General features: G+C 61.2%; 46 protein-coding genes and 14 pseudogenes (1 of these 60 cut by a window edge). 24 read left to right on the forward strand and 36 right to left on the reverse strand.

The window, feature by feature from the left end:
* Both HNQ66_RS02335 and HNQ66_RS02340 read left to right on the forward strand, forming a co-directional pair.
* A pseudogene (locus HNQ66_RS02335) lies at positions 1-249 on the forward strand (YecA family protein); the annotation flags it as partial.
* 59 nt (positions 250-308) lie between these two features.
* Positions 309-512, forward strand: a pseudogene (locus tag HNQ66_RS02340) (IS3 family transposase); the annotation flags it as partial.
* 82 nt (positions 513-594) lie between these two features.
* Here the strand turns inward: HNQ66_RS02340 and HNQ66_RS02345 are convergent.
* The 3 genes and pseudogenes from HNQ66_RS02345 to HNQ66_RS02355 all read right to left on the reverse strand — a co-directional run.
* Positions 595-1,860 (reverse strand): glycosyltransferase family 4 protein, encoded by a 1,266-nt coding sequence (locus tag HNQ66_RS02345; RefSeq protein WP_184140485.1) that lies wholly within the window; start codon positions 1,858-1,860, stop codon positions 595-597.
* Positions 1,861-2,004: 144 nt separating this feature from the next.
* Entirely contained in the window at positions 2,005-3,207 is a 1,203-nt protein-coding gene (locus HNQ66_RS02350; RefSeq protein WP_184140487.1) for an O-antigen ligase family protein, read from the reverse strand.
* Positions 3,208-3,480: 273 nt separating this feature from the next.
* Positions 3,481-3,606, reverse strand: a pseudogene (locus HNQ66_RS02355) (transposase domain-containing protein); the annotation flags it as partial.
* Positions 3,607-3,692: 86 nt separating this feature from the next.
* Here HNQ66_RS02355 and tnpA point away from each other — a divergent pair.
* Together tnpA and tnpC are read left to right on the forward strand one after the other, a co-directional pair.
* Entirely contained in the window at positions 3,693-4,163 is a 471-nt protein-coding gene (tnpA, locus tag HNQ66_RS02360) for an IS66-like element accessory protein TnpA (protein WP_184140489.1), read from the forward strand.
* Positions 4,164-4,237: 74 nt separating this feature from the next.
* Positions 4,238-5,182 (forward strand): annotated as a pseudogene (gene tnpC, locus HNQ66_RS02365) (IS66 family transposase); the annotation flags it as partial.
* A 288-nt stretch (positions 5,183-5,470) separates the two neighbouring features.
* On the opposite strand, the gene HNQ66_RS02370 reads toward tnpC, so the two are convergent.
* The 3 genes and pseudogenes from HNQ66_RS02370 to HNQ66_RS02380 all read right to left on the reverse strand — a co-directional run.
* Positions 5,471-8,839 carry an autotransporter domain-containing protein gene (locus HNQ66_RS02370; protein WP_184140496.1) on the reverse strand — a complete coding sequence of 1,123 codons (3,369 nt, stop codon included), beginning with the start codon at positions 8,837-8,839 and terminating at the stop codon, positions 5,471-5,473.
* 179 nt (positions 8,840-9,018) lie between these two features.
* Positions 9,019-9,804 carry a helix-turn-helix transcriptional regulator gene (locus tag HNQ66_RS02375; protein ID WP_184140498.1) on the reverse strand — a complete coding sequence of 262 codons (786 nt, stop codon included), beginning with the start codon at positions 9,802-9,804 and terminating at the stop codon, positions 9,019-9,021.
* 115 nt (positions 9,805-9,919) lie between these two features.
* A pseudogene (locus tag HNQ66_RS02380) lies at positions 9,920-10,190 on the reverse strand (transposase); the annotation flags it as partial.
* A gap of 332 nt (positions 10,191-10,522) precedes the next feature.
* Here HNQ66_RS02380 and HNQ66_RS02385 point away from each other — a divergent pair.
* The 5 genes and pseudogenes from HNQ66_RS02385 to HNQ66_RS23800 form a co-directional block, all read left to right on the forward strand.
* Positions 10,523-11,221 (forward strand): hypothetical protein, encoded by a 699-nt coding sequence (locus tag HNQ66_RS02385; RefSeq protein WP_246434146.1) that lies wholly within the window; start codon positions 10,523-10,525, stop codon positions 11,219-11,221.
* Positions 11,218-11,805, forward strand: a complete 588-nt coding sequence (locus HNQ66_RS02390; RefSeq protein WP_343059407.1) for an RES family NAD+ phosphorylase — start codon at positions 11,218-11,220, stop codon at positions 11,803-11,805. Before HNQ66_RS02385 ends, HNQ66_RS02390 begins: the two co-directional genes overlap by 4 nt.
* Before the next feature lie 71 nt (positions 11,806-11,876).
* Complete coding sequence (locus HNQ66_RS02395; RefSeq protein WP_184140500.1) at positions 11,877-12,149, forward strand: Rossmann-fold NAD(P)-binding domain-containing protein; 273 nt, start codon at positions 11,877-11,879, stop codon at positions 12,147-12,149.
* 911 nt (positions 12,150-13,060) lie between these two features.
* Positions 13,061-13,633: pseudogene (locus tag HNQ66_RS02400) on the forward strand (IS66 family transposase); the annotation flags it as partial.
* A 181-nt stretch (positions 13,634-13,814) separates the two neighbouring features.
* Positions 13,815-13,958: pseudogene (locus HNQ66_RS23800) on the forward strand (DUF7697 family protein); the annotation flags it as partial.
* A 26-nt stretch (positions 13,959-13,984) separates the two neighbouring features.
* Here HNQ66_RS23800 and HNQ66_RS02405 read toward each other — a convergent pair.
* Positions 13,985-14,365, reverse strand: coding sequence for a type II toxin-antitoxin system VapC family toxin (locus HNQ66_RS02405; RefSeq protein ID WP_184140502.1), 381 nt, complete (start codon positions 14,363-14,365; stop codon positions 13,985-13,987).
* On the reverse strand, positions 14,365-14,583 hold the full coding sequence (locus HNQ66_RS02410; RefSeq protein ID WP_281396966.1) for an AbrB/MazE/SpoVT family DNA-binding domain-containing protein: 219 nt from the start codon (positions 14,581-14,583) through the stop codon (positions 14,365-14,367). Before HNQ66_RS02410 ends, HNQ66_RS02405 begins: the two co-directional genes overlap by 1 nt.
* 145 nt (positions 14,584-14,728) lie before the next feature.
* Between HNQ66_RS02410 and HNQ66_RS23735 the strand changes: the two are divergent.
* The 4 genes and pseudogenes from HNQ66_RS23735 to HNQ66_RS02425 form a co-directional block, all read left to right on the forward strand.
* Positions 14,729-14,956 (forward strand): annotated as a pseudogene (locus HNQ66_RS23735) (hypothetical protein); the annotation flags it as partial.
* A gap of 8 nt (positions 14,957-14,964) precedes the next feature.
* A complete protein-coding gene (locus HNQ66_RS02415; protein ID WP_184140506.1) occupies positions 14,965-15,276 on the forward strand; it encodes a type II toxin-antitoxin system HigB family toxin in 312 nt (103 codons plus the stop codon).
* Positions 15,277-15,292: 16 nt separating this feature from the next.
* Entirely contained in the window at positions 15,293-15,673 is a 381-nt protein-coding gene (locus tag HNQ66_RS02420) for a helix-turn-helix domain-containing protein (RefSeq protein WP_184140508.1), read from the forward strand.
* Positions 15,674-15,811: 138 nt separating this feature from the next.
* Positions 15,812-16,243 (forward strand): annotated as a pseudogene (locus HNQ66_RS02425) (IS630 family transposase); the annotation flags it as partial.
* 78 nt (positions 16,244-16,321) lie between these two features.
* On the opposite strand, the pseudogene HNQ66_RS23455 reads toward HNQ66_RS02425, so the two are convergent.
* The 17 genes and pseudogenes from HNQ66_RS23455 to HNQ66_RS02505 form a co-directional block, all read right to left on the reverse strand.
* Positions 16,322-16,567 (reverse strand): annotated as a pseudogene (locus tag HNQ66_RS23455) (HipA domain-containing protein); the annotation flags it as partial.
* Positions 16,568-16,616: 49 nt separating this feature from the next.
* Entirely contained in the window at positions 16,617-17,000 is a 384-nt protein-coding gene (locus HNQ66_RS02430) for an HVO_A0114 family putative DNA-binding protein (RefSeq protein WP_184140510.1), read from the reverse strand.
* The gene (locus HNQ66_RS02435; protein ID WP_184140512.1) at positions 16,997-17,368 is read right to left on the reverse strand and encodes a toxin-antitoxin system TumE family protein; all 372 of its coding nucleotides are present in this window, start codon (positions 17,366-17,368) and stop codon (positions 16,997-16,999) included. The genes HNQ66_RS02430 and HNQ66_RS02435 overlap by 4 nt, the downstream gene beginning before the upstream one ends.
* A 95-nt stretch (positions 17,369-17,463) precedes the next feature.
* Positions 17,464-17,739 (reverse strand): DUF2958 domain-containing protein, encoded by a 276-nt coding sequence (locus HNQ66_RS02440; RefSeq protein WP_184140514.1) that lies wholly within the window; start codon positions 17,737-17,739, stop codon positions 17,464-17,466.
* Entirely contained in the window at positions 17,693-17,854 is a 162-nt protein-coding gene (locus tag HNQ66_RS02445; RefSeq protein ID WP_184141349.1) for a hypothetical protein, read from the reverse strand. The genes HNQ66_RS02440 and HNQ66_RS02445 overlap by 47 nt, the downstream gene beginning before the upstream one ends.
* A gap of 127 nt (positions 17,855-17,981) precedes the next feature.
* Positions 17,982-18,710 (reverse strand): annotated as a pseudogene (locus HNQ66_RS23460) (transposase); the annotation flags it as partial.
* A 75-nt stretch (positions 18,711-18,785) separates the two neighbouring features.
* Positions 18,786-18,947, reverse strand: a pseudogene (locus HNQ66_RS02455) (ATP-binding cassette domain-containing protein); the annotation flags it as partial.
* Positions 18,948-19,056: 109 nt separating this feature from the next.
* Positions 19,057-20,124, reverse strand: a complete 1,068-nt coding sequence (locus HNQ66_RS02460; RefSeq protein ID WP_184140516.1) for an ABC transporter ATP-binding protein — start codon at positions 20,122-20,124, stop codon at positions 19,057-19,059.
* An 11-nt stretch (positions 20,125-20,135) separates the two neighbouring features.
* On the reverse strand, positions 20,136-20,969 hold the full coding sequence (locus tag HNQ66_RS02465) for a carbohydrate ABC transporter permease (RefSeq protein ID WP_184140519.1): 834 nt from the start codon (positions 20,967-20,969) through the stop codon (positions 20,136-20,138).
* Positions 20,970-20,973: 4 nt separating this feature from the next.
* Positions 20,974-21,897 carry a carbohydrate ABC transporter permease gene (locus HNQ66_RS02470; protein ID WP_184140521.1) on the reverse strand — a complete coding sequence of 308 codons (924 nt, stop codon included), beginning with the start codon at positions 21,895-21,897 and terminating at the stop codon, positions 20,974-20,976.
* Between the two features lie 81 nt (positions 21,898-21,978).
* Positions 21,979-23,238, reverse strand: coding sequence for an ABC transporter substrate-binding protein (locus tag HNQ66_RS02475; RefSeq protein WP_184140523.1), 1,260 nt, complete (start codon positions 23,236-23,238; stop codon positions 21,979-21,981).
* 38 nt (positions 23,239-23,276) lie between these two features.
* The gene (locus HNQ66_RS02480) at positions 23,277-24,449 is read right to left on the reverse strand and encodes a PLP-dependent transferase (protein WP_184140525.1); all 1,173 of its coding nucleotides are present in this window, start codon (positions 24,447-24,449) and stop codon (positions 23,277-23,279) included.
* Positions 24,446-25,168 (reverse strand): FadR/GntR family transcriptional regulator, encoded by a 723-nt coding sequence (locus tag HNQ66_RS02485; RefSeq protein ID WP_184140526.1) that lies wholly within the window; start codon positions 25,166-25,168, stop codon positions 24,446-24,448. The genes HNQ66_RS02480 and HNQ66_RS02485 overlap by 4 nt, the downstream gene beginning before the upstream one ends.
* Before the next feature lie 394 nt (positions 25,169-25,562).
* Positions 25,563-25,715, reverse strand: a pseudogene (locus tag HNQ66_RS02490) (polyphosphate kinase 2); the annotation flags it as partial.
* A 154-nt stretch (positions 25,716-25,869) separates the two neighbouring features.
* The gene (locus tag HNQ66_RS02495) at positions 25,870-27,123 is read right to left on the reverse strand and encodes a type II toxin-antitoxin system HipA family toxin (protein WP_184140527.1); all 1,254 of its coding nucleotides are present in this window, start codon (positions 27,121-27,123) and stop codon (positions 25,870-25,872) included.
* Positions 27,116-27,430 (reverse strand): helix-turn-helix domain-containing protein, encoded by a 315-nt coding sequence (locus tag HNQ66_RS02500; protein ID WP_184140528.1) that lies wholly within the window; start codon positions 27,428-27,430, stop codon positions 27,116-27,118. The genes HNQ66_RS02495 and HNQ66_RS02500 overlap by 8 nt, the downstream gene beginning before the upstream one ends.
* Positions 27,431-27,820: 390 nt before the next feature.
* Positions 27,821-28,117: a hypothetical protein gene (locus HNQ66_RS02505; protein WP_184140529.1), complete on the reverse strand. Its 297-nt coding sequence runs from the start codon at positions 28,115-28,117 to the stop codon at positions 27,821-27,823.
* Positions 28,118-28,149: 32 nt separating this feature from the next.
* Here HNQ66_RS02505 and HNQ66_RS02510 point away from each other — a divergent pair, with 32 nt between their 5' ends.
* Positions 28,150-28,818, forward strand: a complete 669-nt coding sequence (locus HNQ66_RS02510) for a GntR family transcriptional regulator (protein ID WP_184141302.1) — start codon at positions 28,150-28,152, stop codon at positions 28,816-28,818.
* Between the two features lie 100 nt (positions 28,819-28,918).
* Here the strand turns inward: HNQ66_RS02510 and HNQ66_RS02515 are convergent, their stop codons facing one another.
* The 4 genes from HNQ66_RS02515 to HNQ66_RS02530 all read right to left on the reverse strand — a co-directional run bounded on the left by HNQ66_RS02515 (position 28,919) and on the right by HNQ66_RS02530 (position 30,196).
* The gene (locus tag HNQ66_RS02515; protein WP_184140530.1) at positions 28,919-29,212 is read right to left on the reverse strand and encodes a type II toxin-antitoxin system RelE/ParE family toxin; all 294 of its coding nucleotides are present in this window, start codon (positions 29,210-29,212) and stop codon (positions 28,919-28,921) included.
* Positions 29,212-29,466, reverse strand: coding sequence for a type II toxin-antitoxin system ParD family antitoxin (locus tag HNQ66_RS02520; protein ID WP_184140531.1), 255 nt, complete (start codon positions 29,464-29,466; stop codon positions 29,212-29,214). Before HNQ66_RS02520 ends, HNQ66_RS02515 begins: the two co-directional genes overlap by 1 nt.
* Positions 29,467-29,636: 170 nt before the next feature.
* A complete protein-coding gene (locus tag HNQ66_RS02525) occupies positions 29,637-29,948 on the reverse strand; it encodes a type II toxin-antitoxin system RelE/ParE family toxin (RefSeq protein WP_184140532.1) in 312 nt (103 codons plus the stop codon).
* Positions 29,945-30,196 carry an antitoxin gene (locus HNQ66_RS02530; protein WP_184140533.1) on the reverse strand — a complete coding sequence of 84 codons (252 nt, stop codon included), beginning with the start codon at positions 30,194-30,196 and terminating at the stop codon, positions 29,945-29,947. The genes HNQ66_RS02525 and HNQ66_RS02530 overlap by 4 nt, the downstream gene beginning before the upstream one ends.
* A gap of 747 nt (positions 30,197-30,943) precedes the next feature.
* Between HNQ66_RS02530 and HNQ66_RS02535 the strand changes: the two are divergent.
* Both HNQ66_RS02535 and HNQ66_RS02540 read left to right on the forward strand, forming a co-directional pair.
* Positions 30,944-31,810: pseudogene (locus HNQ66_RS02535) on the forward strand (class I SAM-dependent methyltransferase); the annotation flags it as partial.
* A 754-nt stretch (positions 31,811-32,564) separates the two neighbouring features.
* Complete coding sequence (locus HNQ66_RS02540; RefSeq protein ID WP_184140535.1) at positions 32,565-33,251, forward strand: response regulator; 687 nt, start codon at positions 32,565-32,567, stop codon at positions 33,249-33,251.
* Positions 33,252-33,267: 16 nt separating this feature from the next.
* Here the strand turns inward: HNQ66_RS02540 and HNQ66_RS02545 are convergent, their stop codons facing one another.
* The 5 genes from HNQ66_RS02545 to HNQ66_RS23685 form a co-directional block, all read right to left on the reverse strand.
* Positions 33,268-34,704: a sensor histidine kinase gene (locus tag HNQ66_RS02545; protein ID WP_184140537.1), complete on the reverse strand. Its 1,437-nt coding sequence runs from the start codon at positions 34,702-34,704 to the stop codon at positions 33,268-33,270.
* Positions 34,705-34,792: 88 nt separating this feature from the next.
* Positions 34,793-36,091: an HlyD family type I secretion periplasmic adaptor subunit gene (locus HNQ66_RS02550; protein WP_184140539.1), complete on the reverse strand. Its 1,299-nt coding sequence runs from the start codon at positions 36,089-36,091 to the stop codon at positions 34,793-34,795.
* Positions 36,092-36,103: 12 nt separating this feature from the next.
* Entirely contained in the window at positions 36,104-38,002 is a 1,899-nt protein-coding gene (locus HNQ66_RS02555; RefSeq protein ID WP_184140541.1) for a calcium-binding protein, read from the reverse strand.
* Positions 37,999-39,777: a type I secretion system permease/ATPase gene (locus HNQ66_RS02560; protein WP_184140543.1), complete on the reverse strand. Its 1,779-nt coding sequence runs from the start codon at positions 39,775-39,777 to the stop codon at positions 37,999-38,001. The genes HNQ66_RS02555 and HNQ66_RS02560 overlap by 4 nt, the downstream gene beginning before the upstream one ends.
* A gap of 67 nt (positions 39,778-39,844) precedes the next feature.
* Positions 39,845-47,092, reverse strand: coding sequence for a peroxidase family protein (locus HNQ66_RS23685; RefSeq protein WP_210308653.1), 7,248 nt, complete (start codon positions 47,090-47,092; stop codon positions 39,845-39,847).
* A gap of 287 nt (positions 47,093-47,379) precedes the next feature.
* Between HNQ66_RS23685 and HNQ66_RS02570 the strand changes: the two genes are divergently transcribed.
* Together HNQ66_RS02570 and HNQ66_RS02575 are read left to right on the forward strand one after the other, a co-directional pair.
* Positions 47,380-48,792 (forward strand): sensor histidine kinase, encoded by a 1,413-nt coding sequence (locus tag HNQ66_RS02570; protein ID WP_184140547.1) that lies wholly within the window; start codon positions 47,380-47,382, stop codon positions 48,790-48,792.
* Positions 48,789-49,418, forward strand: a complete 630-nt coding sequence (locus HNQ66_RS02575) for a response regulator (protein ID WP_184140549.1) — start codon at positions 48,789-48,791, stop codon at positions 49,416-49,418. Before HNQ66_RS02570 ends, HNQ66_RS02575 begins: the two co-directional genes overlap by 4 nt.
* Before the next feature lie 21 nt (positions 49,419-49,439).
* On the opposite strand, the gene HNQ66_RS02580 is transcribed toward HNQ66_RS02575, so the two are convergent.
* Complete coding sequence (locus tag HNQ66_RS02580) at positions 49,440-49,601, reverse strand: hypothetical protein (protein ID WP_184140552.1); 162 nt, start codon at positions 49,599-49,601, stop codon at positions 49,440-49,442.
* 100 nt (positions 49,602-49,701) lie between these two features.
* A complete protein-coding gene (locus HNQ66_RS02585) occupies positions 49,702-50,388 on the reverse strand; it encodes a GntR family transcriptional regulator (RefSeq protein ID WP_184140554.1) in 687 nt (228 codons plus the stop codon).
* A 244-nt stretch (positions 50,389-50,632) separates the two neighbouring features.
* Between HNQ66_RS02585 and HNQ66_RS02590 the strand changes: the two genes are divergently transcribed.
* The 6 genes from HNQ66_RS02590 to HNQ66_RS02615 all read left to right on the forward strand — a co-directional run.
* The gene (locus HNQ66_RS02590; protein WP_184140556.1) at positions 50,633-51,733 is read left to right on the forward strand and encodes an ABC transporter ATP-binding protein; all 1,101 of its coding nucleotides are present in this window, start codon (positions 50,633-50,635) and stop codon (positions 51,731-51,733) included.
* A gap of 2 nt (positions 51,734-51,735) precedes the next feature.
* The gene (locus tag HNQ66_RS02595) at positions 51,736-52,659 is read left to right on the forward strand and encodes an ABC transporter permease (protein ID WP_184140558.1); all 924 of its coding nucleotides are present in this window, start codon (positions 51,736-51,738) and stop codon (positions 52,657-52,659) included.
* Positions 52,652-53,455, forward strand: coding sequence for an ABC transporter permease (locus HNQ66_RS02600; RefSeq protein ID WP_184140560.1), 804 nt, complete (start codon positions 52,652-52,654; stop codon positions 53,453-53,455). The genes HNQ66_RS02595 and HNQ66_RS02600 overlap by 8 nt, the downstream gene beginning before the upstream one ends.
* A 43-nt stretch (positions 53,456-53,498) precedes the next feature.
* Positions 53,499-54,533 carry an ABC transporter substrate-binding protein gene (locus HNQ66_RS02605; protein ID WP_380778151.1) on the forward strand — a complete coding sequence of 345 codons (1,035 nt, stop codon included), beginning with the start codon at positions 53,499-53,501 and terminating at the stop codon, positions 54,531-54,533.
* Between the two features lie 79 nt (positions 54,534-54,612).
* Positions 54,613-55,794 (forward strand): serine hydrolase domain-containing protein, encoded by a 1,182-nt coding sequence (locus HNQ66_RS02610; protein ID WP_184140564.1) that lies wholly within the window; start codon positions 54,613-54,615, stop codon positions 55,792-55,794.
* A gap of 17 nt (positions 55,795-55,811) precedes the next feature.
* Positions 55,812-56,911, forward strand: partial view of an amidohydrolase gene (locus HNQ66_RS02615; RefSeq protein ID WP_184140566.1) — the 5' portion only. It continues 571 nt past the right edge of the window; only the first 1,100 of its 1,671 coding nucleotides appear in the window; it begins with the start codon at positions 55,812-55,814; its stop codon lies off the right edge, out of view.

Below are 56,911 nucleotides of genomic sequence, written 5' to 3' on the forward strand. Positions count from 1 at the left end.
GAGACCATCGTCGGTCCCTGGGCGATCGGATTTTCCCTTGGCCTCAGTCTGGGCGGCGAAGCGTGGGCGCCGATCCTCCTTGCCACGCCAAAGCCCGTGATCGCCCCCATCATGGCCGTCAATCCGCAGCTCGCCAAACTCCTCATCCGGCTTTCTCCTCAGGAGCGGCGCAAAATAAGGGCGACGGCCCACCACCATATCTCATCCGCAGTCCTGCAATTGCACGCAATCACAAGACAGGCTCGGTAACAACACGCCCGGCAGCATCAACCCAACCTACATGCAAGGTGGTGGGTTCGTCGCGCTTACAAACGATCAACGGTCTCTACAAGGCCGAGCTCATTCATCGGCGCGGGCCATGGAGGAACTTCGAAGCGGTGGAATTCGCTACTCTGGAATGGGTCGACTGGTTCAACCACCGACGACTTCTGGAGCCCATCGGAAACATACCGCCAGCCGAGGCTGAAGAACGCTACTACGCCATGCTGGACGAACCAGCCATGGCCGCATAACCTAAACCAAATGGCCTCCGGCAAACCCGGTGCGGTTCAATCAGACTGAGAGCCGCAAATCATAGTTCGCTCGAAACGAGTTTTAGGGGACGATTGAACGGACTGCGGAGAGGATATCGTTGGCGACGGTCCTCCAGGTTCGGAGGTGAGGTTTTGCCTCAGCAATCTGCTGGCGCAATATCCCCCGGTAGTTAGCATCCTGGGCCAATCTGTCTGCCAAGGATGCTAACGTGTCGGGATCGTCGGGATCGAAATATAGCCCGAGATCACCGCAGACCTCACGAAAGACGGGGGCAGTTGAACAGATGGCCGGCGTTCCGCACCAAAGCGCCTCGCCGGCCGGCAAACCCCATCCCTCAATCCGACTTGGGATCACTAAAGCGAGTGCATGAGTATAAAGCCGCACGAGGTCGGTTTGATTGGGGTTCTTGGCGAATACGATGCGATCACGGATCGGTTGGAGTGACGGTTGGTCGACGTAGTTTTGCAATCTTTTGCGCAAGGCGCCCGCGACGACGAGGGGCGGGACATGCAGCCCACGCTTTTTCATGCGCAAAAGAGCTTCCAGCACTACTTCTATGTTTTTTCGGCCGAGGTTGAGCCCGACGGTGAGCAAATACGGTTCCGATGGCAGATCGATTTCCTGCGCCTCGACGCCGTCCGGGCAATGATGAACGAGTGGTATTGCCACGACGGGTCCTGGCTTCGGAAGCATTCCCGTCCCTGCAAACCGCCCCAGTTCCTCAAGTGTAAATTCTGAGTTCGTCAGAACGAGCTTTGAACGCTCAATGACGAAGCGATTGTCATGAAGGAAGTTGCGGTCGAACCGGCGGAACCGTTTGGTCGCGCCCCGGTGCAATGGCATGAAGTCGTGCAACAACGGTACGACCGCCGTGTTCGAACCATCGCACTCAAGGGTGCTGATCATGTCGACGATTAGCTTGGGCCGAGCCGCGGAGATGAAGACGCCATCGGAAATCTTGACTCTAGCAAGATTCTTTGCCCTGCGTTCCCATGCGCTTCTGTTTCGCTTAGAAACCGGAATGCTGAGCAGGCGCGCGATGCCTGAGAGAAGGCCGGATCCGCCATAGTAGGTTCTCTGCCAGCGCTGCCCGACATCGTTAGGAAAATCGAAGATGATGGCGCCCTCGGGCGTCTTCTGCCATGTCACCTCATAAAAGGCTCGATTGCCGAACGAAAAGACGACGAAGCGGACGTCCTCAGCGAGGGCTGCAATCTCCTTGCCAGCCTCAATCACCGTACGCGCAATGCCATAATATTGAACGCGGCGTGCCGACGCGGAAAGTAGAGCCTCAGTAAGATCGAAGAAAATTGTATTACGCTGCATTAGGATACTCGTTCTGCATTGGTTGCCTCTTGGCTGTATCGTTTGCGACCGAGAAAAGAACGCCAAGCAGGAGACTGAAGTAATGAAGGTAGAAGTCAAGATTGAGGAAGGCATCGAATATCATGGCCACGCCCCAAAGTCCTGTCACTGACAAAAAAACAAAGCCCGATCAACAGGCGCGAGAACCTTGGAAACCAGAACAGGCGTGGAGAGAAAGCACAGACCTATAATCAGGAAGACAACTCCTCCGGTCACAAGCCACGCCAAATATTGGTTGTGATTGTGCTCGAAGCCGAACTTCTCCTCGATGATAGGGCGAAGTGAGAGAGCGCCGTGGCCAAGTACGGGTGCTTGCCGAATTGCTTCCCAGGAGACGGTCCACATGTCGAGTCTGAGCGCTATTGACGGGTCTTTGATGATTACCGCGGTGCTTTTCCGCGCAACTGCAGGGGCCGGCTTGGCGACGATTTCGGACGCAGTCTCTCCAGCACGGGCTTCCAATTCCGGCTTGGATAAGAGTTGGATGTGTCCAGCCGTTCTAAGATTCACGACTTCGAGGAGTGCAGGCCATCTGTTGAAACCACTACAGCCAGTCGATACTCCAACCAGAACGCAAAGCACTAGTCCCGCCGTCACCGCTGCAGCAAGCTCACGGAGCTTCGGCAACCCGCTTCTGTACTTCACTACGCACCTCAATAAAGCAAGAGCAGCAAGAACCGCAAATTGTCCAATGGCAATGCCTCGAGAGCCGGTATAGGCGAGAGTTACGACGATGCTCAACGAGATCAAAAGTAGCCGGAAATATCGCTGCGGTACCGTTCTCCCCTCCCAGCCAAGAAGTAGGAGGAACGTGAGAGTTGCAAAAATTATCGCTGGAATAAAAGGCCAGGAAGCTGCCACCTTTACCCGGCACCCGTCGATACCGAGAAACATATAGGTGCTCAGCACAGCAAAGGCCGCCAGAAGCGACAGGGGCACAATGGTTTGGAAGCGAGCTGAAATGTTCTTGATTTGCTGTCCGCGCAAGAAGCCCGCTGCCAACAGGGCAATAGCGACAGTGTAAAGCTCGAGGTTCGGATTGTTTGGCGGTTCCTGGTCGGGCTGAAGACCTGGGTATGCATAAAGAAGCAAAAGGCAGAAGGCGAAATAGCCCATGGTGGGCAACAAGAAACGCGTCAGCACCGTAGAGGATTTGGTATAGTCGGATTTTGCCCAGAACAACACAATCGGAACAACACCGACTAAAATCAGATATGGCACAATCCTGCCTGCGAGGAAAAGTGCGAATACTAGGCCAACAAGAAAACCATCATCCAAAACTGTTCGCATTTTGAGAATCATTGTCATCTCACATTTTCGGGCCGGAGTTTAGACCGTTTAATTGGTGAGCTAATAAAACGCCTCGCTTTGGTGGCGCAAGCGTTGTTTTGCAACCACCGCATTGCGGTGACGCGTCCCCCTGATTGTCCCCGTCTAAAAGTAGCTTAATTCAGGTTTTGGTCCTGTTGGGGCCGGTTTGTAAACTGTATGCGACGTCCACGCCCCATGGATTTTGCGGTTGCAGCGGTCTGACGGCGATATCGGCCGTCAAATGAGCTCACCGAATAGTACTTGGCGAGCTCATTGTGAGGCCTTGACGCGGGCGGCATAAGCCCAAGGCATTAGAGCATCGATGTCTTGGGCGAGGTGGCCGTTCGCGAGGCGGGTGAAGAGGTCGCACAGGCCGGCGTATGTCTCGACGCCGTTCCTTTGTGAGCGCGACGAACACCCCACCTTTCCTTTTGTGATTGAGGCCGCGAGAACAACTCCTTCATCGACAGGAGCGGAACGCGATGGTTGGAGATCGCGCTGATGCCATGCTTGAAGCCATGGATGAAGGCATGCATGAAGCCAGGCATGAGGGGAAGTATCGTCGGATCGAGGTGATCACGGGTCGACGCCAGCGGCGGAATTGGACCGACGAGGAGAAGGCGCGGATCCTTGCCGAAAGTGCAGAGCCTGACGTGAACATCTCGGCGATCGCCCGGCGCTGGGGCGTCAATCGCGGTCTGCTGAACGTCTGGCGGCGCGAAGCCGGGCTGACCTCTCGACGATCCGCGCAAGCCGGCGCACAGCAGGCTATGTTCGTGCCGGTGACGGTGGTTGGCGATAGAACGTCTTGCGAGAACTCGCCGTCGGATGTCGCCCACGACGCCGCGGGGCGTATTGAGATCGAGATTGCTGGCGCGCGCATGACCGTGATCGGCTCGGTGGCGCCCGAATTAGCGCAGGCGATCGTGGCAGCGTTGCGAGCACGCCGGTGATTGGACTTTCGCCTGGTGGAGTGAAGATCATGGTGGCGACGCAGCCGGTCGACTTCCGGCGCGGCATGAATGGCCGTGCCAACGTATCTCTCAGCCGCGGGGCAATCGCCAACTGGGTGATCCGGTCGAGCCAGTTGCATCTTGAGCGTATCTACGATGCCATGAAGGAGAAACTTCGGCTGCAGCCGCTGATCCACGGCGACGAGACCTTCGTCCAGGTCCTGAAAGAGGAAGGCCGGCAGGCGCAGGATACATCTTACATGTGGGCATATCGCAGCGGCCAGGACAGCGACGAGCCGATCGTGCTGTTCGACTATCAGCCCGGCCGTGGCCAGAAATACCCGCAAGCCTTCCTCGGGGATTATCGCGGCCTGCTCATGAGTGACGGCTATGAGGCCTGGCGAACGATCAAGGGCGCCACTCATTATGGCTGCATGGCGCATGCGCGCCGAAAATTTACCGACGCGCTCAAGGCTATGAAGAAACCAGGCGGACCGCCGCTTCAGGCACTGGCCTTCTTCGAGGCGCTCTACGAGGTGGAGCGGCTGGCGCGGGAAACCGACGTGACCAAGGGTGAGACGCGTGCCGATCTTACCCGACGGCTCCGTCAGACGCATAGCCTTCCAGTGTTAGCGGCGTTCAGGAAATGGCTCGACGACCTTGCCCCCAAGGTGCTGCCCAAGGGCAAGCTTGGCAAGGCCATCTCCTATACTCGCAACCAGTGGGATTACCTGATCCGCTATGTCGAAAACGGACACGCGCCGATCGACAACAACCTGCTTGAGCGCGACATCAGGCCGTTTTGCACCGGACGCAATAGCTGGCTGTTCAGCGATACGCCTGCCGGTGCCAAAGCCAGCGCCGTCGTTTACAGCCTCATGCTGACCTGCCGTGCCTGCGGTATCGATCCATACGTCTGGCTGCGCTTCGTTCTCACCGAACTGCCGCAGCGCCCGGCTGAGGACGACATTACCGACTTGCTACCCTTCAACTTCGCCAAGGCTCAGGTCGCACCATGATGCGACGGTAGCATCGCGCTTGTGTCCATAACCTCCATAATGGACACAAGCCGACCCAACCTCATCCATCGGCAGGACCTGAAAATCGCGCTTACTTACAATAATCTTCATCTGCACAACGCCTTACGTTATCAATCGCCGCGCGAATTCATTAACTCGCAATCTCAAGCCTGAGCATGTCCGGTCTTTTGGGGGCAACTCCACTTCCCGACAAGACCCACCCACGCCTGCACTGAGGTTCTTGTTGGTGCTGAGATACCCCTCCGCAAAGGGCCTGGACTGCCGCGATCAGAACCTGACGTTGAGATTCGCCTTGAATGACTGCTCAGCGACGCCAGCGCTGAACTGCCCGTTGTAGGACGCGCCCAACGTGGTGTTCGATGTGATCGCGAGATCGAGACCCGCTTGGAACACGGCTGCATCGCGCACGACCGGTACGCCGGCGATGGTGAAGCGGGTGCCGCCAGCAAAGCGCATCGTGCTTTCGGGCGTCCCGCCGCCGAAGGCATGGCGCCAGCCGAGCATGCCGTTGACCATCAGGCTTGTGCCGTCGAGGTCAAAGGTGCTTGAAGCGCGCAGGCCGAGCGTGGTGAAAGTCGCATCGGTATTCGCCGAAGCGCCGCTCAGCGCCGCAGCACCGCCCTGTTCGGTGAAGCCCCTTGTGTTGATGCTCACATGGGCGAGGTTGGCGAACGGCTCGAAGGCGGCATTGTCGGCCTGCATGCGATAGCCGAACTCACCGAAGACCTGTGCCGTTCCGGCAGTGTAGTCGCTCTTCACGCTATCGCTGACGCCGGGGACCGCGATGATGCGGGTCGTTGATATGTCATGCAGCGTGTAGGCTGCTCCGGTGCGCAAGGCGAAGTCGCCCCATTGTGCGCCGCCATAGAGGCCGAAATAGTAATTGTCGCTCGAACCGGAGGATTGGCGGCCGGTCACATCGACATTGGTGTTGCTGTAGCCCGCAACCGCCCCGAGACGCCAGTCGTCGAACACGGGGACATCCGCGCCGAAGAGGAGGCCGCCAGTCGAGTGGTCGAGGCTTGCGGCATTGCCGTCGCCATCGATTTGCCCCCACGATCCGAAGGCCTGGCCCCAGAATGCGGAACCGTCGGTCGTATCCACGCCGCCGCTCGCGCCACCCTCGTCAAAGGCGGCGCGGAGCCGGTCGTTGACCGCATTGCGGATGAAGCGGCTGTCATCGATCAGCGCCGTCTTCATCGAGGCATGAACTTCGCCGGAGAGCGCATCGAAGCTGGCGCGCACCAGATCGGGATCGGTGGCCAGCGCAATCGAGTTCCAGAGCAGATGACCGCTACCGAGCGCCTCGATAGCCGTACCAGTGGCGATCTGGTTTCGAGTGATGCCGGTAGACGCGAATGCGATATCGTTGCGCAAAAGCTCGAGCGTCACATCGTTGCCGTCGCCCCCGGCATAATCAAGGATGGCATCAAGAAACAGCAGGTTGCTGGTAACCGGGCTAAAGGTCCCGACGACAGCGCCGGCACTCTGCTTGTCGATAATGGTGAAGGGGCCGTTGAAGCTGTCCCAGCTTGCAGCATCGGTCGGCGAGAGCAGGAGTTCGAGGCTGGCTCCGGTGATGTCGACGGCCCCTACGACCACCAACTGGTCGGCGGCCGTCGGCGTCGCCTCGATCACCAGCGTGCCGTTGTTCACATAATCGCCCGCGATATGCTGTATGCCGATGGAATTGCCTGGTGCGTGGACCGCACCTGCCGCGATGGTCGTGGTCATGCCCGCCGTGCCGACCGTGCCGGTGCCGCCCAGCCGGCCGCCGGCGCCGATGGTCAGGGCACCGCCCAGCACGCCGCTTCCTCCCACGCCTACCACCAGCGCGCCGCCGGAACCCACCGTGATCGTGCCGGCAAAAGCCGAGGAATCACCGGTCAGCGTCAGCGTTCCCGTGCCGGATTTGATGACGTCGCCGGTGCCGGTGAGAACGCCGGCATAGGTCGTATCTGTTGCCTGGTCGACGGTCAGGTTTGCGACCCCGAGCGACACCGTCCCGCCTGCGCCCGAGAGCGACGACATGGTTAGGTCGAATCCGCCTAGGTCGAGCATGCCGCCGTTGATCACATAGGCGGTTTCATCGACAAAGGCCCCGGCCCTGATGGCCAGCAGCGTACCGCCATTGACCGTCGTGCCGCCTGTATAGGTATTGGCACCCCATAGATCCAGGATTCCGTCCTCAAGAGTGAGGCCCAGGGTTCCACTGCCCGAGCCGTCCTCAATCGTTCCGGTAAAGGAGGAGTCACCAGATTGCCCAACCACCGTCAGAATGGCGTTCTGGGATGAGCCCTCATTGGTAATGATCCCTCTCTCGTCATTGGAAACAATCAGTCTGCCGACAGTCGTGCTATAACCGTTGAGACGCAGTTTCGTGTCGCGGTCGGTAAAATAGACGGTGCTCGTTGCCGAAAGGGCATTGCTTGCCAGAACATTGACGGTCGCATTGTCGTCCAGGTCGAATATCGCGCCATTGCCGGCGCCCGTCACCGACAGGCTGATGACGCCCCAGTCCTCGACCTCCACTGTTTCGCCGGCGGCGGCATCGGCTACTCTCAGGTCGAGAGTGCCTGTTTGACGAATGGACTTGCTGCCCCCCAGCAGATCTTCGAGAACGAGTGTTCCCTCGCTGACGGTGGTCGTGCCTGTAAACGCTGAGGAATTTCCCGTCAGAGTCAGCGTCCCAACGCCGGTCTTGCTGAGCGGGCCATTTCCGGAAATCACTCCGGCCTGAGTGAGCGTTCCAGCGGTTACGTCGAACGTTCCGCCGCCCACGCCGATGGTGGTGGCGCGGTTCATGGAGAAGCCCGCCGTGGTTTGCAGCGTACCGCCATCGAAGGTCAATATACCGCTGGCAGCGCCAAGATTGCTGTTTTGAGACACGGAGACAACACCGGCATTGAGCGCGGTCCCGCCCGTATAGGTGTTGTTTCCAGACAGCGTCGTGGTGCCCGCGCCATCATGCACCACGTCAACGTTATCCTCGATCAGCGTCGAAAATGTACTGTCACTGGCATTGTCGAAAATCACGTGACCGGGTGTACCTAAACTCCATATCGCCGTGGCAAGAACAATACCGCCGCCATCTCCGATGACCAGCGTGCCGCCACTCAGGCCCAGAACGCCGCCATTGCCATTGCCCGAGACATCGATCACGCCACCATTGCGCAGCACGAGCTGCCCGGTATCGTAGATCCAGGAGGCTCCCCCATTCTGAACGAGGGTGCCGCCATCAATGTCAAGCAGCGATGAAGCTGCGACATCATTGTTGCCGACGGCAAGACCGGCCGACAGTGCGAGGCCACCGCCGGTCTGGATGATCAGATTGCCCGATGTTCCGCTGCCGGAGCCAAGGCCGAGCACAAGAGCTTCAGCGTTTGTTCCATTATTGATCTCGACCGTCCCGCCATTGAAGAAGTATGCAGCTTCTGCCGATGTCGGGGGATTCCCGCTGCTCCAGTTTGCACCCGAATTCCAATCGCCTGTCCCGCCATTCCACGAGACGCTCTGTGCCCATGAGGCCCCCGCCGGCAGGGTCAAGGCTAGCGCCGTGGTGCAGAGCAATGCCCCTACAAGACGTCCGGAGCCCGCCGGGCCACATTTTTCCTTCGCCTTGAAATTCTTCGCCATCGTGTCGCGCCCCTCGGCTACGTCCCTGGCGGCCTATATGAGTTGCCCCGCCAGCAAGACCGACAGGGCAAGGCGCCCCAACCAACCATTTCAACTGCAGGTGCTTGGATTTCCTAGAGGAATCACCCTGTCACGTCATCCCGACTAAACAGTAGGGGAGGGGTCTGGGGCCGGCCCGATCAGCCGGCTGCACCGGAACCATTGAGCCAGAGGCTCATCAGGGCGGCGCGGCTCTTCACGCCGTATTTGCGAAAGATGGCGACGACATGCTGATGCGTGGTGGAATCGGCAAGGCCGATCTGACGCGCGATGCTTTTCTCGGTCGCACCGGTCAGCAGCAGTTGCAGAACTTTCTGCTCCGTCGGCGTCAGGGGAGCCTTCGCCACCATAAGGCCATGGCTCAGCATCAGGTGGCGATGGAACCATTTGATGCCGCGCAGGGCATAGGCCAGCAGTGCGAGCGTGTCATCGGAGATAGAATGAGGCGAATAGAAGGCGAAATGCGACTCGCATTCTTCGTTCAGCGGGAAGGCGACGAAGGCCACGTCATGGATATCACAAAAGCCGTAGTGCTTTCGATAGAATGGCGTGTCGAACCAATCGGCCGGCAGATCCCGGCGCAAAGAATAGGTTCGGAAGATGCCGACATTCTTGAGGGGGATCAGGAAGGACGGATCGATGTCCCGACGATCCCAGACGTCCATCACACCTGCCATATGCTTGTCGTCGGACTGCAGCAGGGCGGGGTGAAGCGCTTCGCCGACGGCCACGCGCCAACCCAGCAACGGATCTGTTTCGTCCGCGCCCTTCATACGAATCGCCCCGGCCCAAGTGGCATTCCAAACCCCGCCGAGCTCGGAAAGGCGCGTCATTGCATGGGCGACAGCAGCCTTCGACTGACTCAGATCAAAATCGGACAGTTCGTCCCATAAGCAATGTATTTGTTCTCGGCGCTCGTCAAACATCAGGCACTTCTCAAAATCTCGAAACAAACTTCCCGGGATTGATCTATCGCATTCTGCTGTGATTGGTTTGGAGAAGCTAACCCAAGTGCATCATGCCGGTGTTGAGGGTAGGGGATCACCCCGCTTCTTGCAAATGAGCCATAAACACCTCGGCCGGCGTCCTGTAACCGAGGCACCTTCGGGGTTGGTCATTCAGGTGTCGGGCGAGTTGGTTGAGATCACCCTGTGATATGGCTGCCAGGTCGGTATCGCCCGACATGAAGCGGCGAATGCGCTTGTTGGCGTTTTCCACGGCACCTTTTTGGTGCGCTGGGGTCGCAGAACCAGCTGCGCGCACCGATACCATCTTCCAAAGCCCTGAAGCCGGCAAACTCCGTGCCGCGGTCACCCGATCCGCCTTAGCAACTCGCCGCCCCTTGGCGCGGCTAACGGCCTATATCACAGGCGGCTTGTCGCCGAACGTCCGAAAATATGCCGATCCGACGTCGCTGGGTGCGCAGGAAGCGAACGGGAGGGAAGATCCGCTGTAGGCTCGTCATGCCGAATCTCCGTTCGGCACAGGGAGTCAGAAATTCGATGATTTGGGAACCCCTCTATGAGTCGCCGTCAGCGCTCGTTGGTATTATGCCTTCCTCACCAACGCATGAGTGCGGTTGCCAAAATTGTCATGGTTGACGAAGTTGCTTCGAAAGACCATCTTCTTTTCAGGAGAACCACTATGGCTCAGAAGATCCAGTCCAAGTCGCCGAAAACCAACAACGACAGTCCGAACTCCGTCATGACGATGTACGTTCTTGACGCGAACCCCTTTGAGGGGATCGCCGGGTTCCAATTGCCTGCCGGCGCGCACCTTGCCGTGGTGACTTCGCAGCCGGAAACAGCGAGCGCCGTCGCCCGAACCGTCGGGAAGCGCTTTCGCGGCAATAGCATGGTGGTTCGAAGAATGCGCCAACTTGCGAGAGCCAAAGAGCGTGCTCAGCCGACCAGCGCAGTCAACAAGGCGGCCTTCGAGCCGGATGCACGCAGCCAGGCTGTGCTTCAGGGCGTCCGGATCGCGCAGAACGACTTAAAGGCGGCCGGCGGCGCCTTCGATCTGGAGCAGGTCAGGACACTTCTGCATGGCGTCTCCCGTCAGGCCGTAGATAAGCGCGTGCAAGAGGGAAGTTTGCTTGCCGTTCCTGGTCCGAGCAACAGACGCTGCTATCCGACCCTTCAGTTCAACCGGGATGGTACTGTTGTGACAGGTCTCAGGGAAGTACAAGATTCCCTATCTGTTGAGAGCCCCTGGGCGGTTCTGAACTTCCTTGCGCAACCGGATGTTCGCCTGAATGGGCGGAAACCAATTGACGTTCTGCGAGAGGGGAACCTGCAGTTGGTACTCGACGCAGCCAACCGCTACGGTGAGCAGGGCGCGTGACCGTCCCCCTGCCTCCTGCCGATCTGCATAGCCGCAATCCGAAAATGGTCCCGATCCCCGTGGGGAGTGACCTGCATCGATTCTACACGGCAATTTATGAACCGATCTTCTTCGATCGATCGACAAGCGGACGCTTCAATGCTCCCGACGGGTCATTCAGGGTGCTCTACGTCGCACGGTTGGTCAATGGAGCGTTCGCCGAAACGTTCCTGCGATCACCTGGAAGCACTTTGATCGATAGCGGCCTCTTGAGACGCAGGGGATATGTTCGCCTCAAGACGGTCTCGCCGTTGAAACTGATCGACCTCACCGGCCCGGGCCTCGCGATGATTGGCGCCACGGCGGAAGTCCCTCATTCGGGTCTTCCTTACGACGCTCCGCAAGCCTGGGCAAAAGCATTGTTCGAGCATCCGGCGAGCGCTGACGGAATTGCCTATCATGCTCGCCATGATGATACCGAACTTTGCTACGCGATCTTCGACCGCGCCGAGTCCGCCATTAAGGAGGCGTCTCGTGAACTCGATCTCGATCAGGACTGGTTTTGGCGAGCGGGCGCCTCCTATGGGGTCGGTTTGGCTCCCTAGCAGTTCGACACGCGACTGCGATAGCAATCAGCTGTGAAGCAGCTCTCCAGGCTAGGCAATGGAGCGTTGGGTTGGCTCACGGCAATGTAGGTCCAAGCGCTCGTGGGTGTATCGTCAATGACGACAGTGGCCAACACTCTCTTCGGGAGCGGGACCTACAAGTCTCGCCGGGCGACGCGGAAAAGGTCGTCTCGGCGATCATCGCGACGGCCGACCCGCAGGCGTCGCCCCTGCGGCTAGCGCTCGGCAGCGACGCCTACGGCGCGATGCATCGGGCGCTCAGCGAGCGTCTCGCCGAACTCGAGGGTCAGAAGGACCTCGCCGCCTCGACCGACGAACAATAGTGCGCTCGCCGCATCCCAACTCGACTGCCGCCCTCTGGTGACCGCGCGGTCCCCGCAGCCGCGTGGCTGCACATATTGTCTCGACCTTCGCGGAACACAGGGCGATGCTCGCCTGTAGCGGGTCAATTGTCTGGCTTGTGGAGGGGATGGCCATGCGAAAATCGGCACACGCATCCCGCTTAAAGCGCAGCCCGCCCATCGAACCTATCTGGAGGCGTTGGCGCGCGCCACGGCGCAAATGGACGAAGATCCAGTAGAGTTATGCCGACCGCTTCTTTCGGATACATCGTTGCTGCTCACGCGCACCCGCCACGCGTTCTCATACCTTGGCTGTTCGAGGATCTGGCAGACTAAATGGGACCGAATTCCGTGCGCGCTTGGCGAAAATGAGAAAGGTCAAAGGATGCGGGCAAACTCTAGGTTATCGGGGGCCGCATGTTTCCCAGGCGATCAAGCTAGTCGCCATCGACCATGTATTGGAATGTGCTCTCGGTCAGGGGCAACAGATAAAGGTGCAGGCAATCGAGGAAATCGCACAAATACGACAAGCGGTTCGGCTGAGAAAAGTAACAGAAACAAACCTCTCGCGAGTTCCATAAGATAGATTACGCGATTTTTTACATGTGGGGGGGTACATTCTATTTCCAAGTGCGACATGCCAATAATTTCAATGGCTTCGTCGCAAAGTTAGAATGTTCTGTTTCTGCAAAGTTGGAATGTCACACTCCCCGCGTTTGACTGGCGCCTGGTCGCGGAAAACTCGATCTCCTTGAGGCCCGCGTCATAGGGCCAAACTGAACGTCACCAAAAGCGCGTCAGAGCCCTTATTCCACGCCGAAACACATCCACTACGTTGCTTGTGGACACAACTTGCCTACGCCGCAGCCGATTCATAGGTGACCCGAAAACTGCGCTTACAATTTACCGACGCGCTCAAGGCTATGAAGAAACCAGGCGGACCGCCGCTTCAGGCACTGGCCTTCTTCGAGGCGCTCTACAAGGTGGAGCGGCTGGCGCGGGAAACCGACGTGACCAAGGGTGAGACGCGTGCCGATCTTACCCGACGGCTCCGTCAGACGCATAGCCTTCCAGTGTTAGCGGCGTTCAGGAAATGGCTCGACGACCTTGCCCCCAAGGTGCTGCCCAAGGGCAAGCTTGGCAAGGCCATCTCCTATACTCGCAACCAGTGGGATTACCTGATCCGCTATGTCGAAAACGGACACGCGCCGATCGACAACAACCTGCTTGAGCGCGACATCAGGCCGTTTTGCACCGGACGCAATAGCTGGCTGTTCAGCGATACGCCTGCCGGTGCCAAAGCCAGCGCCGTCGTTTACAGCCTCATGCTGACCTGCCGTGCCTGCGGTATCGATCCATACGTCTGGCTGCGCTTCGTTCTCACCGAACTGCCGCAGCGCCCGGCTGAGGACGACATTACCGACTTGCTACCCTTCAACTTCGCCAAGGCTCAGGCCGCACCATGATGCGACGGTAGCATCGCGCTTGTGTCCATAACCTCCATGATGGACACAAGCCTAATCAAACCTCATCCAGGTGCAGGAACTGAAAATCGCGCTTACGCTGAACCATCCGGAAGCTCCGGAAGGTTGGCAGGTCTGGGACCTCCTCCTGCGCTTGACCGGACAGTTGCGCATCGCCGGCGGCATGGGCACCAGCGTCATCATCGGTTGGGACATGGGTGCTGCACTCGCCATGGCGCAGGCGCTTGGCGTCGATCCGCTCATTGCCGCCGACTGCCTGCCTGCGATCGAAGCGGTGATGGTGCGCAAGCTCAACGAACAGATGGCGGCCGAACGTGGCCGATGCGACGAGGGTCAGGGCTTGATCTTCTCGACCAATGTCACCCCCGGCAATCCATCGAAATGTGCATCACAGGTGATAAGATCGGCATTGTGTGTGCGGGCCGTGGAAAACACGATGGCATCGGCGGTTGCCAATTTGTGCGCCCGGCAAACGTCAGCCGCCGCCAGTGCAATTTCGGTGTCGAGCGGCACAATATGACAAAGCTGCGTGAAGGCGATCACCTGATCCGCCTTGTCCTCGCCAACCTCACGCACCAGCCACTTCGCAAGTTCGAGTTGCACAATGGTTGGTACCAGCCAGTCGGATTGCTCGGGCAGATGTCGGGCGACGAGTTCGCCGGTCGGTGAACCAATCAGCCATTCGATCCAAGCAGAGGTATCGACAAGATGCATCAGACGCGATCCATCCGGTCGCGGTAGTCACTGGGTGATGCACCCTTGGCGATGCCAGCCAATGCTTCCCGCTTGGGCACGGGGACCAGAAGGACACCCGCTCCCTTGGGAATGAATGCAAAGGTCAGGCCCGCCTCCCAATGCTGGGCTGCGCGGATAGCCTTGGGAATCGAAATCTGGAATTTCGATGACAGGGTCGCAGTTTCGTTCATCGTCATACTCCAACTTGATCGATATACGAAACGTAAGACAAAACTTTTCCTTCTTCAAGGATTCTCCTAACTATGGCAGGAAAGCGCGTCTCCGTCCGGCGCATCGCCGAGGGCGGCCGGAATACCGTAGCGACCATCCCGACGGTTACGGCTACCGCATCAGGAGGTTATCTTCATGGACGAGGCGAATCCGATGTCGTCGCCCATGAAGGCGAAGGGAGTTGGCGAACTCGGTCTGTGCGGGGTCGCGAACGCCATTCCTCCCCTGACGGTTGACGAACGATGCGGGGGTCTGCACGATTTGAGGAACTCGATACAGAAATCAGTTTCCAAGTTGGGAATTTTGGGCTTGTTTCCAAATTGGGAACGCGCTAAATAGGAGCAGGCGTGAACGTTATCGCTAAGTCCGCTTTGGTCAATTTCTGGAATAGCCTGCCGAAAGGCGCGCCGAGAGAAACCGCTGGAGCGGCGATGACGGAATGGTATGCCACCGCATCGAAGGCAAACTGGAGCAATTTCAGTGAGCTGAAGAAAACCTTCAACTCGGCCGATATCGTCGCCGGCAACAAAGTGATTTTTGACGTGGGTGGCAACAAGTACCGCATCGTGGGATTGGTCGCATTTCGGACGAAACGGATTTTCGTTCTGTTTGTCGGGACGCATGCCCAGTATGACGCGATTGACGTAGCAAAACTCTGATGTGAGGAAAGGCGACATGTTGAATTTGAAAGCTTTCCGAACCCTTCAGAGTGAAGACGAGTACAACGCCGCATTGAAGGAAGTTCGGCCGTATTTCGAGAACGAACCGCAGGAAGGCTCTGAAGACGCGGCTCATTTTGACGCGCTCGTTCTTCTGATCGGAGAGTATGAAGGTAAAAACTACCCAATCCCGGCGGCAAGTCCGGTGGAGGTGGTCAAGTCGGTGATGGCTGCTAACAACTACACTCGTGCGGATCTGGTAGCCGTTATCGGCTCCAAAGCGCGTGCCGCTGACCTTCTGAACGGCAAGCGGGAAATCAATCTCGAACAGATCCGAAAGCTCAGCAAGGAATGGAACATTCCAGCTGGCTCATTGATTGGTGACGTTGCCGCTTAACAGTGACGCTGTTACGTACACCGCCTTGCCTACAGCGGATCTTCCCTCCCCTTCGCTTCCTGCGCACCCAGCGACGTTGGATCGGCATATTTTCGGACGTTCGGCGATGAGCCGACTCCGATATAGGCCGTTAGCGGTCGGGCCGGTGTGCCGCACGGCCATTGGAAAACCACCACTTTCACCGGCGCACTCAGGCTGTCCGGCATGACCGCGCCATTCGTCTACGACGGTGCCATGAACGGCAACGTGTTTCGCGCTTATGTCGAGCAGATGCTGGTTCCCACGCTTGCCGCAGGCGATGTCGTCATCATGGATAACTTGCCCGCCCACAAGGTCGCTGGCGTCCGTGACGCCATCGAAGCAGAGAGCGTGGGCCTGCTCCACCTGCCGCCTTACAGTCCCGACTTTAACCCCATCGAAAATGCATTCGCAAAGCTCAAGGTGTTGATGCGGGCAAGGGCCGAACGAACCATCTCTGCTCTCTGGAACGCCGCCAGTTCCATCATCGAGCTCCTCACCCCCACAGAATGCGCCAACTACTTCAGGGCAGCAGGATATGAACCGGATTAAACCGGACGTGCTCTATATCGCACGCGATCTCGAAACCGCGATCGCCGAGACGATTATTCGGGATAGGTTCGAGGGGTGAGCCATGGCATCCGCGGGGATGTAGGGGATTGTCGAGAGCACGTCATAGTGGGCTGCGAGCTGCGGTTTGTCACCTGACCCGCTATAGATCAACGACCCGCTCTTCAGGTGCATGTCGCCATTGCCGTGATGGCTGCCAGAGCCAACCGGCGGGCGAACTCAAGAGAAGCGATGGACGACACGGCAACGTTCAAGGGCTGCGGCGATATCATGATAGGCGGCACCCTCGTATTTCCGCGAAGGATATGCGTTGCGAGCGACCAGATATTCATACTGCGCGCAGGCCGAACGGTCTTCAGATTGCCAGTATTTCCGCTGCGCGCTGGAGAGGAACATCAAGAATGATGTCTGAGTAGTCGACGCGGGGAGCCTGCGTTTTGCCTGCCCCCTTCTCGAAACGCACCAGACCGAACCTCTCCATTGTGCGTAATGTGCGCGATAGATTGGATGGTGCCCGACCGGTCTTTTCAGCCAGTTCGTTCATTGAGCCGGGCTTTGTGGCCGCGATCAACGCAAGAAGCTCCCTATTGCGATCCGAAAGCACTTTCGCAAAGCTCTCCATGGAGGTGAACCACACCTTGGGATCATCGGCCGCGGGCTTGAGTTGGCCGCGCGCAATGGCCATCGTGCGCTTCTTGTAATCCTCGTAAGAGGCAATACCTACCTTGAGTGCGGTCATGGTGTGACTCCTTCCTCTTTCAGGACGGAATCCACCTGTGCCCAGAAATCTCCAAGCAGGGTGGCTGCGTCCTTGTAATCATACGGGCGGATCGTCTTGTACCGGTGCTTATGGTCGTTGACGATGCGCTTCTTGCCAGCCGGCCCCGACTGGGTAGGCACGGGATGGGCATTATCGAATCCAACAATGCGGTCGCCCGACTTGTCGTGCAGCGTGAGGCTGTAATTCAGGCCGTGCGGTTTACGTTCGTCGGCTTTTACGCGCTTTACGAGGAACTTGACCTTGTAATGCCCCCTTGCATCGACAAAGAATGTCTCTCCGTCCAAACCCAAAAGAGCATCGAGCCCTTCGTCACGTTCTAAACTCATACTATCTATGTTATCACACACTGATAACAAGAGGCAACGACTTTCGGAAGCGGTATCGCCCGTTAAACGGGAGCGGCCTGCAAAGGCCACTCCCGTTACGCATCAGGCGTTGATATGGCCCAGTCGTGTGCTTCCAACGCGTAAGCGGACAACGTCTGCTCGGCTTCGAAATGCAGGTCGCGCTCGATCTTGAGACCAAAAAGACCGCTGACACTTGTCAGCTCTCCGATACTGACCGAACCTGTTGGTTTCCACGCGGGACTGAGCCGGCGGGGGTGCGGATACAAAATTGGAGACTTGGCGTCGATACACACGGATGTGGACTTACGATCCTGCCGACAGAACCGACCTTCGGTGCGTTTCCATCCCATCCCAACGCGCCTGCGACCGGCGCTGGACCATATGGCCGCCCATATCGATCAGCCGCTCGCCTTGCCGGAAATTGCCGCCGCCGCGGGCTTGACCGAAGCCGCTGCCGATCGTCATGCCACTTCTGGCCCTAACTGAGCATCTGAATGGTGAGAAAATTCGAGCAAAGGGCGGCGGTCATCTCCCCGGCAGCTGGCATCGGTGGCGACTACGCTAGCGAATCATATTGCATTTTCCGCGATAAGAGCGGACCGGAGGACTTGCGGCGCAACATGTCATGGAAACTCTCAACGACATCCCTGGCCTCCACAAGGTCCGGCAGCCTCTCTTCGATGGCGGCAACCGTCATCGTTTGAGCCTTGGTCAGGTTGTTGCGCTCGAGGGTCATCAGGCGAACGACGGTTCGCGCGGCGGGAGCATGACCAAGTCCGCTCTCAGCCTTTTCTGCCCGCCTTCGTCTTGTTGCCCATTCGGTGACAACACGCAGGCCTCCGCCAAAACCGGCCAGTCGAAGCTGACGCCACAGTTCGGCTCCATTACGCAATCCGGCATCCTATTGCGCTTCAAGTCAAGGCAGGTGCGGTTCGAGAGAGGTTTGCCGAACCCGGAAGATGTCAGTCCGCTGACCACGAACGACGCTGTGGACCAGCTTTCGACTATGCCCGGTTCGGCGCACGATCTCCTTGATGGACAAACCCTCACTGACGAACCCGCGGATAACGGCGTTTGCCTCTTCGCGCCGCAGATATCCCTCGTATTGCAGCCGCTCAGCGGCGATCAGCAGTTTTGGATTTACCGTGGCAGTGCCGATTGCCATCCGGACCTGCCGCATCGATTTACGAACGGCGTCGAGAAAGGCGTGGCTGGCGTTTTCCATCAGATGCCAACGGTCGGCAACCTGACCGGCGTGTGGCAACGCTCGTGCGACGGCCTGCGCATATCCACCGCCACGGTCTCGTGCGACGATCTCTATCTGGTGTCGCGAATGTCTTCCTTCAGATCGCGATTGTGCATCTCCATCGGCTTAGGCTCCCATGGCAGAAAGGGTTCTGCGCGCGGCGCGCCGCGCCGCGTCGAGGTTCGACAGTGGTTCGTCGAATAAAAAGGCCGACGGCTCGCGCACGATCGCCCGGCCGATGGCCACGCGCTGGCGCTGACCGCCGGAAAGCTGTCTCGGCCGGCGTTCCAGGTAGTTGGTGAGGTTGAGGACATCCCATTCTGAAACATCGCAAAGGTCGCAAAATCGGCCATTCGGCAAAAAATCGCCAGAAGCTCAGCGCAGTAAATCAGCGAGTGTTCCCTGCAAAACCAGCCCGGCTTCACCCCAGCCGCCTGCCCTCACCGTCGAAGAGGTGCAGCTTGTCGCGCGGCAGGTCGAGACGGACGGTCGCGCCGGGGTTCAGCATGGCGCGGTTGAGCGTGAAGACCTTGAGCGGCACGTCATGCACCGTGACATGCATGATGATGCCGAAGCCGGTCGGCTCGATGAGATCGACCCTCCCCTCCAGCGCGCCGCCCTCCGTGATGACGACGTGTTCCGGGCGGATGCCGAGGGTTGCCGGTTCACCCGATTCTATGCCGCCGACCCTGCGCGCCGGCAGGGTCACGTCGTTTTCGAGCTTCAGGTCCGCGTGGTCGCCGGACACGAGGTAGCGCCCCTCGAAGAAATTCATGCCCGGCGAACCGATGAAGCCGGCAACGAAGAGGTTGGCGGGCCGGTCGTAGAGATCGAGCGGCGTGCCGACCTGCTGCACCACGCCGCCATGCATGGCGACGATGCGGTCGGCGAGCGTCATGGCCTCGATCTGGTCATGCGTGACGTAAATGGAGGTGGCGCGAAGATCGCCGTGCAATTTCTTGATTTCGGCGCGCATCTGTTCGCGCAAACGCGCGTCGAGGTTGGAAAGCGGCTCGTCGAAGAGGAAGGCCTTCGGCTGGCGCACGATGGCGCGGCCCATGGCGACGCGCTGGCGCTGGCCGCCGGAAAGGGCGCGCGGGCGGCGCTCCAGGAGCGGATCGAGCCCGAGCTTGGCGGCCGCGCCGCTGACGGCGCTGGCGATCTTCTCCTTGGTGGAGCGGCGAAGGCGTAGGCTGTAGCTCATGTTGTCGGCAACGCTCATATGCGGATAGAGCGCATAGGACTGGAACACCATGGCGATGTCGCGGTCCTTCGGGGCAAGATCGTTGACGCGCTTGCCGTCGATGCGGATATCGCCGGCCGTGACCTCCTCAAGGCCCGCAATCATCCGCAGAAGCGTTGATTTTCCGCAGCCGGACGGGCCGACCAGCACGACGAACTCGCCGTCCCTGATGGCAAGGTCGACGCCGTGCAGCACGGGAAAGGCGCCGAAGCTCTTGCGGATGCCCTCAATATCGATGGAAGCCATGGAAGGTCCTTTCAGCCTTTGACCGCGCCAGCCGTCAGGCCCTGCACGAGATAGCGCTGGATGAGCAGGAAGAAGAGGCAGGCCGGGATAAGCGCGAGAATGCCCGCCGCCATCATCTGCCCGAAATCGACAGAGAATTTCGACACGAAAGTGAGAAGCCCGACCGGGAAGGTCGCCGCGTCGTTGCCGGAGATCAGCATCAGCGCGAAGAGCAGTTCACTCCAGGCGGCGGTGAAGACGAAGCCGAGCGTCGCGGCGATGCCGGGCAGCGTCAGCGGCAGGATGATCTGGCGGAAGGCGATGAACTGCGTCGCCCCGTCGATCATCGCGGCCTCCTCCAGGTCCTTCGGAATACCGTCGAAGAAGGATTGCATGAGGAAGGTCGCAAACGGCACGTTGAAGGCGGTGTAGACGATGACGAGGCCGGTCAGGCTGTTTGTGAGGCCGAGCGGCGAGAGCATCTTGAAGATCGGCGCGACCAGCATGACGAGCGGAAACATCTGCGTAATCAGCATCAGCGCGACGATCCAGTATTTCGCCCGGAAGCGGAAGCGCGACAGCGCATAGCCGGCGAGCGAGGCAAGGATCGTCACTGTCACCGCCGTGGAGCCCGCGACGATCAGGCTGTTCTTGAAGAAGGTCGGGAAGGCGCTGTGGGCGATGACGAAGGTATAATGCTCCAGCGTCGCGCGCGACGGCCACATGCGCACGCCCTCGCTGTAGAGCAGGTCGTTCGGCGTCACCGAGACCTTGAGCAGCCAGAAGAGCGGAAAGAGCGCGAAGACGATATAGGCGAGGATTGCGAGCCGGTGCGCGACGGTGAAGGCGAGTTGTCGGGTTCGCATGGCGTCAGTCCTTGTTGAGCAGCGTCTGGCGCAGAAGCACGATCAGCAGCGAATAAACGAGAAGCAGGACGAGCAGGACGAGCGCGATGGCCGAGGCATAGCCGAAATCCAGCCGCTTGAAGGCTTGCGTGAAGATGTAGCTCGCGACGATCTGTGTGCGGTCCGCCGGCCCACCATTCGTCATGACGACGATGAGGTCGGCGAAGTTGGAAATCCAGACGGTGCGCAGGAGGATGGTGATGGCGATGGTCGGCGCGAGGAAAGGCAACGTGATCGAGATGAAGCGCTGGACCGGCCCTGCCCCGTCGATGCTCGCGGCCTCATAGAGATCGCGCGGGATCGCCTGTAGAGCGGCAAGCAGGGTAATCGCGAAGAACGGAATACCCCACCAGACATTGGCGATGATCGGCCCCCACATGGCAAGCTGCGGATCGGACAGGATGTTGTTGGGCGCGTCGAGAATGCCGAAGGCATACATCCAGTGCGGCAGCGGGCCGATCACCGGATTGAAGAGCCAGGCCCAGTTGAGGCCGGCAAGGAAGCTCGGTACGGCCCATGGCAGGAAGCAGAGCGCCTGCGCCAGCCCGCGTCCGGCAAAGGGCTTGTCCAGCAGCAGCGCGAGGATCAGCCCGAAGACGAATTGCAGGAAAACCGAGGCGCCCGTCCACCAAAGCGTGTTGCGCAGGGCCCGGAAGAAGGCCTGGTCCTGCCCCAGCGCCCGGAAATGATCGAGCCCGATGAAGCGGCCGGAAAAGGGATTGAGGAGCTGGATATCGCGGAACGCGTAGGAAATACCGAGCACCAGCGGCACCAACATCACGGCGACGATCAGGATCAGCGCCGGCGCGCTGTAGAGATAGGGCTCCGCAGCATCGGCGAACCTCTTTCTGAACGGCTTTGTGGCCGGGTGATGGGCAGCATGGGTCATCGTCTCGCTTCCGTCAGGCTTGCGGGGCGTTTCGTGGAAAAAGCCAGACGGAGCCTCGTTCTCCGTCCGGCGGCTCCGGCGCTATTGCTTCGCCAGGAACTTCTGCTGCGCCTTGGTCAGGTAGTCCGCCCACTGGTTGGCGAGGTCTTCCGGCGTGATGTCGCCGAGAAGGGCCTCCTGCGAGGTCTTGATCACCAGCGAATCCTTGAAGAAGGCGAATTCCTCCAGATGCGTCGGCATCACTGTCGGCACGGCATCCTTGTCCTCGAGCTCGGCGAACCAGCCCTTGAACTGCTCACTCGCATAGAACGGATCCTTCTCAGCCGACTTGTGCACCGGCAGCGCGCCCGTGCGCTTGTTCCACTCGATATTGCCTTCCGGCCCTTCGAGCGTCTCGATCAGCTTCCAGGACAGATCCTTGTTGGCGCTGGAGGCGAACATCGACCAGCCCGCGAAGCCAATGGTCGGGAAGGTTTTGCCGTCCGGGCCCTTCGGCATGGTCATGATGCCGTAGTCTTCCGCCTTCATGCGCTCGGCGATGGCGATCAGCGCATCCGGGTCCTGGTCGAGGAAGGCGCAGGTGCCGGAATAGAAGCCCGCGACGATCTCGTTGAAGCCCCAGTTGACGCTGTCCTTCGGCGCATAGCCGTTCTTGTAGAGGTCGATCAGGAAGGTGAGGCCCTTGACCCAGCCCGGGCTGTTGAAGGTGGAGGTGCCGTCATCGTTGAAGAATTTATTGTCGCCCGCCATGGACGCGCCGAACATCACCCAGCCGTTGAGGCCGCCCGGCCCACCGCGCAGGCAATAGCCGTACTTGCCGGGCAGCGCGGAGACCTTCTTGGAGGCTTCCGCGAATTCATCGAGCGTCTTCGGCGGCTCAGAAACGCCGGCCTCGGCCAGCAGCTTCTTGTTGTAGAACATGGCGCGAAGATAGAAGCCGTAGGGCAGCATATAAGCCGTGTTCTTGATGTCGCGGCCGAGCTCAAGCGCGCGCGCCGTCAGGCCCGGCGTGTACTCCCACTTTTCGAGATAGGGCTCGAGGCTTTCGAGCATGCCGTTATTGGCATAGAGCGACAGCCAGGTATCGGGCATTTCCATGACGTCCGGCGTCTCGCCGGCTGAGACCATGGTGGCGAATTTCTGGAACGCCTCGCCCCAGGGCAGCGAGATGATCTCGACCTTGGTGCCGGGATTGGCCGCCTCGAACTTGCCGACGACGGATTTTAGCGTTTCCGTGCGCTCGGGGCTGGTGATCACCTCGACGAGCTTCAGCGTGGTATCGGCAAGCGCGCTCGAGGCCATCAGCGTGGTGAGAAGCGCCGCAGTCAGAAGTCTTTTCATGGTCGTTCCCTCTTTTCGTTTTGATCGTTCGTTCGACGTCAGTTTTCGGTCGCGGCCTCCATCGCCGCTTCCAGATCCCTCCACAGGGCCTCGGTTCCCTCCAGGCCGACATGGAGACGCACGGACCGCGCATCGATGCCAAAGGCATGCGCGGAATTCGGTTGGGCCTTCTGCTGCAGGACCACCTCGCCCGGCACGATCAGGCTCTCGTGTCCCCCCCAGGAGACGCCGAGCTTGAAAAGGGTGAGGTGATCGGCGAAGGCGCGGATGTCGATGCCCTCGCGGAAGGTGAAGGAGAAAAGGCCGGACGTGCCGGTGAGCCCCGGCGGCAGGCGGTTGGCGAGCGCCGGATGAAAGACCGTGTCGACGATATCGAGCGCCTGCAGGCGCCCGGCGATGTCGAGCGCCGAGGCCTCATGCGCCTTCATGCGGATCGGCAGGGTGCGCAGGCCCCGGACCAGAAGCCAGGCATCGAAGGGCGAGAGCTTGCCGCCGAGATAGGGATAGGCTTCCGCGCGGATGCGGCCGACCAGTTCTTTCGAGCCGGTGACGACGCCCGCGACGACGTCGCTGTGGCCGCCAAGATATTTCGAGGCGGAATGCAACACGAGATCGACGCCGAGCGTCAGCGGCCGCTGGAAGACAGGGCTCGCCCAACTGTTGTCGATGACGCTGACAGCGCCGTGGCGCTTGGCGAGCGCGGCAAGCGCGCCGACGTCGTGCGTCTCCATGACCCAGCTCGTCGGGCTTTCGAGATAGAGGAGCTTTGCGCCCGGCAAGGCCTTGGCGACGGCCTCCTCGTCGCGCCCGTCGACATAGGTGACCTTTACCTTCATGCGCTTCAGGTGCGTGCCGAACAGGCGGAAGGCATCCGGGTAGCAATGGCGCACGGCGACAATGCGGTCGCCCGGCTCGACGAAGGAGAGCACGGTGGAAGAGATCGCCGCCATGCCGCTGGCAAAGCCGAGCGCATCCTCTCCGCCTTCGAGCTTCGCCAGCATCTCCTCGAAGGCGCGTACCGTCGGGTTGAGGCCGCGCGTATAGATCGGCCGGACGATCTCGCCGCGATAGGCGGCGACCATCTCGTCATAGCTGCTAAAGGTGAAGAGCGAGGTCTGGACGATGGGCGGCACGACCGCGTCGAAGGCGTTCGCCTCGTCGTGGGCGACGGTCAGGGAAGCAAAGTCGAACAGATCGGCTCCGTTGATCATCGGGACATTTCCTTGATGTCTTCCTCGACGACTTCGAGGATTTTCAGGGTTTCGATGCGCGCAGTCTCGGGGTCCCCGGCGGCGATCGCATTGAAGAGCGTGCGGTGGAACGGGAAGGAGCGGCGGGCGAAATCCGGCCGGTCAAACGGCTTTTCCCAGAAGCGCTCGAAGGCGCCGCGCATCTGTTCGAGGAGCTGCTTGAAGAGCGGGTTGTGCGTGGCGTCGTAGATGGCGAGGTGGAAGGCAAGGTCTTCCGGACCGGAGCTGCCCTTGGCGATGTGGACGCGTTCCATCTCGTTCAGCTTCGCCGCGATGACGGCAAGATCCTCCGGCGTGTGCCGCCGGGCCGCCACCATGTTCGCCTCGCATTCGAGCCCGCGGCGGACCTCCAGCGTCTGGAGCAGCACGTCGCGTAAGTGCGCCGCATCGAAGGAGAGCGGCATGTGCACGGTGGCGGTGGTGACCGGTTTCAGGAGATAGGTGCCGCTGCCCTTGCGGCTTTCGATGACGCCGAGCGCCTGGAAATGGCGGATCGCCTCGCGGATGGTCGAGCGGCCGACCGCCAGCGCCGCCATGAGCTCGCGCTCGGCTGGCAGGCGGTCGCCTGCCTGAAGGCTCGCCCGATCAATATAGGAGGCCAAAGCCTCCGTCACCTGCCGCGCCCGGTCGATGGGCGGCAACGGCTCGATCTGCGGCCTGCCGCCTGGTTCTGCCGGCATGACGCCAATCCCCTGTTCCGTGTCAGCTTCTCAAATTGGTCTGACATCTTATCATTATGCCGCAGGCTAGGCCTGTCAAGCCGCATTCGAGAGGTTGAGCGAGGCGTCCCGAAGTGGTTATCAGCGGATAAAACGGAAATAATTTCCGCTAAGCACCGGCGGAAATCCTCGCGTCGGCTCGACCAAGTCGCGTGAGCGGCCTAAGTCCGTTACGAGGCCATACGACGCCGCCATGTTCTACGAGGCCCGGCTGGCGTGATCCAAAGGTATGAAATCAACAACGGATGATTTTCTGATCGGCAATCGCCTTGACGACGTCAAAGTCCATCACAGCATGTGGTTTGATGCGGGCGGCCTCCCTGACGACCTAAGCCCGTGCCAATACTCACCGACATTTGCCTGCGGAATCGCGCCCCTCGAACAGTACCACGACCTTGAGCTTCTTGTGCTGCACCCAATCCTGCAATTTGACCAACTCGTGCTGAAGGCGGAACAACTCACGGAAATAGACACGGCGTTCAAGGGTTTGAACGGGCACTTCGGACAGGGTCGGAAGAGCCCAATATCAAACAGACTTATTTGTATCTATCTGGCCCTTTTATAGGTTTTCTAACCACCGGCATCTGGCGTTAGCGATCGCCCGCGATACGATCCGAAAAGCCTCATGGGCTTATTGTAGATCAGCGAGATTGGCCGCCACTTCAGTTGGCGCACGTGCCAAGGATGGGCGTCATCAGCCTTACATGCGTATCGATACGCTCGAGAACCTTCGCCGGGACGACATTACGTTCCGGCAGCGACCACCAAACTTCGTTGACGCGCTCGACCGTATCGACCACCGCTTTAAGCACGGCCGCTTCCGGCAAGCGCGCGCGATTGGCGAAGGCTTTCCATCGTTGCGCATTCAACGCCTTGAAGGGGCGTTCGCCGGCGAGCGACAGAGCCATGGCATCTGCTGGGATGTAAGGGATTGTCGAGAGCACGTCGTAAACAGGCGCAAACTCCGGTTTGTCGCCCGCTCCGCGATAGATCAGCGACCAGTTTTTCAGGTGCATGTCACCATTGCCGGTTATAGCAGCCAGAGCCAGTCGGCGGACGAACTCGAGCGCAGCGTCGGACGAAACGGCAACGTTCAAGGCTGCGGCGATATCATGATATGCAGCTCCTTCGTACTTCCGCGAAGGATAGACGCCGAATACCTGCGCGAAATCCTCGATATGGATCCGCTCGCCGTTTGCGCCACGATCGAAACGTTTGACGAGCAAGACTCTACCGTCCGACAGTGTCTCGAACTCCTTCGGGATACCTTCGAACTCTGATTGCTCGACGAGTTCACGCTCCGGAACCTCCATGCCGATCGCTTCAGCCAGTGCAAGATTGGCATATTCGTTTTCTGACACGCCGGGAAACGAGGTCGAAGGAAACTTGGCAATGTAGGCCCCCTGCTCGTCGCCGATCGGCAACGTCAGTCCACCGCCCTTCCCCGTATTCTTGATGACCGAAAGCTTCATCTGAACGCCGGCGAGCGAAAACCGGGCTTTCGGCTTGGTAGCGGGCAGATTGTCGAGACGGGCAATCGTCCCGTCGCTCGGCACGACGCGGACGGCGCCTGGCAGATCCGAACCGAGCGCGACGAGCAGGTCGAAATCGTTTCCGGCGCGGACACTCCCCGCGTGGTGTTTTTCCATTGCTTCCCGCAGCTTGTCTTCAGGGAGCAGATTAGCAAAGAACGCCGGCAAAGCGCGGGCAACGGGTTTTGGGTCCTTGCGCAAGCCGCCAGTGGCTGCGCGAAAAGACAGGCTGAGCACTGGGAAGCCGCCCGATACGCGATAGCTGTCCTCGAAGCTGAAGGCGTTGAAATCGCCGGGCGTCCTGACGATCGTGCCGACCTTCATATCGTTCAGCAGCACGTCGAGCGACGAGATGGATCTCGGATCGGATGAAGCTTCAGGCATTCTCATCCCCATCTGCATGAGCCATGAATGCCGGGAGATCGTCGAGATCGTCATGCGGTCGCAGCAGCGCGTCGACGGCCGGAACCATCGCCTGCGGTATAAGCATCAACTCAAGTCCGAGAGCACGGGCGATGTTGATCAGGGTCGTCGTGCGCGCAGCACTGCTTCCGGCTTCTATCTCGCGATAGCGGGGACGCGATATGCCCGCCATGTCGGCAACCTGCTCCTGGGTCAGTTGCCGGCCTTTACGGGTAGCCTTTAGCAACCGACCGACTTCCAGCAAGGCATCTGACTCAGACCGTGCCATCCGACCTACCCAAAAGTTCTCCGTGGATTAGGCAAGCTATCTCAAACATTCTAAGATCGGTCAACAAAAAAGATATAAATACAGATCAACCATTCATAATTGATCTGTTTATCTATCATTCATATTGTTTTCTGACTGATGATGCCAAAGTTTGTCAGTCATGCCCACCTTATATGCTTTGTTAACGGCAGGCCCCTATTTCCGCTCGCCCTCGACACTGGTGCCAGAGAGAAACGGAATGAGCATGCCCAAACACGATCTTTCATCACGTTATTTTCAGCGAAAATTTCGGAATGTTGAATTGCGCCGAGCAGCCAATCTTGGCGGCTATGGAAGATATTGCTGCCCATCGCGACGGATGTTCGACTTCATGCTCCGTCACCAAGGTTTTCATGCCTTCTTCAGTGCCTGAATGGCCTCGTTCGTAGCGCGAACGTATCCGAACACCGTTTCTTCCGGTAGGTCGAACTCATCGACCCGCCTTGCATACTTGCAGCTCTTATAGAGCTGCACCAAGGCCTCAGCCAACTCATCGGAAACGAGGTTTTCGTCCTTTAGTGTCTGAGCAGTCTGATACATAATCCGGAGATCGATATACAAAGAGTGCCGCTCTGCGAGCTTTTTCAACGCCGTTTGCACGCGATCCCATTGAGTCAGAATGGCGTGACGGGGATTGTCCTCGATCATTTCCAGGATGGCGTCATCGATCGGAGCTTCCGCTGCTGGCTCCTCTGCGCAACGAAATTCTGGCGCTCTCCCTGCTGCCCGGCCAGCTCCTGGACGAGATGACGTTGGCCGAACGCTTTGCCATGTCACGCTCGCCGATCCGCGAGGCTCTGATCCGGCTCGCCGGCGAAGAACTGGTGGTGACACTCTCCAATCGCAGCACCATTGTCGCGCCGATCGAGGTGGCGAGCTTTCCGAAATATGTCGAGGCCCTCGATGTCGCCCAGCGCATGAACACGCGACTTGCCGCCGCGCTGCGCACGGAGGCGGACCTGAAGATCATCGCGCGGCGCCAGAAGGAATTCGAGGCGGCGGTGAAGACCGACCAGCACTTGAAGATGTCGGAGGCCAACAAGCAGTTCCACATGGCCGTCGCCTATGCCGGTAAGAACGCCTATCTCGCCTCCTTCTACGAGCGGCTGCTGAACCAGGGTCAACGCATGCTGCACCTGCATTTCGAATATCTGGAGCGCACCGGCGACGGCTATCTCCTGACCGACGAGCACGACCTGATGCTGGAGGCGATCCGGGAGAAGAACGTCGAGCGCGCCGACGAACTGGCCCATGCCCATACCCGGCAGTTCCAGGACAATTTCATCGCGTTCCTGCGCGAGAACTATACGACCGACGTTTCCTTCGGTCCTCTTGCAGCTGCGGAATAGTCACGACGTTGTCCGAGAGGGAGGGAACCCGTGGCCGCTAAGGCTCTTGATGAGGTTCGAACTTATGACCAGCAAGTCATGAGCTCGACAAAACAATTGACTAGAGCGAATCTGCTGCCCAATCCTCGTGGCTATGCCTGATACGGATCACAAAGACGCTTCCGTCCTCTTTGATGCGATAAACTACAAGGTGTGCCTTGAAGGGATGGATCCTAACAGGCGGAGAAATCTCATGGCGCTCACGCGCCATTCGTGGATTGCCGGCAATTAGCTCGAACAAAGTGAAGAGCTCATCATGATATCGTTTAGCAACCAATGCTCCGAAGATGCGAATGCCTTCTTCGGCAATTGAGATTACATCCTCTTCCGCTTGGACCGATAGGATGAATGGCATCAAGCGCGTTCGCGGCTGATCTCGGCTCGCGTGGTGGCTGCAGCAAACAGCTCGTCCGCTGAACGGCTCCCAACACCGCTTCTAATTCCGTCATCGACAAACCGCTGCATCTCGGCAATCTTGTCGGTACGCGCCTGATCTCTGCGGATCAAGTCTCTGACGTAATCGCTCGCATTCGAATACCGACCGGTCTTAGCTTGGGCTTCAACCCAATCTTTCATGGGGGCCGGCAGGGATACGTTCATCGTCGCCATTTGAATCTCCTTGATTGGGTAACGATATCCGCCAATGGCAAAGTTTGTCAAACTATTGGTTGCCGTGCGGCAGGCTCTTGAAAGGATCAGAACTGGCGCCCCCTTTTTGGGCCACGCAATAACAAGGATTTGACGGTGTTCCGCTCAGGTAATCTCCCCTCCGTCCAACATCATTCGTTTAGACGATCAACCAAGCGCTTCATGAGATCCATTCGTTCATGAAGAATCGCCACGATGAGGGCGGGCGCATCCTCTCGTGGCAGACAAAAGACGTAGTGATGTTGGCATCGCGCCATTCGTAACGCCGGATAAAGTGCACTCATATCCCTGAAAGAACCTTTGCCGTCGGCAAGGATTGAGATACCTCGCTCCAAACCCGAGACATAGCGGCGTACTTGGGCAGCACCCCATTGCGCACGTGTGTAGCGGATTACCGAACGTAGATCTGATTCCGCCTCCGCGGTCAGAATGTAGGCAGTCAAGCACGACCCTCGGGAATCTCCTCGTCGAGGATCTCACCTACGGTTTTGGTCGACAGTCTACCGACGAGCCCCTCATTGACGCGCGTGTTTATCAACGTCTTCAACTCCTCCCAGGCTCGTTCTGCGTCTTCGTCACCGGGAAAGAGGCGCTCAAGTGCATACTGCTTGATTGTCTTGCCCTGCAAAGCAGCCAGCGCCTTTAGGCTTTGATGTTGCTGATCCGTTATGTCGATCGTCAATCGGCTCATCTAACATGCTCCTGAACTGAGGATACCCATATTCGCACATATGTGGGCATGTGGCCACCACGGATACCTCTGATCCGATATCACTTGGAGAGATTTGTTCTTTCCAAGAAGACGCCGATCCCCCTATCTACCTCCGCTCGAGCACAATCCCAGACCGACCGCTGGACGTGTGCGTCTAGCTCTTGAAAGGAATCGAACAGTCGAGCGCCTTCCAGCTATCGGCCGCTGGGAAAGCCTCGTTCTCATTCCGTTATAATTTTGTCGCCGAACATTATAACGGCGCCTTTTGCCGCGAATTCTCGGTTAATCGATTGACGAAGAATGAGGGAGTTATAATGTTTTCCTCAATGCATTATAACTGAACGCACGAACGATAAAAAAACGTTCAGAAAATTGGTCCATCCTCAAAAAACGTTCAAAGAACGACTGTGTGGCGGTGCAAGGTAAGGCCTTTCGAAAGACCGGGGTTTTATTTCTTCTCTGTACGAAAATATACCTCAGACGCTCGAAACGTTCCGCCTATCCGCTTGCATTGAACAACGACATCGATCGAAGTTCTCAGCAGGTTCCATGCAACTCGTCGGCTCGTAATCGGTCCAGCTGTCGATTTCGATAGATTGGCTGGGGCCTTAATCGCGCACACGATTGGCGGGGCAAGAGCAGATCAATAGGTGCCGGCGCTCACAGATACATTGTTGCTGCTGGCCGACGTGAACTGCACTGCCGTAATCCAACCAGGAGGCGATCATGGTGGATCCGCAGATTATCGAGCGTTGGCGCAACGCGCCCCGACTGACGTCGTTCGCCCCATTCTTCGAACGCACGGCGAGCGGGAAAGGCGGAGCTCCAGACATTGCTTTGCCTGAACCGGACATCAGCCTTCATGACTTCGATCTCGACTGTGCGGTCTACGCCGACACGCATGTGCGGCTTTTCGGCAACTTCGACAGCCATTATCACGCGAGCATTCCCTACAGGCTCGAAGAGACCTGCCGTCTCGGGGCAACGGTACTGTCTTTCTGCCTTCGTGCTTGGGCGAAGTCGGCCCAAGCGTCTACTGTCTACACGCTGGGCACCGGAACGGGCTGCATGGCGCGGTCTGTCGCAGCGCTGGGTGACGGGCGCATCAAGACACTCGCCTGCAGTCCGACGCTGGCCAATCGCGACGCATTCTTTGCCAGGCGGGGAAGCGAACATGCACATTTCTTCTTAGGCCCGTTTTTCGAGCTGGACGCTGACCGATACGCAACCGATCCCGGCCTTCTGCCCTTCCAGGACGGCTTCGATGTGCTCGTCGAAGATACGACTTTCCAGATGTATGATCGAGATCGTGCGGCACAACTCGCATTCATCGTCCCACGCATCCGGCATGGGGGCATTCTCTTGCAAGTTCAGAAGCTCGCGCACAAGAATCGCGACATTTATGCCGAGCGCGAGCGCCAGAAAGACGACCTTTTCAAGAGTCGATATTTCTCAGCCGGCCAGATTTCAGAAAAGAAGTCCGAAATCCTCGAGACAATGGCAGATTGTCAGGTCGATCTACAAACGACGGCCGCCGCCTTGCAACTGTTTTTCCGTTATTCGGTGCTGACCTGGAACAGCGGCAACTTCTACTGATCCCCGTTTCTGAGCGCTGTCATCTATCTATCAGCCGCGGACCATGCGGGACTTGCGCTTCTCCACAGGATAAATCGAAGGAAAGGCTGTCTCAGCGCCGAGCCGTTTCTTGGTCGATCCCACACCCGACGGTTCGCATGTGTCCTCGCTCATACTCCAAAGACAACGTTTCGCTTGAGGCAATTCGTCTGCAGGCCAAACGACTACAGTGCGTGAATGGGGGAAGCAGCGCCGCGGGAGGCCACCGGGTTCTGGCAACGAGAAAGGGCGTCGCGGAAGAGAGGACGCATAGCGCGTAGCAACGAGTAAGAAGACTATCGCGGGTTCGGCGGGTGTGTTTTGCGGTGGATGAACGATCCGCTCCGGAACGGTACTCATTTAATCTTGGCTATAAGTCAGAAGGCTTGTCTGGGGGCGGTGGCGATATGCAACCGGCTGAATTCAGCCGGATGAGAGACGCCCTGCTTGCATCGTTGCGTTCCCGCGTGGTGCGCGCCGGCGTCTACACAACAGTTTCTCGTATTCCGCCCAAACACACTGCTGATTGATGGTAGCGGTGGGTTACTGTGATCGGTAGCTCCAGGCGGAGTTTCTTGCTGATTGGAATGCCTGCGTTTCCCGGGCCGAGAATGTCGGGCATCGGCAGGCGCCATTCAGATGCTGTGACTTTAATTTACCATGTGTTAACTTATCGATTTACGCCGTTCTGCACTGGGCCTACAATCTATACCTGCAAGAGGGAGCTTCGTGTATGGCAGTCGTCTCCATAGCGTTTGTCGATGATCACCCGGTGCTGCTGGGCGGGCTGGCGCATATCTTTTCCGAGATGCCGGGGTTCAAGGTACTCGGCACGGGGCGTTGCGCTTCCGATGTCGTCGAGGTCTCGACGACGATGCATCCCGATATATTGTTGCTCGACCTGAACATGCCGGGGGATGTCTTTGCGGCGATCCATCGCAGCCGTGAAGTCGCGCCCCGGACCAAGGTCATCGTCTTCACCGCCTCCGCCGGGATCGACCATGCGGTGAGGGCCTTCGAGGCGGGGGCCATCGGCTATGTGCTGAAGGGCAGCACGGACGAAGAACTGATGCAGGCGATCGAAACGGTGCTTTCCGGCGAGACGTTCATCACGCCGAGCTTTGCCGGAAAGGTGATTTCGGCGCTTCGCACGTCGGCAATGCCCCGGTCCGCGTCGCAGGCGGTCAGGTTGAGCGTTCGCGAGGACCAGATCGTCCGGCTTCTCCTGCTCGGCAGGACGAACAAGGAGATTGCCCACCGTCTCCAGATCAGCGAGAAAACGGTCAAGCACTATATGACCCTGCTGATGCAGAAGCTGCATGCCCGCAACCGGGTCGAGGTCGTGCTGGCCGCGCAGGAGCTTGGCGGTTTCACCGCCGAGAAGGCGAGCGGCCGGAAGGGCAGCGGCCTTCTCAATTGAAGGGTTTCCACCGCGTTCAAGGCGCGGGCACGGGCTTGAGGCCGGCCTCGATCTGCGCAAGCTTGCTGATGGGCAATTCGACGTCGACCACCGTTCCGCCCGCCTCCGATCGAATGACGATAGTGCCGCCGAAGGTTTCGACGCGGCTTTGGATGCCACGCAGGCCAAGCCTGGACCCATCGCCGGCAGGGGACCTGTGCTCCGCTGCGAGGCCGCCGCTATCGGCTATCCGCAATCCGATATTGGCGCCCCTCAGTTCGGCGTGGACGCGCTGCCCGGCGCCGCCGGCATGCTTGAATGCGTTGTTCAGCGATTCCTGGACGATGCGATAGATGCAGATCTTCAGGGCGCCGGTGACATGCTTCGGCAGATCGCCGAATTCGACGTCGACCCGGGTGCCGGTCAGGTTTTCATGGCGCTCGGCGGCGAGCCTGATGGCCTCCCTGACCCCGAGATCGCCGATCTCCGGCAAGACCAGACCCGCCGAAAGAACACGCAATTCATGGATGACGCCCGCCGTCAGCTCCTCGATTGCCGCGGTATGGGCGGCCGTTTCCTTCGTCGGTCCGCCGCTCCGGAGCCTGCCAAGCCTTAGCATCAACAGGCTCAGGATCTGTATCGGGCCGTCGTGAAGATCGAGGCCTATTCGCCCGATCAGTTCTTCATTGGCGGCATTGGCGTCCAGCCTGGCGCGCTCGGCCTTCAGGCGAAGCTCCTCGTTCGTCGCCGCCAACTGCTGCGAATCCCGAAAACGCGCCTGCAATTCGGCCCGCTGCCGCGATATCAGCCGGCTCCCCCGGCGAACGATCAGGTAAAGCACCGTGAGCATGACCAGGGTGGTGAAGCACACGACGATCCAGGTCCGCATCACGCCGAGTTCGAGCTGTGCGTCGAGGATTTCTGCATTCTCGTAGATCTCGCCGACGGCGATCACCTCCCCTGTCGTATTGCGGTGCAAGGGCGCATAGACTTCGATCGTGGAGAGGCCGAGCTTCTGTTCATGGGCGCTTTCCCCGCTCGTCATATCGTCGAACTCGGCGATGACCTCACCGCCTGCGGCCCTGGCGACATCCGCCGAGACGAATTTCCGGCCGATCAGGTCCTTCGGCTCGTTGACGTAGATCACCGTGCCATCGACTCTCCATATCTTGACGGAGATGATGCTCCTGCGGATCGGCTGGTCGTCGAAGAGCAGCGCATCAAGTGCCTTCTGGCTTTCTGCCGGCAATCGGCCGTCCGGACCGATATCCTGGACCAGCGGTTCGACGAAGGCCTCGAGAAAGGCGGCCCCGGCCGAACCGGAGACCGCAAGGACGCTTCGTGTGATCTGCCGGTTGATCCAGGTTCCGAGCACCGCCATCGAGAGGCACAGCACCACTGCCGCCGCCGCCAGGAACTGGCTCGACAGGTTCAGGCCCGAAAGCCAGCCCTTCTCCCTTTCGTGCTCCTCCATGACAGGCGGCACCCGTTCCATTTCCCCCTTGGCAGGATACACGCAAAGCGGCAGGCGCCAATAGCCTTGCCACCGGGGACTGAAGAAGTCAGCGCTCGCGGAACGCCTTGCTGAACTGGTCGACGATCGGCTTTATGAGGTAGGAAAGCGCGGTCCGTTCGCTGGTCGTGACGTAAACCTCCACCGGCATGCCCGGAATGAGCCGGCTCTTGCCGATCTTGGCCAGTTCCCCTTCGCCGATCTCGACATCTCCCTTGTAGAAGAGCTGGCCGCTGGCCGTATCGCGCGTGGTGGCGGGCGAGACATGGGACACCAGGCCGGAAAGCTCCGGCGTCGTCCGCTGGTTCAGCGCCGTAAGGCGCAGGCGCGCGGCGCTGCCGGGCTCGACCTGGTCGATGGCCGCCGGCTGCAGTATGACCTCGACCTTCAGCCGCGCATTCGCCGGAACGATGGTTACCAGCACTTCGGCCGGGGTGATGACACCGCCGATCGTGTGGATGTTGAGCTCGTTGACCGTGCCGGCGAGCGGTGCGCGTATCTCGGTGCGCGACAGGCGGTCGGATATCGCCATCTGCCTGTCCTGTAGCTCGGACACCTTGGTCTCCACCGCCGTCAGTTCGCGCTGTGCCTCCGTGCGCGCCGTCTCATCGATGGCGATGATCTGCAGGCGGATCTCGTTCACCTTGCTGCGCGCGCGGGCAATGGCGGCATCGATCTCCCCTTGTTCTCCCTGGAGCCTTGCGAAATCCCGGTTCGCCGCGTAGAGCGGCGCGCGCTCGATCAATTGCTGACGGGTGAGCTTTTCGAGTTTGGCCCGCTGCTCTTCCACCAGGGCGATCTCGTCGGCCTTGGAGCTTCGCTGGGCCTCCAGCCCGACGATCTCCTTTCCGACCTGCACCGTGCCGAGTTCGAGCTGCTGCTTTCGGCTTTCCCGGTTCAGGCGGTTGCCCTCGAACAGCCGCTGCTCGCCGGTAACGAGCAGGCGCGTTTCCGCGTGGCGAATGTCGAGATCGCCGGGAAACTCGATATGCGCCAGCAGATCGCGCTCTGCCAGAAGGCGGGCCCTGCGGACGCTGAGCTCAAGCAACTGCGCCTTGACGATGGACAGTTCGGCCCGCGTCTGGGCGTCGTCGAGGCGAAGCAGAACCTGCCCCTCCTTCACCTGATCGCCCTCGCGCACCGCGATCTCGCTGACGATGCCGCCGTCGCGATGCTGGACGGCCTTTATCTGCTGGTCCACCGCGATCTGCCCTTGCGCGATGACCGCACCGGACAATTGCATCGTCGCCGCCCAGCCGCCCGCACCGGCAACCAGGAGGAAGCCGAGCGTCGTGCCGGCAAATACCCGCGGACCGATGCGAAAGGGATTGCTGTTTTCCTTGCTCATTGAAGCCTCCCGTCAAACCTGTTCGATGACGACGAGCATGCGAGCCCCGTCGATCGTCACGGTCGTTTCCCAGATGCCGTCCCGGTTGAAATCCGCCTCGATGACCGTCCGGCTCAGTTCGTCGACCCGGTCGTGGCGGTAGCGGATGGCAATGTCGTCCTCTTCGAAGTCGTCGCCGTAGATCGCCTCGAACTGGTCCTCGTGCCTGTCGAGGACCCGTTCGAAGATGTCATACTTCGACATGTGGATCCGGTCGCCGACGGCGAAATCGAGGATGATGTGATTTGCCGCAACAGGAGGCCCGGCACCTTCCGCCGGCAGGGCCGGAGGCAGGAACCGGAAGACGTCGTCGCCCGCGCCGCCCGTCAGGACGGTCGCGTGCCGCGTGCTCGCGGTGATGTAATCGTTTCCGCTTCCGCCAATGGCGGCCTCGAAGGAAGAGAGCGTGTCGCTTCCGATTTCGACACCGGATGCGCGGCCTTCGTCAAGGTCGATGGTCACGCCGGAGGCAGTGCGGGAATAGTCTATCGTATCGTGGCCGTCGCCGCCGTCATGGATGTCGTCGTCCCCGTCGGGTGCGGCCACGACCCGGTCGTCGCCGTCACCGCCGAAATTGACGTCACGGCCGGGGCCGTCGATCAGAAGATCGTCGCCGTCGTCGCCATAAAGGCGGTCGTCCCCTTCACCCCCGTCGAGGATGTCGGCGCCGGCGCCGCCGAACAGCATGTCGTTTCCTGCGTCGCCGAAGAGGACGTCGTTCCCGTCATCCCCGTAAAGCCGGTCGTCGCCGTCGCCGCCGGAAATCGTGTCGTTGCCCGCACCGCCGAAGACGATATCATCGCCGTTGCCGGCAAAGACGATGTCGTCGCCGTCTCCCGCCACGATGTGATCGTCACCGTTCCCGCCGGCAACGACGTCGTCGCCGCCCCTCGCATCGATGTTGTCGTCCCCGGCCCCGCCGGCGATATCGTCGCCGCAGGCCGTGCCGAGGATGATGTCATTGCCGTCCGATCCCTCGATGACGTTTCGCCGGACGTTGAAATAGGCGACCTGGTCGACGAAGAAGTCGCCGTCCGTGATCTGATAGCTGAGCGTCACCTGCCCTTCGAGCTTCGCTCCGCCCTGGAACAGCCAATATCCGTTCGCCGGCACCAGCGTGCCGTGGGAAATCGTCAGGTTGCGTATGGAGAGCACGTCGCCATCCGGATCCTGGGCGTTGCGCAGCAGATCGGAAAGAGCGATGACCAGCGAGGCGCAGCCCGTGACATCCAGCAGATAGACGGGTCCCGTGACGCGCGGCGCGCGGTTGGCCCGCTCCGTCTCGCCGTCCTCGCCGGGAGCGTCGGTCTCCGTCTCGCCGTCGTCCGGCCCTGCTGAGCCCGCACCGGGAATGTCGGGCCGGCTCTTTCCGCCTCTGGGATTGCTTCCCGTGGCAGGCGCGTGGAAGAGCGATCCGGGGAACGCATTGTCGTTGGCCGCAAGGGACCCGAAGCCGAACGATTTCGCGCCGACCCATCCCTTGACGTCGATATCGAAGGTGATACCTGCCTGCAGGCTCTCCGGCCGGGCAAGTTCCTTCAGGAAGCGCTCGTCGGCCGGCAGGTCGCTTTCCTGCGGATAATCGTCCGGGGACGAAAGCGCGTGATCGACAGGCAGAACGAGATCCTGCGCGACGCCCGCGCCCGTGGACGACCCCTCGTCTTCCTTTTCAGTCTTCCGATCCTCCTCCCCCTCCTCTGCCGGGCGGGCGTTGCTCTCGAAGAAGGAGCGGAGATAGAGGACCAGCCCCGCCAGCATCAGGCCCAGCGCAAAGGGCGTCCTGGATTTGAGCTCCGCTCCCTTCAGGACATAGCGCCTGGACGGATCGGGCTCGGCGGGTGCCTGCCTTGTTGCCTTGATATCGATGATCATGTCAAAACCCGCGCCGCAAGACCTGCGCGCTCCATTCTCATGTGGCTTGCGGAAGCGGCGGCCGGTGCGGGCGGCGTTGCCTGGATGACGGCGCCGAGCACGTCTTCCTTCGGCCCGAAGGCCGTCATCTTCCCGTTCTGCACCACCGCGACCATGTCGACCGCAGCGAGCGCGCTCGGCCGGTGCGCGATGACGACGACGATGCCGCCGCGACACTTCACGCCCTCGATGGCGGCGGTGAGAGCCGCCTCGCCCTCGCTGTCGAGGTTGGAGTTCGGCTCGTCGAGCACGACGAGGAAGGGATCGCCGTAAAGCGCGCGGGCAAGGCCGATGCGCTGGCGCTGGCCACCGGAAAGCGACACCCCGAGCGGCCCCAGTTCCGTCTTGTAGCCATCGGGCAGGCGCACGATCATGGGATGGACGCCCGCTGCCGCGGCCGCCTTGACGATGGCCCGCGCCTCCGCGGCCTCATCGAGACGGGCTATGTTCTCCTCGATGGTGGCGTCGAGCAGCGAGACCTCCTGCGGCAGATAGCCGATATAGGAGCCGAGCCGGGCGTCTTCCCATTGTGTCAGCTCGGCATCGTCCAGCCGCACGCTGCCGCGCAGTGTCGGCCATATCCCGGTCAGTGCGCGTGCGAGGGTGGTCTTGCCACCGCCGCTGGAGCCGATGACGCCGAGGGCCTGGCCGGCCCTGAGCTCGAAGCTGACGTCGCTCAGCAGCACCCGGCCTGACCCCGGTGCGGCGACGGTGAGGCCTTCGACCTTCAGCGAGCGTTCCGGTGCCGGCAGGTCCATCGGTTCGGGCGCTGACTGCAGGGCAACCACCGTTTCGCGCAGCCGCTGGAAGGCCGCCCTCGCCGCAACGACGCTCTTCCAGTTGCCGATGGCAAGATCGATCGGCGCCAGCGCCCGTGCCGAGGCGACGGAGGCGGCGATGATGGCGCCGGCGGAAAGCTGACCCTGGATGGTCAGGTATGCGCCCAGCCCCAGCACCGCCGATTGCAGGATCATCCGCACGACGCGCGAAATGGCGCCGAACGTGCCGGTGATGTCGTTGGCGCGCGTCTGGAGATGAAGGTGGTCCTCATTGGCGCGGTCGAACCGTTCGACGGCCCGGCGGGCAAAGCCCATCGCCTTCAGGATATCGGCGTTGCGGGCATTGGAATCGGCAATCGCGTTGCGGGTCACCACGGCCGTATGGGTGGCGCCCGCCAGCCGCCGCGTCATCAGTTCCGTGGCGATGGTCAGGAGCGTCAGCACGACCGCCCCACCGAGGGCGAGCGCCCCGAGAAGCGGGTGGAGGATGTAGACGAACGCGAGGAAGAGCGGCATCCACGGCAGGTCGAACAGGGCGATCGGCCCCTGGCTGCCGAGAAAGCTGCGAACCGTATCGACGTCGCGCCCGCGCTCGAGCGATTCCGCCGTCGAGAAGCCGAAGCGCGGCATGTCGACAGCGACACGGTGGGCCAGCGGCGCGATCTTCCGGTCGAGGCGCGCACCGATCCGCACGAGGATCTGTGCACGCAGGATATCGAAGAGGCCCTGGAAGAAATAGAGGCCGACCGCCAGGATCGAGATGGCGAGCAGCGTCGGGATGCTCGCGCTCGTCAGTGCGCGGTCGTAGATTTGCAGCATGTAGAAGGCGCCCGTCAGCGCCAGGATGTTGATGATGCCGGACATGACGAAGAGGAAGAGGCCGACGGCGCGGAAGCCGCCGGTCAGTTTCTCCGCATTCTTCCGCCTGGCTGCGGACATCGGCTCTTTGGAACGCATGACTGTCACCCGCTGAACTGGATTTCGCTTGCCGGAGGCGCCTCATGCGCCTCCGGTCCCATGTGTGTCAGAGATCGAAATCGCTGGCCGTCAGGTTGTGCGAGCCCTTGATCGAGAGCTTGAAGTCCGCGGTGTTGCCACCGGAGGCGTTGCCCTCGACGACGGTGTAGTCGATGCCGTCGCGGTTCTCGTGGGTGACAAGCAGTTCGCCGCTCGCACCGGAGAAAGCGCCGGAAACCAGCGTGAAGGCCTGGTTGCCGGAAGCCGCCCAGTTAGCGTCCATTCCGCTGAGGTCCAGCCTGTCCCCGGGCTGGAAGCCCATGATGGTGTCGCCATGCGCATCGCCTGCCGACAGGAAGCGGAAGATGTCGTTGCCCGCGCCCCCGTCCATCACGTTGACGGCGGCGCTCGCCGTTATGACGTCGTTGCCCGATCCGGTGACGATGTTCTCGATACCCCAGATCGTATCGGAGCCGGACTGGGCGCTGACGACGCTGCCGCGGCCGTTGAAGCCGGTGCCGAGATCGGCCGTGATGTTCGCATTGATGGCGGACATGTCGAGCGTGTCGTTGCCGTTGCCGCCGTTCATGTGGTCGCCGTAGTAGACGTCGTCGCCGTCGCCCACCGCCGCCACGAAGATGTCGTTGCCGTCGCCGCCGAAGACCGTGTCGTTGCCGAGGCCCCCGTCGAGCAGGTCGTCGCCGGCTTCACCGAAGAGGCGGTCGTTGCCGGCATCGCCGTAGATCATGTCGTTGCCGCTGCCGCCGAGCGCGTTGTCGGCGCCGTCGCCGGCAAAGATCATGTCCCGTCCGTTGCCGCCGACGATGGCCTCACCGTTCACGGTGCCGATCAGGACCCCGGAGGCATCGTCGTCGTCCTCCGTCCCGCCGGCCTGATTGTCATCGTCGTCGTTGTCGTCCTCATCGTCGTTGCCGTCCGGCACGACGCCGTTGTCGTTATCGTCGTCCTCGTCCTCGTCCTCTTCGTTCAGGTTGCCGGTTGCTGGCGGAATGAAATCGCCCGGCACGGTCCCGTCGCCTTCCGAGACGAATTGCGGCAGGCCGCCATTGCTGAAGAAGGTCAGCGAATGCCCCTCGCCCACGAGCGTGGTGGAGCCGTTGACGTTCCGGACCATGTCGTAGTCGTCGATGGTCGTTTCGTTCGGCAGTTGCACGACATCCTGCGGCCGCAGCGTGCCGATGATCGTGTCGTTGCCGCCCTTGGTCTTGAAGACGACGCGGTGAGCCGAGGCGAGTTGCGAGATGTCGACCGTATCGTCGCCCTCCGAGCCGATGATGGTGATCGTGTTCAGCCGCAGGCTGGTCTCCTCGCCCTGCTCGGCGAAGTCGCCGATCAGTTCGAAGCGGTCGCCGCCGGCGGTTCCTGCACCGCTCGCCGGGCTGCCGTTGATGACGATCTCCTCGATCTCGGACAATTCGGCGATGACCTGCGGAGCGCCCTCGATGCCGTTCACCACGACCGAGCGGGTCACCACGATCTCCGTGCCGCCGCCGCGAAGCGCGAGGCCCGGAATGACGGTCTCGGCGTCCTCGGCGGGATAGAAGCGGAAGATCTCGTAGGAATCGTCGCCGGTGATGACGAAGGTATCGCCGGCAATGCCCTCCGACCCGCCATCGACCACGTCCCAGCCGCCATTCGGCGCCTGCCAGTGGATGATGTCGTCGCCGCTGTCCCCGAAGAGGAAATCGTCCCCTGCCCCGCCGTCGATGACGTCGTCGCCCGATCCGCCGTTGATCGTGTCGCTGCCGCCGTTCCCGAGAATGATATCGGCGCCCGCGGTCCCGTCGAGCGTATCGTCGCCGTCCGTTCCGGGAATGATATTTTCACCGGCAAGGATGAAATCCGTGCGGTCCACCGTATTGTTGCCCGTCCCCGAAACGCCGTTGAGCGTGATCGATCCGCCGCCGGCGATGTCGATGCGCGTCGTGGTGCCGTTGGAGGTGATGGAAACGCGTGCGTCGAAGTCCGCCTCGGTGATGCCGAGGCCGCTGAGGTCGATCTTGTCCTGGCCGCCGCCGGTGGGGTTGGCGTCGAAGCTGGAGACGACATCGTCGCCGAAATCCAGTTCGTCATAGACCAGCCTGCTGAAGCCGGCGCCGAGATTGATCGTGTCGTTGCCGGTACCGCCATTGACCGCGTCGTTGCCGTTGCCGGCATTGATGACGTCGTCGCCGGCCCCGCCATGGAGGAAGTCGTCCCCGTTGCCGCCGACCAGCCGGTCGTTGCCGGCCTCGCCGTAAAGGCTGTCATTGCCGGCGCCGCCGGTGATGACGTTGTTGAGCTCGTTGCCAGCCCCGGTGAAGGTGCCGGTCCCCGTATAGGTCAGGTTCTCGACGTTCGCGTCGAGAATGTAGCTCGCCACCGTCGTCTGGACGGTGTCCGTTCCGCCGTTCTCCAATTCGACCACCGTATCGCCGATGTCATCGACGATGTAGGTGTCGCCGCCCGCGCCGCCGACCAGCAGATCGGCGCCGGCGCCGCCATTGAGCGTATCGGCACCGTTGTTGCCGAACAGCATGTCGTCGCCGGTATTGCCCAGCAGCGTCGTCGCCTGGGAACTGCCCAGGTCGACCAGAATGGTATCGACGTCCGGTGCCGCCTCAAGCGTGGTGCCCGTTCCCGTGTGCAGCGCGTAGCTGCCGCGCATGATCTCGTCGCCCTCGTCGTCGGCAAGATAAAGCTCGTAGCCGTGATAGCTGCCGCCGTCGAAGGTGATCGTCTCGATGGTGCTGCCGGCACCGTTGAACTGGCCCGCCACGCGGATCGTCTGCCCGTTGAGCGTGATGACGAGATCGCCATTGGCGGCCCGGCTGAAGTTGAGGGCAGAGAGCGCCTCGCCGTTGGTCGCCACGCTGATCCGGTCGTTGCCGGACGTCTCCTCGATGCGGTCCGTGCCGTCATTGAGGCCGAAGACATAGATGTCGTCGCCGGCGCCGCCGCGCAGCGTGTCGTTGCCGGCCCCGCCGATCAGCACGTCGTTGCCGGAAAGGCCGTTGAGCGTATCGTTGCCCGCAAAGCCCATGAGGACGTCGTGGGTGAGGCCGGTGCCGACGACGTCGCCATTCAGCGTCTCGTTGGCATCCGTGCCGGAGATGACGTTCATCGTCAGGTCGGTGAATTCGAGCCGCTCGATGTTGCGCACCGTGTCGCGGCCATCGAGAACGGGCCGCTCGGTCACGCCCTCGATGTTCTCGGCGAGGGGATCGGTCTCGTCCGTCGCCGGCGGCGCGTGGTCGACATAGAGGCTACCGTCGGTGTTCACGCCGAAGCCGTAATGCTCGCGAATGTCCGTATAGACGGCCGTGTCGATGTCGCCCGCGGCGTTGCCGTCGACGATCTCGCGCACGATCGACAATTGACCCGGATTCAGCACGCCGGCCAGCATCAGCATGTCGAGGGAACGTCCGCCGAACTGTGCCGATGCCCCCGCCCGTACCGCGCCCTTCACCATGTCGGTTTCGAGGTAGACCTTCTTCGTCATGCCGTCGGCCGTGTAGGTCTCGCCGTTCGCGACGATCCGGATGCGCACGTTGAGCCATTTGTCGCCGTCGATGACATCGTCGCCGGCAAGGCCCTTGATGCGGTCGCTGCCGCCGCCGCCGAGCAGGATGTCGGAGGCGTCCGCCGTTTCGAGGACGATGGTCTCCGCGACGCCGTCGTTGCCGACCTCGACATGGCGCTGGCGATGGGCGACCAGCATATCCAGTCCGTCGATGAGCGCGACATTGCGCTCGAGAAGGGCATTCGAGTAGGAATAGAGCGGCGAATCCGGGCCGGGGATGGCCGCCGTTCCGGTTGCCTCGACCCGGGTGTTGACCGGTACCACGCGGCCCGTCAGCACGTCGTCGAATTTCCAGCCGGAAAGCCCCTCCACCAGATCGAAGCGGTCCCGCAGGATGAAGGCTTCCTGGTTGGCGAAGATGGGGATGCCGAGGTCGGAATTCGCCGCCACGGGATCGTCCTTGTGGATGGCCCAGTCGAAGCCGGACATGCCGTTGCTGCGCTGGATGCCGACGCCCTGGAACATGATGTCGTCGCCGGCCTCGGCGTCATAGTCCGTATCGCCGTTCTGGCCGTTCAGCACGTCGTTGCCGACGATGGTGGAGTTGAACATCAGCTCGGAGTTCTCGCCCGCAAGCGTATCGAAGCGGCCGCCGCCTTCCAGCCAGTCGTCGCCGGCCTCGCCGAGCAGGAAATCCATGCCGTCGCCGCCGAGGATGAAGTCGTTGCCAATGCCGCCCATGACGGTCTTGCCGTCAGGGCCGGCGATCAGGAAATCGTTGCCTTCGTTGCCGAAGATCAGCGAAAGCCCACTGCCACCGTGAATGACGTCATTGCCTTCCTCGCCATGGAGGAAGTCCATCGCGCCGATATCGGTGCCCGCATTGGTGATGATGTCGTCGCCCGAGCCGCCGTGGATATGGTCCACGCCGTAGCCGCCTTCCAGGCGGTCGTTGCCGGCCCCGCCCCAGATCGTGTCGTCGCCCTCGCCGGTGATGATGTGATCGTCGCCGTCTGTGCCCTGGACGACGACGTGCTCGACGCCGTTGTAGCGCAGGTACTCGGCAACGCCGTCGCCATCGGCATCGCGGCGCTCGACCAATGGAGACAGGGCCTCGAGATAGGGATTGTCCTGGACGGGATCGCTCTTGCCCGTCATGGCCAGTTGCCTTGCCGCGTCGAGATAGAGGACCGTGTCCGGACGCGAGAAGAAATCGCCGGGGATCGCCGTGCCCGTTTCGCCAAGGTCGGTCGTGCGCAGGGCCATCTTGGAAAGCGAGTTGCCTTCGAGTTCGGAGAGCAGGTTGAGCCCCTGGACGCGCGAGAGATAGTAGAAGCGGTCGCCGTCCTGCAGGTTTTCCATCTGCAGCTCGAAGATGAAGGAGAAGGTGGAGCCGAGCATGCCGCCGAAATCCATCTTCTTCTCGGCAAGGCCGCCCACCCACAGGTCGACGTTGGAAAGGCCGCCGAGCCCATCGGCATAGGGGCCCGTGCCGGAAAGGAAGGCCGTGCGGTCGCCGGGCGACGCGATCGTCCGGTTCGCCCCGAGGCTTTCGTCCCAGAACGTCTCGGCCGTGCCGAACACGATCGCCATCGCCGCGGCGCGCTTGCCTTCCACCGTGGTCTCGTTCGCGATCGTCGCATGCGTGCCGTAGGCGGCGATGAAGTTGACGATGGAGGCCGGGTTCTTGAGGTTGAGCGCGAAGTCGGTCCAGTTTGCATAAGGAGCCAGCTGGCTGTCGCCGTGCGCCATTGCCTGGAACTGGGCGCGCGCCTCGTTCAGGGTCGGCATGCCGGTGTCGCGGCCGCGCGCGATGTTGATCGTCGCAAGGTCGAGCGGGATGCCGAGCAACTGGTTGCGCAGGGTGTTCGTGACGAACTCGTCGATCTCGTTGCCGACCTGTGCACTCATCCCGCGGATGATCGCTCCGGCCGCCTCGGCATGGGTCAGGCTCCCGCCCTCGTCATAGGCGACGGGATTGAGGAAGGCCTCGAACAGCGACATGTGGTTCGCCGAGCCGTCGGCGGCGACACGGTCGACATTCTCGTTGAGCATCGAATGGCCGAAGCGATAGACCACGTTGGCGAACTCGGAGAAGATCGCCGGGTTGATGTCGGGATCCGGCTCGAACAGGAAGGCGTCGACATCCGGCTGCATCTTGCGGGCGAATTCCTCGAAGACGAGATGCTGGTATTCCATTTCGGTGACGAAGCGGGCTGACTGGAAGAGGCGTTCGCCATCCCAGACGAGATCCTCGAGATTGGCCGGAACGGCCGTGACATCGACCAGCAGCCACTCGTTGAGGAACGCGATATCGCCATTCGCCGCCGCCTCGAGTGCGACCTGCTTGGTCTCCTCGACCATGCGGTTGTGTTCGCCATGGAAGATGTGATGGATGGTCGTCAGGCCGATATTCTCGTTCCCGCGCCCATCGCCGGTGATGAAATGCGCATCCAGGAGCTCGTCGTCATACTCGACGTTCTGCCCTCGGGTGTTGGTTGCGACCGTGTTGCCTGCCACGTCATCGGCATCGGCGGCGAGGACGCCGGCGGCGAAGACCGGAACGGCCGTGTGCGCGATGTCGTCGAGGAACGCATGGCCCGTGCGGAAGGCGCCGACGGCGCTCGGATCGACGGGGTTGGCAGGGTCGCCTTCGAGAAGCATGTCGTCGGCGGTCCCGAAGAGGCCGTCCGCGCCGAGCCCGACCACCAGTTGGGGATAGCCGTTGGCCCCAGGGATGAAGTTGCCGTACTCGTCGGTCGCGATCAGCGGGATATTGCCGATGTCCGCATCGGTGAGCCTGATGCCGAGCACGTCTTCGGCATGTGCCTTCACATCCGCCCATGTCGCCAGGCCGTGCCCGCTGCCTTCGAGCAGGCGGCCCGTCGCAACGGGCGTTCCGTCCGGTCCGTCCTCATACTCGCGCATGAAGACCTGCTTGGAGGCATGCGAGCCGTAGGTCTGGTTCTGGTCCACCCACGGCGTCGTCGTGTTGCGTGCGCCATCGCCGGTGGTCGCGCGGGTCAGGACCATGAAGTTGGTGTGCGGGCTGGCGGGATTGTAGAGCGGATCGTCCGGCGAGAGCGGAATATAGACCACGCCGTTGCCGCCCTTGGCAACGAGATCGAGGCCATGGTCGAAGAACTGGCCGAACAGGGTGAACAGGGCGCTGAAGGGTGCGGAGTCGCCGATATCGGGCGACACGTTGGGCAGGAAGACCGTCGGGCCGTCCATCTCGATGCCGTTCTCAACGAGAAGCGCGTCGAGCTGTGCCTTGGCCAGCGCATAGGCCTGGGAATTCGTCGGCAGTGCCTTGACGACGGTGTGGGCCGCGCGGATGGCCTGCAGGGCATCGACCTGCGCCTGCCCGACAACGCCGGCATATTCGAGCGCCGCGACGATGGCCGCCGGATTGTCGAGCGTCTGGTCGACGACGAGGTTGGAGATCAAGCGGGGTTGCGCATCGGCGACATCGCCGGGCTGCGCGTAGTCGTTGTTGGACGTGTAGGAGAAGGTGCCCGTGCCCTGGGTGAACTGGGGATCGGTCAGGGACAGGAACTGCTGGTCGGCCGAGCCCCAGTGCTCCCGGCCGGGCACAAGGTTGTTGTAGCTGCCGTCGACGGTCCGCAGGCCGTAGGGAAGCAGGTGGATTTGCGCGGAAGCGGGAGAATTGGGATCCACGCCTCCGGCCTCTGCCACGAGCGTATAGAGATCCTCGCCGGCAGCATGCCGTTCGGCAATCGTGATCTGCTTCAAGATGTACTGCAGGTCGTGCTTGACGATATTGACCATGACCATTCTCCCCCTGGTGCGTTTCCTGACGCTTTTCCGTGTGGCCAGCCGCGCGCTGCGTTGGGCGCGCATGATGGACATTGCGCAGGAATGATGCGCCCGACCGGAGCCTTCGCACCACGGCGGATGGTCTGACGAGTTTCTTCCCCGAAAGGGCAATCGGCCCTGATCGCAAGGCGGGGGCGGCCCTGGACTTTGGTCCAAGCAGATGATTGGACCATCGGCAGTAGCCGGCAAAGGGGTTCCGTGGTCGTCTGGCGACAGAGGCAACGGAGCATCTTTGGCGTATGGTCGAAGCAGCAGCCACATCGCCACGCTTTCACCGGGCGCGCGGCTTTCGAAGCCTCAGCCAGTCGATACAGTTCGCGCTTTCCGGCGGCATCGTCATGCTGGCGGCGATGTTTCTGGCGGGCGTCGTCATCTCCGGGATCGTCACCCGCGCGGCGGTGGAAAGCACGGCGACAAGCTCGGCCCTTTTCCTCGACAGTCTCCTGTCGCCGCTCGTCCAGGAACTCGCGCATCGCGATCTCCTCGGCGCACAGGCCATCGCCCGTCTCGACGCGACGTTGAAGAACGGTGCCTTCGCCGACCGCTTCGCCCATGTCGATATCTGGCGGAACGACGGACTCGTCGCCTATTCGACGACCTCCGGCCTGATCGGCGGCCGGTTCCCGCTGCCGGAAGGCGCCGCCATGGCCTTCGACGGCGAGGTTTCGGCGCGATACACCGACCTTGCGGCCGGCGAACATGTCGCGCGGGCCTGGACGACGAAATACCTGGAGATCTACGTCCCGCTACGCGAACACAGGTCCGGCCGTATCATCGCGGTCGTCGAGATACATGAACTGACGCAACCGCTCGAGGTCAAGCTGCTGCGGGTGCGCATACACACATGGCTCGTCGTCACCGGGGCGGCCCTGTCGATTGCCGCCGCCCTGACCGCCGTCGTCTACCGTAATAGCCGGCTGATCGCGCAGCAGCAGATCGCCCTTCAGAACCGACTTGGCGAAATCGAGCGCGTTTCCAACCAGAACAGCGAGTTGCGCATGAAGGTCCAGCGGGCCTCGGGCCGGCTCGTGGAGATGAACGAAAGCTACCTGCGCAATGTGGGCGCCGAACTGCACGACGGCCCCGTCCAGCTCATCGGCCTTTCCGCCCTCAAGATCGAGCAGGTCCGGCGTGCATCGAACCGGAGCGGACGGGAGACGATCCTGTCGGCGATCGAAGGCCTTCTCGGCGATGCCTTGCGTGACATGCGCGCGATCGCGCGAGGCCTGATGCTGCCGGAAATCCAGCAGCTTTCCCTATGTGAAATCGTCACAAGCGTGGCGCGCGTGCATGAGCAGAGAACCGGAACCGCCGTCCGCGTGATCTGCGAGGGCGTGCCGCTCGACACCCCCCAGGCGGTGCGCCTGTGCGCCTATCGCTTCGTGCAGGAAGGCCTCAACAACGCCTATCGTCATGCCGGCGGACACGGGCAGACCGTCGAGTGCCGGCACGACGGCGATCTCGTCATCCTGCGTGTCAGCGATGACGGCGCGGGCGCGGGCGGGCGTGCGGAGCGGCACGACGGCAGCCTCGGGCTGCTCGGTCTGCGCGAGCGCGTGGAGAGCCTTGGCGGCACCTTTTCCGTGCGTCACGGCCCGCAGGGCACCGTCATCGAAATGAGCGCGATCCTGAACGGGGGAGAGGAAGCATGAACGCGCCGATCAGGATCATCGTGGTCGACGATCACCCGCTGTTCAGGGCAGGCGTCACGCAATCGCTCGCTCTCGATCCGGCGATCACGGTCGTCGCGGAAGGATGTTCGGGCAGCCAGGCGCTCGAGCTGGTCGAGCGGCATGAGCCCGACGTCATCCTGCTCGACATCTCCATGCCCGGCAACGGCATCGAGGCGGCCGCGGCGATCACCGCGACGCAAAGACCGCCGCGCATCCTGATGCTGACCGGCTCGGACGACGGCCATGACGTGATGCGGGCGATCGAGGCCGGGGCGGCGGGTTATGTCCTGAAGGGCATCGGCGCGAACGACCTGATCGCCGCCGTCAAAAGCGTCGCGGCCGGCGAATCCTTCGTGTCGCCGAGCCTCAGCCTCGGTCTTCTCACCCGGTTGAGCGGCAAGGTGGAAACGGCCCCCCTCGCCCGCCTGACCCCTCAGGAGCTCCGCATCCTGGAATTGCTGGCACGAGGGCACAGCAATCGCGAGATCGGCGGCAAGCTCGAGGTCCATGAGAAAACGGTGAAGTTCCATGTGACCAACGTTCTGAGGAAGCTCGGGGCTCGCAACCGCGTCGAGGCCGCTCTCCTGCTGAAGGAGAAGAAGTAGGCGCGGGGCGGGCCTGTCCTGTCAAAGGCCCTGCGGGGCGATGAACTGGTAGTAGGCCCACACGAGCGCGATCACGACGACGACGGCAAGCCAGATCAGCCCCTTTTTCGGACCGGGCGCGAGAGGCTTCTTTTCCTGCTTCGGTTTCCGGCGTTCGAATTTCAGAACATTGTCGTCGCTCAAGGCATCCTCCGTGACATGCAATCCCGCACAGGGTCTGGCGGCCATTCTATCGGATCGGCAAGCATGCGGGGAGAAAATAGCGCGGGCGGCGCGCCTTGCCTCAACCCGTTCGGCCGAGGGCGGCGATGCGCTCGAAATGGCCGCGCCCCAGATGGCCGGTGCCGTCGCGGATATCGGCGACGATGGCGGCCTTGAGGGCTTCGGCGTCGCGCGCGATGATGGCGGCCAGCGCCTCGGCATGCCGGTCGACCTGATAGGTCTGCGACAGCGTTTCGCCCGCACGGCGCATGAAGGGGCCGAGGCGCAGCCAGAGGGATTCGATGAGCGGTAGCATCACCGAACCGGGACGCGCCTCGTAGAGACAGCGGTGGAAATCGAAATTTGCCTCTACAAGACGCCCGAAATTGCCGGCGGCCAGCGCCTGGTCCGCCTGCTGGTCGAAGGCGCGCAGGCGGGCAAGCCGCAAATCGTCGATGAAGGGCATGGCGCGCTCGGCGGCGCGCGTCTCCAGGGCGATGCGCGCGTCAAGGACATCCTCGAAACGCTGCGGGTCGAGATCGGGCACGCGGACACGGCGATTGTCGAGCAACTCCAGCGCGCCTTCCGAGACCAGCCTGTGCAGGGCCTCGCGTACCGGCATGGCGCTGACGCCGAGCGTTTCGGCAAGACCGTTGATCGTGACGGGTTCTCCGGGCGTGAACTGCCCCGTCATGATGGCGCGCCGGAGCACGCGATAAACCCATTGCTTGGCGGATTCGGACGCCTCCCGACCGGCCGCGACCAGCATGCCTGTCCTCCCCTCCTCCTGCCGCGGCTCGTCGCCTCTGGGCTGAATTCCCGGCGCTTTGCACGCAGAACGGATAAATCGTCGAGGCCCAAAATGGCCCTTTACAGTTTTGATCAAATTATGATTTGTTGTGATCATAAGCAAGGCAAGCCTATCACATAAGAGCCGTCATCAGCGGCCGGACAGAGGACAGCCGGCGGTTTGGGCAGAGGAAGCTCGGGGCCGGACGACCAACGGGGAACCGATGACTGATACCCGAACGACCGCGGCCCATGGCGGCGCCATCGGCTTGCACGGCATCAAGAAGTGGTTCGGCACCTTCCAGGCCGTCGACGACGTCACGCTGGATATCCGCCCCAATGAGTTCTTCACTCTGCTCGGCCCGTCGGGCTGCGGAAAGACGACGCTTCTGCGCATGATCGCCGGCTTCGAGCTGCCGACGGAAGGGCAGATTCTGCTCGACGGCGCGGACATTTCCAGCCTCCTGCCCAACCAGCGGCCGGTCAACACGGTCTTTCAGAACTACGCCCTCTTCCCCCATCTGTCGGTCGCCGAGAATATCGCCTTCGGCCTGAAGATGCTGGGCCGCCCAAAGGCGGAAATCGGCACGGTCGTCAACGACATGCTCAGGCTCGTGCATCTCGAAGGGCGCGGCGACAACCCGGTGACGCAGCTTTCCGGTGGCCAGCAGCAGCGCGTGGCGCTCGCCCGGGCGCTCGCGCCGCGGCCGAAGGTGCTCCTGCTCGACGAGCCGCTTTCCGCGCTCGACCTCAAGCTGCGCAAGTCCATGCAGATGGAGTTGAAGCGTCTGCAACTGGAAACCGGCATCACCTTCGTCTTCGTCACCCATGACCAGGAGGAGGCGCTGACCATGTCCGACCGCATCGCCGTCATGTCGGCAGGCACGGTCCGCCAGGTGGGCTCCCCCTGGGACATCTACGACCGCCCCGCCGAGCGCTTCGTCGCCGACTTTATCGGCGAAACGAATTTCCTGGAAGCCGACGTCGTCTCCGTCTCCGGCAGCGCCGCCCGCGTGCGCCTCTCCTCCGGCGCCGAGATTTCTGCGAGTTTCCCGGCCGACGCCGTACCGACCGGTTCCGTCACGATCGTGGTCCGACCCGAGCATGCGCGCGCGGGCGCCCCGACCGGCATGTCGGTCCTGCGCGGAGCGGTTCATGACATCGTCTATCTCGGTACCGATACGCATCTTCATATGCATCTCGACGACGGAACGACCTTCACCGTCCGCCAGCAGAATGCCCGCAGCGGCCATTGCGGCTTTTCCAAAGGAGACACCGTCGGCATCGACTTCAGCGACGGCGTCGCCCAGATTCTGAGGGACTGACGATGAATGGCGCAGAACAGGCAGCGGCCGCGGCCAGAAAACAGGACATCCGCTCCCGCTGGCTCCTGAGCGCGCCGGCGCTGCTTATCATCTTCGTCGCGGCGGTCGGCCCCCTCTTCGTCATGCTTCTGTATTCCTTCATGGTGAAGGGTGACTACGGGGATGTGAAACTGGGGGAATTCTCGCTGGAGGGGTGGACCTCGGTTTTCTTCCAGCGCGATATCTTCGATGACACGCTGGGGCTGGCGGACGCGCATCTGTCGATCATCTGGCGCTCCATCCAGCTATCGTTCTTCACCACCGTCCTGACCGTTATCCTCGGCTTCCCGACGGCCTATTTTATTGCGACACGGCCGCCACATACCCGCGAGATCTGGGTCTTTCTCGTCACGATCCCGTTCTGGACGAACCTTCTGATCCGCACGTTCGCGATGCAGCAGGTGATCCGTAACGAAGGCCTGCTCAACAATGCACTGATGTGGCTTGGTGTGATCAAGAGCCCCTTGCAAATCATGTATACCGACACCGCCAACCTGCTCGGCATGACCTATGTCTACCTGCCGCTGATGGTGCTGCCGCTCTATGCCTCTATCGAAAAACTCGATTTCCGGCTGGTCGAGGCCGGTTACGACCTTTATGCGACACGCTTTCAGGTGCTCAGGCGCATCGTGATTCCGCTGGTGCGGCCCGGCATTGTTGCCGGCTCGATCCTCGTGTTCATCCCCTCGCTCGGTGCCTATGTCATCCCGCGCGTTCTTGGCGGCGGCAAGAACATGATGCTTGGCAACCTGATCGAAATGCAATTCGGCTCGGGCCGCAACTGGCCGCTCGGCGCGGCGATGTCGATCACGCTGATGGTTCTCGTGACGGTCGCGCTGATCTTCTATGTGCGCAACGCCTCACGCGGAGGGGCGGGCCATGTCTAGATCGCGTTTCGACATCCGCGCCCAGCCCGGCTTCGGCTTCATTACCCTTTTCACCTTCTTCGCGCTCTACCTGCCAATTGCGGCGCTGGTGGTCTATTCCTTCAATGGCGCGGAATCCCTCTCGCAATGGGGTGGATTTTCGTCGCGTTGGTTCGTCGCCGCCTGGCAGAACTCCGCCGTGCAGGACGCCGCTATACGATCACTCGTCATTGCGCTTTGGGCGGCAGGCCTCGCGACGGTCGCAGCGTTGATGGCAGCCTTGGCAACGACCCGTACGGCGCCCTATCGTGGACAAACTCTGAAATACGCACTGATCAACCAGCCGCTCATGGTGCCGGAGATCGTCACGGCCGTGGCGCTGCTGATCGTGTTCTCGCGCATCAAGGTTTGGACCGGCTATTCGGGGCTCGGATATCTCGTTCTCGCGCACACGGCTTTCTGCATTCCCTTCGCCTATCTGCCGATCCGCGCGCGACTGGAAAGCATGGATCTTACGCTGGAGCGGGCCGCAGCCGATCTCTACGCCACACGCTGGAAGACGTTCCGCCATGTCACCCTGCCGCTGCTGCGGCCGGCAGTGATCGCGGGTTTCATGCTGGCCTTCGTTATATCGCTGGACGACGTGGTGATTACCGAGTTTGTCAAATCCGGCGGGCAGGATACGCTGCCGACCTACATGCTGGGGCAGCTCCGGCGCGAGACGACACCGGAAATCAACGCCATAGCGACCGTCTTCCTTGCGCTCTCGACGGTGCTCGTCGTGATCTTCTTCTTCATCAACCGAAAAAAACAATAGTCACCTTCGGCACGCTAACGACAGAGAGGAACAGATAATGAAAATGAAATGGATCACCACGCCGGCGATGACGGCAGTCGTCGCGATGGCGTTCGCCAATGCCGCATCGGCTGCCGGCGAGCTCAACATCTACAACTGGGGCGACTACACGAACCCGGAGCTGATCAAGAAGTTCGAACAGAAATACGACGTCAAGGTCACGGTGACGGACTACGACTCGAACGACACGGCGCTTGCCAAGGTCCGTGCCGGTGGCCACGGTTTCGATATCGTCGTGCCCTCGGCCAACTACGTGCAGATCTGGGTCAAGGAGGGCCTCATCGAGGAAGCGCGGCCGGACCAGATGGAGAATTTCAAGAATGTCGATCCGCGCTGGGTGGACGTTCCGTGGGATCCGGGCCGCCACTACACTGTTCCGTGGCAGTGGGGCCTGACCGGCATCGGTGTCAACACCTCGGTCTACAAGGGTGACATCAACACGTCGGCGATCTTCCTCGATCCGCCCCCGGAACTCGTCGGCAAGATCAACGTCGCACCGGAAATGAACGACGTTCTCTTCGCCACGATCAAGTATTTCGGCGGCGACTGGTGCACCACGGATAAGGACGTGCTGCGCAAGGTCCGCGACAAGCTGGTGGAAGCCAAGACGAAGTGGCTCGCCATGGATTACAGCGTCACCGAGAAACTTCCGTCCGGGGACTATTCCGCCGTCTACTACTGGAACGGCGCCATCATGCGTTCGCGCCTGAAGAATCCGGACATCAAGATGGGCTATCCGAAGGAGGGCTTCCCCTACTTCATGGATAGCGTTGCGATCATCAAGGACGCAAAGAACATCGAAAATGCCAAGCTCTTCATGAACTTCATCATGGACCCCGAAAACGCCGCCCTGATTTCGGCCTTCGCGAAATACGCCAACGGCATCAAGGGCTCCGAAAACTTCCTGCCGGAAGACATGAAGACGGCTCCGGAACTTGTCGTTCCGGCCGAATACGAGGCCGCGGGCGAGTTCCTGCAGAGCTGCGAGCCGGAAACGCAGCAGCTTTATACCCGAATCTGGACCGAACTGCAGAAGTAAGCGGTAAGGTTCGCCAGGAAGAGGACGGCCTTGTGGGCGGGAGGGCAGATGCTTTCCCGCCCACAAGCCGGATATCGCCATGATCAAGACCTTCAAGGACAGGCACGGCTTTGCCCGTGCCGACGTCACCCTCGCCAACTGGCGCACCGCCCCCTATAGCCGCTGGACGTTCCAGAACGTCCGCGACTTCGTGCCGACCGCGGTGATCGCCGCGGAAGTGCCCGCCGCGGAGGTGTCGCTTGCGAGCGAGGCCTTCCTCGATGCTGCGATGGAGACGGGGCTTGCCGGCAGCGCCACCGCCCGTGCCTTCCTCGATGTCGCGCATACCGACGCCTTCGTGCTGATGCGCAAGGGCGAGATCGCCGCGGAATACTATGCCGCGCATGCCGATCCCAACGCGCCCCATCTCGTCTTTTCCATCTCCAAGTCGCTGACGGCGGTGCTGTCCGGCATCCTCGAGGCCGAGGGCCTCATCGATCCCGACCGTCCCGTTACCGACTATCTTCCCGAGGCAAGGGGCAGCGTGTACGGCGACTGCACCTATCGCGACGTGCTGGACATGCGCGTCAGCCTCGATTTCGAGGAAGCCTATCTAGACCCCTACGGTGCCTTTGCCCGCTATCGCCGGGCCATGCTCTGGAACCCGCCCCTGCCGGACGCGGAGCCGGAGACGCTGGCCTCCTTCCTGCTCACGCTCACGAAGGCCGAGCGGCCGCATGGCGGGCCGTTCTACTATGCCTCGCCCAATGCCGACCTTCTCGGCGTCGTCATCGAGCGCGTGACGGGCGCGCGCTTCGCCAACCTTGTCTCCGATCTTCTCTGGAAGCCGATGGGCGCGAAGGGCAATGCGGATGTCACCGTAGATGCCATCGGTACGCCGCGCACCGCCGGCGGCGTCTCCATGACGGCACGCGATCTTGCCCGCCTCGGCGAACTCCTGCGCAACCACGGCGTCCGCAACGGCCGGCAGATCGTGCCGGAGGGCTGGATTCGCGACATGCAGGAGAACGGCGACCGGCAGGCCTGGCAGGAGGGGCGCAACGTCGACCTGCCAAACGGACGCTACCGCAGCCAATGGTATCAATCCGGGGAGGCGGACGGTGCCTTCTGCGCCATCGGCATCCATGGCCAGTGGCTCTATGTCGATCCAGGCACCGAAACCGTCATCGTCAAGCTCTCCTCGCAGCCCGAACCTCTGGGCGACGAGGAGAACCAGGACATGTTCGCCTTCTTCCGCGCGCTCTGCCGCCGGGCCATCTGAAAACCGAGGAAACGCACATGCAGACCGAAGCAAGCTTCATCATCCGCAATGGACGGATACTCACGATGGATGAGGCCAATCCGCGCGCTGCCGCCATCGCCGTTGCCGGCAATCGCATCCTGGCCGTCGGCTCGGAAGCGGAGATCGATGCCTATTCCGGGCCCGACACCCACGTGATCGACGCCAGGGGCGCCACCGTCCTGCCGGGCTTCAACGAGGCGCATATGCACATTTTCGGCGGCTCGGCGGAACTGCGCGAGCTTTCGCTGATGGGCGTGAAGGGTTTCGAGACGCTGGAGCGGGAACTGAAGGCCTATGCGGCGAAATATCCGGAGCGCAAGCTGCTGGTCGCCCAGCACGCCGACTACACCGTGCTGTCCGACGACGAGCGCATGACGCGCCATCACCTCGACCGCATCCTGCCGGACCGCGCCGTGCTGATCTTCGCGCCCGACCATCACACCGCCTGGGCCAATACGCTGGCGCTCAAGACGGGCGGTATCCTTGAAGGCCGCGACGTCGGTGTCGGCAACGAGATCGTCATGGGCGAGGACGGCCTTGCCAATGGCGAGCTGCGCGAGAGCAACGCCATTCGCCCGGTCTCGGCGCTCAGCGAGACGGGCGGTCGCGAAATGCTCGGCGTCGGCACGGGCGGCGACCCGGAGCATGTGACCGCCGAGGAACGGGCAAGCGACATCGAGATCCTGAAGGAGGGGCTCGCCTATGTCGCCTCGCTCGGTATCACCTCGCTGCAGAACATGGATGGCAGCCTCTACCAACTCGAGATGCTGGACGAGATCGAGAAGACCAGCGGCCTGCCGGTGCGCGTGCGCATGCCCTTCCATATGAAGAACTTCATGCCGCTCTCGGACCTCGAGACGAAAGCGGCCGCCTGGCGCGAGCGCTTCAATTCGGATCGCCTGCGCTGCGATTTCGTCAAGCTCTTCATGGACGGTGTGACGGAATCGGGCACGGCCGTCTTTGTCGACGACTATTGCCACCAGCCGGGCTGGAAGGGCGACCCGCTCTTCTCGCAGGAGCATTTCGACAATATCGCAATCGCCGCCGACAGGCTCGGCCTGCCGGTCGCGGTCCACGCCATCGGCGACGGCGCGGT

The organism is Shinella fusca, from assembly GCF_014203155.1.
GTDB lineage: Bacteria > Pseudomonadota > Alphaproteobacteria > Rhizobiales > Rhizobiaceae > Shinella > Shinella fusca.

What these genes read in the sequence shown, in the direction of transcription:
- HNQ66_RS02345 (WP_184140485.1), bottom strand. Translation starts at nt 1,860, where the DNA reads ATGCAGCGTAATACAATTTTCTTCGATCTTACTGAGGCTCTACTTTCC.
- HNQ66_RS02350 (WP_184140487.1), bottom strand. Translation starts at nt 3,207, where the DNA reads ATGACAATGATTCTCAAAATGCGAACAGTTTTGGATGATGGTTTTCTT.
- tnpA (WP_184140489.1), top strand. Translation starts at nt 3,693, where the DNA reads ATGGTTGGAGATCGCGCTGATGCCATGCTTGAAGCCATGGATGAAGGC.
- HNQ66_RS02370 (WP_184140496.1), bottom strand. Translation starts at nt 8,839, where the DNA reads ATGGCGAAGAATTTCAAGGCGAAGGAAAAATGTGGCCCGGCGGGCTCC.
- HNQ66_RS02375 (WP_184140498.1), bottom strand. Translation starts at nt 9,804, where the DNA reads ATGTTTGACGAGCGCCGAGAACAAATACATTGCTTATGGGACGAACTG.
- HNQ66_RS02385 (WP_246434146.1), top strand. Translation starts at nt 10,523, where the DNA reads ATGGCTCAGAAGATCCAGTCCAAGTCGCCGAAAACCAACAACGACAGT.
- HNQ66_RS02405 (WP_184140502.1), bottom strand. Translation starts at nt 14,365, where the DNA reads ATGCATCTTGTCGATACCTCTGCTTGGATCGAATGGCTGATTGGTTCA.
- HNQ66_RS02410 (WP_281396966.1), bottom strand. Translation starts at nt 14,583, where the DNA reads ATGACGATGAACGAAACTGCGACCCTGTCATCGAAATTCCAGATTTCG.
- HNQ66_RS02420 (WP_184140508.1), top strand. Translation starts at nt 15,293, where the DNA reads ATGTTGAATTTGAAAGCTTTCCGAACCCTTCAGAGTGAAGACGAGTAC.
- HNQ66_RS02430 (WP_184140510.1), bottom strand. Translation starts at nt 17,000, where the DNA reads ATGACCGCACTCAAGGTAGGTATTGCCTCTTACGAGGATTACAAGAAG.
- HNQ66_RS02435 (WP_184140512.1), bottom strand. Translation starts at nt 17,368, where the DNA reads ATGAGTTTAGAACGTGACGAAGGGCTCGATGCTCTTTTGGGTTTGGAC.
- HNQ66_RS02440 (WP_184140514.1), bottom strand. Translation starts at nt 17,739, where the DNA reads ATGGGATGGAAACGCACCGAAGGTCGGTTCTGTCGGCAGGATCGTAAG.
- HNQ66_RS02445 (WP_184141349.1), bottom strand. Translation starts at nt 17,854, where the DNA reads ATGACGATCGGCAGCGGCTTCGGTCAAGCCCGCGGCGGCGGCAATTTC.
- HNQ66_RS02460 (WP_184140516.1), bottom strand. Translation starts at nt 20,124, where the DNA reads ATGGCTTCCATCGATATTGAGGGCATCCGCAAGAGCTTCGGCGCCTTT.
- HNQ66_RS02465 (WP_184140519.1), bottom strand. Translation starts at nt 20,969, where the DNA reads ATGCGAACCCGACAACTCGCCTTCACCGTCGCGCACCGGCTCGCAATC.
- HNQ66_RS02470 (WP_184140521.1), bottom strand. Translation starts at nt 21,897, where the DNA reads ATGACCCATGCTGCCCATCACCCGGCCACAAAGCCGTTCAGAAAGAGG.
- HNQ66_RS02475 (WP_184140523.1), bottom strand. Translation starts at nt 23,238, where the DNA reads ATGAAAAGACTTCTGACTGCGGCGCTTCTCACCACGCTGATGGCCTCG.
- HNQ66_RS02480 (WP_184140525.1), bottom strand. Translation starts at nt 24,449, where the DNA reads ATGATCAACGGAGCCGATCTGTTCGACTTTGCTTCCCTGACCGTCGCC.
- HNQ66_RS02485 (WP_184140526.1), bottom strand. Translation starts at nt 25,168, where the DNA reads ATGCCGGCAGAACCAGGCGGCAGGCCGCAGATCGAGCCGTTGCCGCCC.
- HNQ66_RS02495 (WP_184140527.1), bottom strand. Translation starts at nt 27,123, where the DNA reads ATGCCTGAAGCTTCATCCGATCCGAGATCCATCTCGTCGCTCGACGTG.
- HNQ66_RS02500 (WP_184140528.1), bottom strand. Translation starts at nt 27,430, where the DNA reads ATGGCACGGTCTGAGTCAGATGCCTTGCTGGAAGTCGGTCGGTTGCTA.
- HNQ66_RS02505 (WP_184140529.1), bottom strand. Translation starts at nt 28,117, where the DNA reads ATGATCGAGGACAATCCCCGTCACGCCATTCTGACTCAATGGGATCGC.
- HNQ66_RS02515 (WP_184140530.1), bottom strand. Translation starts at nt 29,212, where the DNA reads ATGCCATTCATCCTATCGGTCCAAGCGGAAGAGGATGTAATCTCAATT.
- HNQ66_RS02520 (WP_184140531.1), bottom strand. Translation starts at nt 29,466, where the DNA reads ATGGCGACGATGAACGTATCCCTGCCGGCCCCCATGAAAGATTGGGTT.
- HNQ66_RS02530 (WP_184140533.1), bottom strand. Translation starts at nt 30,196, where the DNA reads ATGAGCCGATTGACGATCGACATAACGGATCAGCAACATCAAAGCCTA.
- HNQ66_RS02540 (WP_184140535.1), top strand. Translation starts at nt 32,565, where the DNA reads ATGGCAGTCGTCTCCATAGCGTTTGTCGATGATCACCCGGTGCTGCTG.
- HNQ66_RS02545 (WP_184140537.1), bottom strand. Translation starts at nt 34,704, where the DNA reads ATGGAGGAGCACGAAAGGGAGAAGGGCTGGCTTTCGGGCCTGAACCTG.
- HNQ66_RS02550 (WP_184140539.1), bottom strand. Translation starts at nt 36,091, where the DNA reads ATGAGCAAGGAAAACAGCAATCCCTTTCGCATCGGTCCGCGGGTATTT.
- HNQ66_RS02555 (WP_184140541.1), bottom strand. Translation starts at nt 38,002, where the DNA reads ATGATCATCGATATCAAGGCAACAAGGCAGGCACCCGCCGAGCCCGAT.
- HNQ66_RS02560 (WP_184140543.1), bottom strand. Translation starts at nt 39,777, where the DNA reads ATGCGTTCCAAAGAGCCGATGTCCGCAGCCAGGCGGAAGAATGCGGAG.
- HNQ66_RS23685 (WP_210308653.1), bottom strand. Translation starts at nt 47,092, where the DNA reads ATGGTCAATATCGTCAAGCACGACCTGCAGTACATCTTGAAGCAGATC.
- HNQ66_RS02570 (WP_184140547.1), top strand. Translation starts at nt 47,380, where the DNA reads ATGGTCGAAGCAGCAGCCACATCGCCACGCTTTCACCGGGCGCGCGGC.
- HNQ66_RS02575 (WP_184140549.1), top strand. Translation starts at nt 48,789, where the DNA reads ATGAACGCGCCGATCAGGATCATCGTGGTCGACGATCACCCGCTGTTC.
- HNQ66_RS02585 (WP_184140554.1), bottom strand. Translation starts at nt 50,388, where the DNA reads ATGCTGGTCGCGGCCGGTCGGGAGGCGTCCGAATCCGCCAAGCAATGG.
- HNQ66_RS02590 (WP_184140556.1), top strand. Translation starts at nt 50,633, where the DNA reads ATGACTGATACCCGAACGACCGCGGCCCATGGCGGCGCCATCGGCTTG.
- HNQ66_RS02595 (WP_184140558.1), top strand. Translation starts at nt 51,736, where the DNA reads ATGAATGGCGCAGAACAGGCAGCGGCCGCGGCCAGAAAACAGGACATC.
- HNQ66_RS02600 (WP_184140560.1), top strand. Translation starts at nt 52,652, where the DNA reads ATGTCTAGATCGCGTTTCGACATCCGCGCCCAGCCCGGCTTCGGCTTC.
- HNQ66_RS02605 (WP_380778151.1), top strand. Translation starts at nt 53,499, where the DNA reads ATGAAATGGATCACCACGCCGGCGATGACGGCAGTCGTCGCGATGGCG.
- HNQ66_RS02610 (WP_184140564.1), top strand. Translation starts at nt 54,613, where the DNA reads ATGATCAAGACCTTCAAGGACAGGCACGGCTTTGCCCGTGCCGACGTC.